This is a genomic window from Streptomyces sp. NPDC001828, from assembly GCF_042892175.1.
Classification (GTDB): Bacteria; Actinomycetota; Actinomycetes; order Streptomycetales; family Streptomycetaceae; genus Streptomyces.
In genome coordinates, this window is sequence record NZ_JBIATV010000012.1 from 168439 (window position 1) to 226109 (window position 57671).

47 protein-coding genes (2 of these 47 only partly in view) are annotated in these 57671 nt (G+C 72.5%); 22 read left to right on the top strand and 25 right to left on the bottom strand.

The genetic code is table 11. From position 1 onward, the window contains the following. From ACFYZA_RS29580 to ACFYZA_RS29590, 3 genes are all read right to left on the bottom strand, one after another. On the bottom strand, nt 1-812 hold the beginning of the coding sequence (locus ACFYZA_RS29580; protein ID WP_388493679.1) for a UvrD-helicase domain-containing protein. Its footprint begins 2839 nt before the window's first position; only the first 812 of its 3651 coding nucleotides appear in the window; the start codon lies at nt 810-812; the stop codon falls past the left edge of the window. Nucleotides 813-1064: 252 nt separating this feature from the next. Continuing rightward, on the bottom strand, nt 1065-4508 hold the full coding sequence (locus tag ACFYZA_RS29585) for an ATP-dependent helicase (protein WP_388493681.1): 3444 nt from the start codon (nt 4506-4508) through the stop codon (nt 1065-1067). A 161-nt stretch (nt 4509-4669) separates the two neighbouring features. Continuing rightward, nucleotides 4670-5068: an MGMT family protein gene (locus ACFYZA_RS29590; protein WP_382598333.1), complete on the bottom strand. Its 399-nt coding sequence runs from the start codon at nt 5066-5068 to the stop codon at nt 4670-4672. A gap of 221 nt (nt 5069-5289) precedes the next feature. Here ACFYZA_RS29590 and ACFYZA_RS29595 point away from each other — a divergent pair, with 221 nt between their 5' ends. Next, on the top strand, nt 5290-8187 hold the full coding sequence (locus ACFYZA_RS29595) for a lysylphosphatidylglycerol synthase domain-containing protein (RefSeq protein ID WP_388493682.1): 2898 nt from the start codon (nt 5290-5292) through the stop codon (nt 8185-8187). A gap of 93 nt (nt 8188-8280) precedes the next feature. On the opposite strand, the gene ACFYZA_RS29600 is transcribed toward ACFYZA_RS29595, so the two are convergent. Continuing rightward, nucleotides 8281-9015, bottom strand: a complete 735-nt coding sequence (locus tag ACFYZA_RS29600; RefSeq protein WP_388493683.1) for a YwiC-like family protein — start codon at nt 9013-9015, stop codon at nt 8281-8283. Between the two features lie 291 nt (nt 9016-9306). On the opposite strand from ACFYZA_RS29600, the gene ACFYZA_RS29605 reads away from it, so the two are divergent. From ACFYZA_RS29605 to ACFYZA_RS29635, 7 genes are all read left to right on the top strand, one after another. Beyond that, nucleotides 9307-12993, top strand: a complete 3687-nt coding sequence (locus tag ACFYZA_RS29605) for a nitrate reductase subunit alpha (protein WP_388493685.1) — start codon at nt 9307-9309, stop codon at nt 12991-12993. 3 nt (nt 12994-12996) lie between these two features. Continuing rightward, nucleotides 12997-14517, top strand: a complete 1521-nt coding sequence (gene narH, locus ACFYZA_RS29610; protein ID WP_382598341.1) for a nitrate reductase subunit beta — start codon at nt 12997-12999, stop codon at nt 14515-14517. Further along, a complete protein-coding gene (gene narJ, locus ACFYZA_RS29615; RefSeq protein ID WP_382598343.1) occupies nt 14514-15155 on the top strand; it encodes a nitrate reductase molybdenum cofactor assembly chaperone in 642 nt (213 codons plus the stop codon). Before narH ends, narJ begins: the two co-directional genes overlap by 4 nt. Further along, nucleotides 15155-15880: a respiratory nitrate reductase subunit gamma gene (gene narI / locus ACFYZA_RS29620; RefSeq protein ID WP_388493687.1), complete on the top strand. Its 726-nt coding sequence runs from the start codon at nt 15155-15157 to the stop codon at nt 15878-15880. Before narJ ends, narI begins: the two co-directional genes overlap by 1 nt. Continuing rightward, nucleotides 15877-17055, top strand: a complete 1179-nt coding sequence (locus ACFYZA_RS29625) for a TIGR04053 family radical SAM/SPASM domain-containing protein (RefSeq protein ID WP_388493690.1) — start codon at nt 15877-15879, stop codon at nt 17053-17055. The genes narI and ACFYZA_RS29625 overlap by 4 nt, the downstream gene beginning before the upstream one ends. Next, the gene (gene hemG / locus ACFYZA_RS29630; protein ID WP_388493691.1) at nt 17052-18449 is read left to right on the top strand and encodes a protoporphyrinogen oxidase; all 1398 of its coding nucleotides are present in this window, start codon (nt 17052-17054) and stop codon (nt 18447-18449) included. The genes ACFYZA_RS29625 and hemG overlap by 4 nt, the downstream gene beginning before the upstream one ends. Before the next feature lie 91 nt (nt 18450-18540). Beyond that, entirely contained in the window at nt 18541-20127 is a 1587-nt protein-coding gene (locus tag ACFYZA_RS29635; protein ID WP_382598351.1) for an alpha/beta hydrolase, read from the top strand. Between the two features lie 191 nt (nt 20128-20318). Here the strand turns inward: ACFYZA_RS29635 and moeZ are convergent, their stop codons facing one another. The 12 genes from moeZ to ACFYZA_RS29695 all read right to left on the bottom strand — a co-directional run bounded on the left by moeZ (nt 20319) and on the right by ACFYZA_RS29695 (nt 34637). Then, nucleotides 20319-21497, bottom strand: coding sequence for an adenylyltransferase/sulfurtransferase MoeZ (gene moeZ / locus ACFYZA_RS29640; RefSeq protein WP_382598581.1), 1179 nt, complete (start codon nt 21495-21497; stop codon nt 20319-20321). Between the two features lie 63 nt (nt 21498-21560). Next, on the bottom strand, nt 21561-22337 hold the full coding sequence (locus tag ACFYZA_RS29645) for a spherulation-specific family 4 protein (protein WP_382598579.1): 777 nt from the start codon (nt 22335-22337) through the stop codon (nt 21561-21563). Further along, on the bottom strand, nt 22325-23290 hold the full coding sequence (locus tag ACFYZA_RS29650) for an NAD-dependent epimerase/dehydratase family protein (protein WP_388493693.1): 966 nt from the start codon (nt 23288-23290) through the stop codon (nt 22325-22327). The genes ACFYZA_RS29645 and ACFYZA_RS29650 overlap by 13 nt, the downstream gene beginning before the upstream one ends. Before the next feature lie 146 nt (nt 23291-23436). After that, on the bottom strand, nt 23437-24501 hold the full coding sequence (locus ACFYZA_RS29655; RefSeq protein ID WP_388493694.1) for a hypothetical protein: 1065 nt from the start codon (nt 24499-24501) through the stop codon (nt 23437-23439). Next, entirely contained in the window at nt 24498-26225 is a 1728-nt protein-coding gene (locus tag ACFYZA_RS29660; RefSeq protein WP_388493696.1) for a DUF3492 domain-containing protein, read from the bottom strand. Before ACFYZA_RS29660 ends, ACFYZA_RS29655 begins: the two co-directional genes overlap by 4 nt. 191 nt (nt 26226-26416) lie before the next feature. Then, entirely contained in the window at nt 26417-28240 is a 1824-nt protein-coding gene (locus ACFYZA_RS29665; protein WP_388493697.1) for a dipeptide ABC transporter ATP-binding protein, read from the bottom strand. Continuing rightward, nucleotides 28237-29235: an ABC transporter permease gene (locus tag ACFYZA_RS29670; RefSeq protein WP_382598569.1), complete on the bottom strand. Its 999-nt coding sequence runs from the start codon at nt 29233-29235 to the stop codon at nt 28237-28239. Before ACFYZA_RS29670 ends, ACFYZA_RS29665 begins: the two co-directional genes overlap by 4 nt. Next, nucleotides 29232-30242 (bottom strand): ABC transporter permease, encoded by a 1011-nt coding sequence (locus ACFYZA_RS29675; RefSeq protein ID WP_388493699.1) that lies wholly within the window; start codon nt 30240-30242, stop codon nt 29232-29234. Before ACFYZA_RS29675 ends, ACFYZA_RS29670 begins: the two co-directional genes overlap by 4 nt. 2 nt (nt 30243-30244) lie before the next feature. Next, nucleotides 30245-31975 (bottom strand): ABC transporter substrate-binding protein, encoded by a 1731-nt coding sequence (locus ACFYZA_RS29680; RefSeq protein WP_388493700.1) that lies wholly within the window; start codon nt 31973-31975, stop codon nt 30245-30247. Between the two features lie 168 nt (nt 31976-32143). Next, nucleotides 32144-32239 (bottom strand): Ms4533A family Cys-rich leader peptide, encoded by a 96-nt coding sequence (locus tag ACFYZA_RS29685; protein ID WP_317617795.1) that lies wholly within the window; start codon nt 32237-32239, stop codon nt 32144-32146. Between the two features lie 89 nt (nt 32240-32328). Continuing rightward, entirely contained in the window at nt 32329-33630 is a 1302-nt protein-coding gene (locus ACFYZA_RS29690) for a DUF3152 domain-containing protein (RefSeq protein ID WP_388493702.1), read from the bottom strand. 8 nt (nt 33631-33638) lie between these two features. Next, entirely contained in the window at nt 33639-34637 is a 999-nt protein-coding gene (locus ACFYZA_RS29695; RefSeq protein ID WP_388493703.1) for an alpha/beta fold hydrolase, read from the bottom strand. Between the two features lie 135 nt (nt 34638-34772). Here ACFYZA_RS29695 and ACFYZA_RS29700 point away from each other — a divergent pair, with 135 nt between their 5' ends. The 4 genes from ACFYZA_RS29700 to ACFYZA_RS29715 all read left to right on the top strand — a co-directional run bounded on the left by ACFYZA_RS29700 (nt 34773) and on the right by ACFYZA_RS29715 (nt 36596). Then, nucleotides 34773-34994, top strand: coding sequence for a hypothetical protein (locus ACFYZA_RS29700; protein ID WP_388493704.1), 222 nt, complete (start codon nt 34773-34775; stop codon nt 34992-34994). A 145-nt stretch (nt 34995-35139) separates the two neighbouring features. Further along, a complete protein-coding gene (locus ACFYZA_RS29705) occupies nt 35140-35781 on the top strand; it encodes a TetR/AcrR family transcriptional regulator (protein ID WP_100574954.1) in 642 nt (213 codons plus the stop codon). Nucleotides 35782-35922: 141 nt separating this feature from the next. Next, on the top strand, nt 35923-36150 hold the full coding sequence (locus tag ACFYZA_RS29710; RefSeq protein WP_382598558.1) for a DUF3107 domain-containing protein: 228 nt from the start codon (nt 35923-35925) through the stop codon (nt 36148-36150). Between the two features lie 182 nt (nt 36151-36332). After that, the gene (locus ACFYZA_RS29715; RefSeq protein WP_382598556.1) at nt 36333-36596 is read left to right on the top strand and encodes a hypothetical protein; all 264 of its coding nucleotides are present in this window, start codon (nt 36333-36335) and stop codon (nt 36594-36596) included. Nucleotides 36597-36678: 82 nt separating this feature from the next. On the opposite strand, the gene ACFYZA_RS29720 is transcribed toward ACFYZA_RS29715, so the two are convergent. Beyond that, complete coding sequence (locus ACFYZA_RS29720) at nt 36679-37440, bottom strand: ferritin-like fold-containing protein (protein WP_382598554.1); 762 nt, start codon at nt 37438-37440, stop codon at nt 36679-36681. Nucleotides 37441-37887: 447 nt separating this feature from the next. Between ACFYZA_RS29720 and ACFYZA_RS29725 the strand changes: the two genes are divergently transcribed. Both ACFYZA_RS29725 and ACFYZA_RS29730 read left to right on the top strand, forming a co-directional pair. After that, a complete protein-coding gene (locus ACFYZA_RS29725; protein ID WP_388493706.1) occupies nt 37888-40260 on the top strand; it encodes a DEAD/DEAH box helicase in 2373 nt (790 codons plus the stop codon). A gap of 98 nt (nt 40261-40358) precedes the next feature. Further along, nucleotides 40359-41210, top strand: coding sequence for an alpha/beta fold hydrolase (locus ACFYZA_RS29730; protein ID WP_382598552.1), 852 nt, complete (start codon nt 40359-40361; stop codon nt 41208-41210). A 271-nt stretch (nt 41211-41481) separates the two neighbouring features. Here the strand turns inward: ACFYZA_RS29730 and ACFYZA_RS29735 are convergent, their stop codons facing one another. Beyond that, nucleotides 41482-42411 carry an NYN domain-containing protein gene (locus ACFYZA_RS29735; protein WP_382598550.1) on the bottom strand — a complete coding sequence of 310 codons (930 nt, stop codon included), beginning with the start codon at nt 42409-42411 and terminating at the stop codon, nt 41482-41484. 277 nt (nt 42412-42688) lie between these two features. Here ACFYZA_RS29735 and ACFYZA_RS29740 point away from each other — a divergent pair, with 277 nt between their 5' ends. After that, nucleotides 42689-42841: a hypothetical protein gene (locus ACFYZA_RS29740; RefSeq protein ID WP_167157160.1), complete on the top strand. Its 153-nt coding sequence runs from the start codon at nt 42689-42691 to the stop codon at nt 42839-42841. A gap of 124 nt (nt 42842-42965) precedes the next feature. Here the strand turns inward: ACFYZA_RS29740 and ACFYZA_RS29745 are convergent, their stop codons facing one another. The 3 genes from ACFYZA_RS29745 to ACFYZA_RS29755 all read right to left on the bottom strand — a co-directional run bounded on the left by ACFYZA_RS29745 (nt 42966) and on the right by ACFYZA_RS29755 (nt 45405). Further along, nucleotides 42966-43571 (bottom strand): MarC family protein, encoded by a 606-nt coding sequence (locus ACFYZA_RS29745; RefSeq protein ID WP_382598547.1) that lies wholly within the window; start codon nt 43569-43571, stop codon nt 42966-42968. 163 nt (nt 43572-43734) lie between these two features. Then, on the bottom strand, nt 43735-44601 hold the full coding sequence (locus tag ACFYZA_RS29750) for a PHP domain-containing protein (RefSeq protein WP_388493708.1): 867 nt from the start codon (nt 44599-44601) through the stop codon (nt 43735-43737). Between the two features lie 165 nt (nt 44602-44766). Continuing rightward, on the bottom strand, nt 44767-45405 hold the full coding sequence (locus ACFYZA_RS29755; protein ID WP_382598543.1) for a DUF6758 family protein: 639 nt from the start codon (nt 45403-45405) through the stop codon (nt 44767-44769). A 265-nt stretch (nt 45406-45670) separates the two neighbouring features. On the opposite strand from ACFYZA_RS29755, the gene ACFYZA_RS29760 reads away from it, so the two are divergent. Then, on the top strand, nt 45671-46912 hold the full coding sequence (locus ACFYZA_RS29760; RefSeq protein ID WP_388493709.1) for an MFS transporter: 1242 nt from the start codon (nt 45671-45673) through the stop codon (nt 46910-46912). 306 nt (nt 46913-47218) lie between these two features. Here the strand turns inward: ACFYZA_RS29760 and ACFYZA_RS29765 are convergent, their stop codons facing one another. Then, complete coding sequence (locus tag ACFYZA_RS29765; protein ID WP_388493711.1) at nt 47219-47803, bottom strand: suppressor of fused domain protein; 585 nt, start codon at nt 47801-47803, stop codon at nt 47219-47221. Nucleotides 47804-48286: 483 nt separating this feature from the next. Between ACFYZA_RS29765 and ACFYZA_RS29770 the strand changes: the two genes are divergently transcribed. Further along, nucleotides 48287-49411 carry a magnesium and cobalt transport protein CorA gene (locus tag ACFYZA_RS29770; RefSeq protein ID WP_382598537.1) on the top strand — a complete coding sequence of 375 codons (1125 nt, stop codon included), beginning with the start codon at nt 48287-48289 and terminating at the stop codon, nt 49409-49411. 4 nt (nt 49412-49415) lie between these two features. Here ACFYZA_RS29770 and ACFYZA_RS29775 read toward each other — a convergent pair whose 3' ends face one another. Continuing rightward, the gene (locus tag ACFYZA_RS29775; protein WP_382598535.1) at nt 49416-50318 is read right to left on the bottom strand and encodes a DMT family transporter; all 903 of its coding nucleotides are present in this window, start codon (nt 50316-50318) and stop codon (nt 49416-49418) included. Between the two features lie 68 nt (nt 50319-50386). Here ACFYZA_RS29775 and ACFYZA_RS29780 point away from each other — a divergent pair, with 68 nt between their 5' ends. Next, nucleotides 50387-50899: a hypothetical protein gene (locus ACFYZA_RS29780; RefSeq protein ID WP_388493713.1), complete on the top strand. Its 513-nt coding sequence runs from the start codon at nt 50387-50389 to the stop codon at nt 50897-50899. A 61-nt stretch (nt 50900-50960) separates the two neighbouring features. On the opposite strand, the gene ACFYZA_RS29785 is transcribed toward ACFYZA_RS29780, so the two are convergent. Next, nucleotides 50961-51713 (bottom strand): hypothetical protein, encoded by a 753-nt coding sequence (locus tag ACFYZA_RS29785; RefSeq protein ID WP_388493714.1) that lies wholly within the window; start codon nt 51711-51713, stop codon nt 50961-50963. Between the two features lie 193 nt (nt 51714-51906). Between ACFYZA_RS29785 and ACFYZA_RS29790 the strand changes: the two genes are divergently transcribed. Genes ACFYZA_RS29790 through ACFYZA_RS29800 form a run of 3 tightly spaced genes read left to right on the top strand, consistent with a single transcriptional unit; the run spans nt 51907 to nt 54924 of the window. Beyond that, nucleotides 51907-53184: a magnesium transporter MgtE N-terminal domain-containing protein gene (locus ACFYZA_RS29790; RefSeq protein ID WP_382598529.1), complete on the top strand. Its 1278-nt coding sequence runs from the start codon at nt 51907-51909 to the stop codon at nt 53182-53184. Further along, nucleotides 53171-53746: a DUF1003 domain-containing protein gene (locus ACFYZA_RS29795; protein ID WP_382598527.1), complete on the top strand. Its 576-nt coding sequence runs from the start codon at nt 53171-53173 to the stop codon at nt 53744-53746. The genes ACFYZA_RS29790 and ACFYZA_RS29795 overlap by 14 nt, the downstream gene beginning before the upstream one ends. Before the next feature lie 44 nt (nt 53747-53790). After that, a complete protein-coding gene (locus ACFYZA_RS29800; RefSeq protein WP_382598525.1) occupies nt 53791-54924 on the top strand; it encodes an Mrp/NBP35 family ATP-binding protein in 1134 nt (377 codons plus the stop codon). Nucleotides 54925-54979: 55 nt separating this feature from the next. On the opposite strand, the gene ACFYZA_RS29805 is transcribed toward ACFYZA_RS29800, so the two are convergent. After that, nucleotides 54980-56728 (bottom strand): FAD-dependent monooxygenase, encoded by a 1749-nt coding sequence (locus ACFYZA_RS29805; protein ID WP_388493717.1) that lies wholly within the window; start codon nt 56726-56728, stop codon nt 54980-54982. Nucleotides 56729-56971: 243 nt separating this feature from the next. On the opposite strand from ACFYZA_RS29805, the gene ACFYZA_RS29810 reads away from it, so the two are divergent. After that, a protein-coding gene (locus tag ACFYZA_RS29810) for a serine hydrolase domain-containing protein (protein WP_388493719.1) crosses the window boundary here: on the top strand, nt 56972-57671 show its 5' portion. It continues 593 nt past the right edge of the window; only the first 700 of its 1293 coding nucleotides appear in the window; the start codon lies at nt 56972-56974; its stop codon lies off the right edge, out of view.

A 57671-nucleotide genomic window follows, 5' to 3' on the forward strand; every position in this document is an offset into this window, starting at 1 on the left:
TACTCGTCGAGGAGCACCACCTTGAACTCCTCGCGCAGGATCCGGCCGACCTCGGGGTGGGTGAGCGCGAGCTCGGCGGACAGCGCGATCTGGTCGCCGAAGTCCAGCAGGTCGCGGCTCTTCTTGGCGGCCCGGTAGCGGGTGGTCAGGTCGAGCAGTTCCAGCCGGGCGGCGGCGGCCTCGGGCACCTTGCGCAGCTCGGCGTTGCTGAGCTTGGCGCCCTCCAGGGTGCGCAGCAGCTCGTGGTCGTACGCGGCCAGGCGCTCCGGGCGTACGAGGTGTTCGGCCAGCTCGGCGTCGAGCGCGAGCAGGTCGCTGACCAGGGAGGCGAACGACTTGGTCAGCGTCGGGTACGGCCCCGGGGCCTCGCGGAGCACCCGGGCGGCGAGCTGGAAGCGGGTGGCGTCGGCGAGCAGCCGCGAGGTGGGCTCGAGGCCTATGCGCAGGCCGTGGTCGGTCAGGAGCCTGCCCGCGAAGGCGTGGTACGTGGAGATCCCGGGCTCGCCCTGCTCCGGCTCCGGGGCGTCCGGGTCGGTGATGCCGGCCCGGATCAGCGCGGTGCGCACGCGCTCGGCGAGCTCGCCCGCCGCCTTGTTGGTGAAGGTCAGGCCCAGGACCTGCTCGGGCGCGACCTGGCCGGTGCCCACCAGCCACACGACCCGGGCCGCCATGACGGTCGTCTTCCCGGAACCGGCTCCGGCCACGATGACCTGCGGGGCGGGCGGCGCGGTGATGCAGGCCGTCTGCTCCGGGGTGAACGGGATGCCGAGGAGCTCTTTGAGCTGCTCGGGGTCGCTGAGGTGGGTGGGCACGTCAGGAAGGGTAGTGGGGGGTGCTGACAATGGGGGATTTGTGGGGGCGTCGCCTGCGGCGGGCTGTGCCCCTCCCCGCCCCTTCCCGAAACCCTCCGGGGGTGGGGGGAAGGGAAGGGTGTTTCCCGGGGGCTCCACCCCCGGAGCCCCGCGGGGGCTTCGCCCCCTGCACCCCCTTCGGGGCTCCGCCCCGGACCCCGCTCGGGGGTGGTGTTCGCCGGGACCCGCTCGGCAGCGCCCAGGGGCGGGCCCTTACTCCACCACCTGCCGCCCCTCCGGCTGTGCCGTGCACGACGCTCTGAAGGTGCAGTGCGTGCAGTGCGTTCCCGGCGTCGGGGTGAACTGTTCGTCCAGGACCTTGCCCGCCGCCGTGGCCAGGAGGTCGCCCACCCACTCGCCCTCAAGGGGCTGCTGGGACTGGACCTTGGGGTAGGCGTCGCCGCCCTCGCGTTTGGGGGCGGCCTGGCGCAGGTGGACCAGTTCGGCTCCGGCGGGGTCGGGCCGGTGGCCGTCGAAGGCCTCGTCCAGGGCGCCCTCCCTGACCGCCAGCTGGTAGACGGCCAGCTGCGGGTGGGCCGCGACCTCCGCGGCGGTGGGCGGCTGCTTGCCGGTCTTGAAGTCGACCACGTACGCGCGGCCCTCGACGTCCTTCTCGACGCGGTCCATGGAACCTCGGATGCGGACCTCGTACTCCCCCGCCTCCAGGGTCACGTCGAAGCCGTGTTCCGTGGCGACCGGGGTGCGGCCCGCACGGTCCAGGGTGTGCCACTGGAGGAAGCGTTCCAGGGCGGCTCGCGCGTTCTGCTTCTCCTGGACGGACTTCCACGGCGCGTCGAAGGCGAGCGCGTCCCAGACGGAGTCGAGGCGTTCCATCAGGACGGCCAGGTCGGCCGGCGTACGGCCGGAGGCGACCTCGTCGGCGAGTACGTGGACGACGTTGCCGAAGCCCTGGGCGGCCGTCGCGGGCGCGTCCGCCTTCACTTCGCGGCCCAGGAACCACTGCAGCGCGCAGGTGTTGGCCAACTGGTCCAGGGCGCTGCCGGACAGGGCGATGGGCAGCTCCCGGTCGCGGAGCGGGACCTCGGAGCGGGTCGGCTCGTGCAGGCCCCACCAGCGGTGCGGGTGCGCCGCCGGGACCAGCGGCTGGCCCTCGTCGTCGGCGAGCGCGGCAAGGCGGCCCAGGCGTTCGGCGGCGGCCTCGCGCAGCGCGTCGGAGGCCGCGGGGTCGACGGTGGTGGCGCGCAGCTCGGCGACGAGCGCGGCCACCGCGAGCGGACGGCGGGGGCGGCCCGTGGTGTCGCGGGGCTCGACGCCGAGCTCGGTGAGGAAGCGCGACGGCTGGTCGCCGTCGTCCGCCGGCGCCTTGACGGCGGTGACCACCAGGCGGTCGCGGGCGCGGGTGGCCGCGACGTAGAAGAGGCGTCGTTCCTCGGCGAGCAGCGCGCCCGGGGTGAGCGGTTCGGCCAGGCCGTCCCGCCCGATCCGGTCGGCTTCGAGGAGCGAACCCCGGCGGCGCAGGTCGGGCCAGAGCCCTTCCTGCACCCCGGCGACCACGACCAGGCTCCACTCCAGGCCCTTGGAGCGGTGGGCGGTCATGACGCGTACGGCGTCCGGGCGGGCGGCCCGGCGGGTCAGGGTGTCGGCCGCTATGTCCTGCGCGTCGACCTCTTCGAGGAAGTTGAGCGCGCCCCGGCCGCCGGTGCGCTCCTCGGCCCGGGCCGCCGTGTCGAACAAGGCGCACACCGCGTCGAGGTCGCGGTCGGCGGCCCGGCCGCCCGCCCCGCCGCGCAGCGCCGCGCGCTCCAGGCGCTGCGGCCAGGGCGTGCCGTTCCACAGCTCCCACAGCGCCTCGGCCGCGGTGCCGCCCCCCGCCAGGAGTTCGCGCGCCTTGCGCAGCAGGGTGCCGAGGCGCTGGGCGCCACGGGCGTAGGAGGGGTCGTGCGCGACGAGCCGTTCGGGCTCGGCGAGCGCGCGGGCGAGCAGCACGTCGGAGGGGGCCGGGACGCGGGTGCCCGCGGCCCGCTCCTCGTCGCGCAGAGCCCTGCCGAGGCGCCGCAGGTCGGCGGTGTCCATGCCGCCGAGCGGCGAGGTGAGCAACGTGTGCGCGGTCTCGGGGTCGAGCCAGGCGGGGGCCGCCGCAGGGGGGTTCACCGGGCTCGCCGAGCCCCTTCGGGGGTGGACGAGACTGACCGGGGCGGAGGCATTGCGGGCGGCTTCCCCCGAGGGCCAGGGAGCGGCTTCCCCCGAGGGAGCGGCTCCCGTCGCGAGGGCGGCCTCCGTCGGGGCAGCCTCCGTCGCAGGGACGCCCTCCTTCGCGGCGGCCTCCGCCACCACCCGCAGCGCCGCGAGCAGCGGCCCGGCCGCGGGCTCGTGTCGCAGTGGGGTGTCCGCGCCGGAGGTGTCCACGGGGATGCCCGCCGTCGTCAGGGCGCGGCGCAGTGCCGGGATCGTGCGGGTGCCGGCGCGGACGAGGACCGCCATCTCCTGCCAGGGCACGCCCTCTTCGAGGTGGGCGCGGCGCAGCAGGTCGGCGATGTTGTCCAGCTCGGTCGAGACCGTGGGGTACGTGTACGTCTCGACCCGGCCGCCCGTGCGGGTGGGCCGCAGCTCGCGGTGCGCGCGGACCTGCTCGACGGGCAGCCTCGGCAGCGGCATGCGGCGGGTGAGCAGCCGGGTCGCGTCCAGGAGCGCGGTGCCGGAGCGGCGCGAGGTGGTGAGCACCTCGACGGGCGCCGGGCTCCCGTCCCGGCGGGCGAAGGTGTCGGGGAAGTCGAGGATGCCGTTGATGTCGGCGCCCCGGAAGGTGTAGATCGACTGGTCCGGGTCGCCGAAGGCGACCAGGGTGCGCCCACCCCCCGCGAGTGCCCGCAGCAGCCGCACCTGGGCCGGGTCGGTGTCCTGGTACTCGTCGACGAACACGGCGTCGTAGGAGGGCAGCTCGATGCGCTCGGCGAGCAGCACCGCGCGGTGTACGAGTTCCGCGTAGTCCAGGACGCCCTGGAGGTCGAGGACGTCGAGGTACTCGGCGAGGAAGGCGGAGGCCGCCTTCCAGTCCGGGCGGCCCGCGCGCTCGGCGAAGCGGGCGAGCGCGTCCGGGCCGAGGCCGAGTTCGCGGCTGCGGGCGAGCACCGCGCGCACCTCGTCGGCGAAGCCGCGCGTGGTCAGGCAGGCGCGCAGTTCGTCCGGCCAGCGCGCATGGGCGAGCCCGGTGCGCTGGAGGTCGATCTGCCCGGCCAGGAGATCGCGTACGGCCACGTCCTGTTCGGGGCCGGACAGCAGGCGCAGCGGCTCGCGGAACAGCTCGGCGTCCTGGTGCGCGCGCACCAGGGCGTAGCAGTACGAGTGGAACGTGGTGGCCTGCGGGCTCTTGGCGCCGGCGCCAAGACGCAGCGCCATGCGGTCGCGGAGTTCGACCGCGGCCTTGCGGCTGAAGGTGAGCACCAGGACGCGCTCGGGATCCGTGCCGGCCGCCACCCGCGCCGCGACCGCCTCGACCAGGGTGGTGGTCTTGCCGGTGCCGGGCCCCGCGAGCACGAGAAGCGGACCCGAGCGGTGGTCAACCACCCTGCGCTGGGGTGCGTCAAGGAGAGGGGGCTCCACCGGATCCGGCAGGGTACGCACCAGCCGGTACGCGCCGGGGGCCGCCCGGCGTACCTGCTGGTACGCCGTACGCCCGGTGGAGGAGGAGGAGCTCACGTGGATCGCCGGTCCTGGTGGGTGTGCTGGTCGTGATGGTGCTTACGGGGCCCGCGCGGTCGGTGCGGACCCTCGACGGTACGCCGAACCGCGCCCGGAACGCAGCGAGTCATCCGTACGGTCCTCAGGCCGCCCCCGGCGACGCCGGATGGCGGAAGCTGTCAGGTATGAGCCGCCCCGCCGCCGAGTCCGCCCGCCGCGCCGGAGCCGTCCCAGCGGGCCCGCCGCATGTCGAGCCGCGGCAGATGGCCCTCGGCGGACCGGCCCGCCTCGCGCAGCGGTGTGGTCTCGTCCCGGTAGTGCTCCAGGGCGCGCAGCTCGTGGCCGGGCAGCAGCGTGCCGTCCGAGCGCACCACGCGCCACCAGGGCACCGCGCTTCCGTAGAGCGCCATGACGCGGCCGACCTGGCGCGGGCCGCCCTCGCCGAGCCATTCGGCGACGTCCCCGTAGGTCATCACCCGGCCGGGCGGGATCCGCTCGGCGACGTCGAGGACCCGTTCCGCGTACTCGGGAAGCTCGGGCGGTGCCTCGTCCGCCCGGTCCCGCTGCTCCTGGCTCATCCGCTCCATACTGCCGCACACCACCGACAGTCGCCCCGGACCCGTGCCATCGCGGGCGCGGAGCGGTCGCGTCGCGACAAAAGGGCGCAACTCACACAGCGCACGCCCCGGCAATGCACCCTGATGCCCCCCTGGGATCTCTGGACATGCCACCATCATGCGGGCGGTGAGCGGTGATACGAGACAGAGACAAGACGGACGAGCCAGCGAAGGAGCGGGGCGTGCAGCCACCCGAGGCGGCGGCAAGCAGCACCCCTGGAACGGGGCGGCAGCCCGCCTCGTCCGAGGCTCCCGGGCCGGCGGACGAGGACGGGGCACCGGGCGCGCAGGCCGGCCCCGGAACCGGATCCGAAGGCTCCGAGAAGGGCGCCGGAAACCACGGCGCCCCCAAGGCCTCCGCACCCGGTGAACCCGACGGTCCCTCCGAGCGGTCCGGGGGGCCCGACGGGTCCGGGCGCAAGGAGTGCGGCACGGACGGCGACGCCCTGTGCGACGACACCTCCGGCTCCATCGAACGCGTCTCCGTGGACGAACCGCTGCTGCCCGCGCGCGTGCACCGTCCCTCGGACCTGCTCCGGCTGCTCACCGGTGTGCTCGCGATCGCCGTCGTCCTCGCCATCGCCGCGTTCGCCCACGGCACCACGTCCGGCCTGGAAGACGACATCACCAAGGGCACCACCGGCACTCCGGACGTCCTGATCCGGCTCGCCGGCCTCGCCTCCAGCATCGCCGTGCTCGTCCTGCCGGTCGCCTTCGCCATCGAGCGGCTGATCAAACGGGACGGGCTGCGGATCGCCGACGGCGTGCTCGCCGCCGTACTCGCGCACGGCGTCGCCCTCGCCACCGACCTGTGGGTGGCCAAGTCCGCGCCCGGCTCGATCACCGAGGCGCTGACCCGGCAGTCCGCCTCCGGCGGCCTCACCGACCCCGTGCACGGCTATCTCGCCCCGGTCATCGCCTATATGACGGCGGTCGGCATGGCCCGCAGACCCCGGTGGCGGGTCGCGCTGTGGGCGGTGCTGCTGCTCAACTCCTTCGCGGTGCTCGTCGGCGAGCAGACCACCCCGTTCTCGATCGTCGTCACGATCCTGATCGGCTGGACCGTCGCGTACGGCACGCTCTACGCCGTCGGCTCCCCCAATGTGCGGCCCACCGGGCAGACCCTGCTCGCGGGCCTGCGGCACGTCGGCTTCGACCCGGTGACCGCGCTGCGCGCCGAGGACGTGCCGGACTCGCTCGACCAGGGCGAGCGGGGCCGGCGCTATCTGGTGACCCTGCGGGACGCCCCGCCCCTCGACGTCACGGTCGTCGACCGCGAGCAGCAGGCGCAGGGCTTCTTCTACCGGGTGTGGCGCCGCCTCACCCTGCGCTCCATCACCACCCGACGCTCCATCCAGTCCCTCAGACAGGCCCTGGAGCAGGAGGCTCTTCTCGCGTACGCGGCGATCGCGGCCGGGGCGAACGCGCCCAAGCTGATCGCCACTTCCGAGCTCGGCCCGGACGCCGTGATGCTGGTGTACGAGCACACCGGCGGCCGCTCCCTCGACTCCCTGGACGACAAGGAGATCACCGACGACCTGCTGCGCGAGACCTGGCGGCAGGTCGAGGCGCTCCAGTCCCGCCGGATCGCGCACCGCAGGCTGGCCGGGGACGCGATCCTGGTGGACCGTTCCGGCCGGGTGATCGTGACCGATCTGCGCGGCGGCGAGATCGCGGCCGGCGACATCGTGCTGCGGATGGACATCGCCCAGCTGCTCACCACGCTCGGCCTGCGCGTCGGCGCCGAGCGCTCGGTGGCCTCCGCCCTCGACGTACTCGGCCCGGACGCGGTCGCCGACAGCCTCCCGCTGCTCCAGCCCATCGCGCTGCCCCGCTCCACGCGTGCCACGCTGCGCAGGCTCGGCCGCGAGCAGGCGCAGCGCGAGCGCGAGGCGGTCCTGGAGGCCTCGGACGCGGCCAGGGAGGCGAAGGCCGCGGAGGCCGCCGCCGCCAAGGAGGCCGCCGCGCACCCCGAGGCGGTGCCCGCGGTGGAGGACCGCAAGGCGGTCAAGGCGGAGAAGAAGGCCGAGAAGGTGGCCATCGACGAAGCCCTCGACGAGGCGCACGAGGACGATCTGCTCACCCAGATCCGCCACCAGGTCCTGCTGATCCGCCCGCAGGCTCCGGTGGAGCCGGTGCGTCTCGAGCGCATCAAGATGAAGACGCTGATCAGCTTCGTGGCGGGGGCCTTCGCCGCGTACTTCCTCCTGGTGCAGCTCACCAACATCAAGTTCGGCGATCTGGTCGCCAACGCGCAGTGGGGCTGGGTGGCGGCGGCCGTCCTCTTCTCGGCCCTCTCCTACCCGGCCGCCGCGGCCAGTCTGCTCGGCTTCGTGCCGGAGCGGGTGCCGTTCTGGCGCGCGGTGGTGGCCCAGGTGGCGGGCTCCTTCGTGAAGCTGGTGGCGCCGGCCGCGGTCGGCGGCGTCGCCCTCAACACGCGGTTCCTCCAGCGCGCGGGAGTACGGCCGGGGCTCGCGGTGGCGAGCGTGGGCGCGTCGCAGCTCTTCGGGCTCGCGTCGCACATCTCGCTGCTGCTGATCTTCGGTTACGTCACGGGCACCGAGCAGACCTCGGAGCTGTCGCCGTCCCGCACGGTGATCGCGGGTCTGCTCACGGCGGCCGTGCTGATCCTGGTCGTGACCGCGGTCCCGTTCCTGCGGAAGTTCGTGGTCAGCCGGGTCCGCTCGCTGTTCGCCGGTGTGGTGCCGCGCATGCTGGACGTGCTCCAGCGGCCGCAGAAGCTCATCACCGGGATCGGCGGGATGCTGCTCCTGACCGGCGTGTTCGTGATGTGCCTCGACGCGTCGATCCGGGCCTTCGGTACGGGGAGCGAGCACACGCTGAGCTACGCGAGCGTGGCGGTCGTCTTCCTGACGGCCAACGCGCTCGGCTCGGCGGCGCCGACGCCGGGTGGTGTCGGCGCGGTCGAGCTGGCGCTGTCCACGGCGTTGACGATCGCCGGCATGACGGCGGAGACGGCGACGTCGGCGGTGCTCCTGTACCGCCTGCTCACGTTCTGGCTGCCCGTGCTGCCGGGGTGGCTGTGCTTCAACTACCTCACGCGCAAGGGCCAGTTGTAGGGCCGGGCCCCGCCGGACGGCAGCGCCGCGAAGGGGCGCGGGGAACCGCGCGAACCGCCCCCGCCGGGCCGTACCCGAACGACCGCGCCGGCCCTAGAACGCCCCCAGCACCACCCCCAGCAGCACCAGCGAGCAAAGGACCTCCACCGCTCCCACCACCCCCACCTTCAGACCCCGGCCGGGCAGCAGGGCCGCGCGCAGCAGGTAGAGCGCGAAGGGGGCCGCGAGCCAAGGGGAAAGGGCGGCCGCCAGCGGCACCGCCAGTGAGTGGTACGCCACCGAACCCCGGTAGTACGCGGCCGAGTTCCGCTCCCTGATCATCGTCTTCACGTACGGCACCGTCCCCGCGAAATACAGCAGGCAGGCCAGCGCGGGGGCCACGCCGGCGCCCCACGAGCCGCCCCCGAGGCGCAGCGCCACGAGCAGCATGCCGCACGCGGGGACCACCGCCGCCAGGCCGTTCAGCAGGGCCCGCTCCCGATTGGCGTACGCGTAAAGGGAGTTGACCGCGATGAAGGGGGCCGCGCAGGCCGCCGCCAGGAGGAGCCACGGGCGCGGGGCGGCCGACCAGAGGCCGAAGGCGGCCGCGGCCGAGCCGAAGACCCACGCCGGGCGGACATGGCGGCGCGGCGCCTTCGGGTTGCGCGAGATCCGGGTCAGCCGCAGCCACTGCTGCGCGTGGTACACCGCGAGGTAGCCGAGGAGCCAGGCGGCCAGGAGCGGCAGATGCGCCCAGCGCGGGTGGCCGAGGAAGGTACCCGCGAGGAACGGCACGGCGAGCATCGCCCACGCCCCGTGCTGGTTCGGCAGCCAGCGGCTCCGGCTCACGCGCCCACCACGCTCACGAAGCTCACCGCGCTCACGACGGCCCGCCTTTCCGTTTCCCCGAAAATGTCCAAAAGTACTAGGCACCCCACGCACCCGGCGCCGTAATCAGTTTCCCAGGCCACCCCCGGGACATTTGCGGAATTAGGTCACCGCCCGCTGGGACCAAAGTCCCCGGGTTCCAAGAAACGGCGGGCGTAGGGTCGTTGGTGGCCGTCCGGAGGCGTCCGCATTTCCCGACAACCCGTCCGGAAAGGCCCGCCACATTCTTTTTCCGGGCCGGAGGAGTTTCCGTTGCAACAGAAGCCGCAACAGAAGGACCAGAGCGACCGCGGCGTTGCCGACGCACTCGTGCGGGCGGGCAGCTTCTTCACCCGCGCCGAGGTCTCCGACGACCTGCGCACCGTGCACCGCACCGGCGGCCGCCAGGCCGAGGCCTTCTACCGGGACCGGTGGAGCCACGACAAGGTCGTGTACTCGACGCACGGCGTGAACTGCACCGGCTCCTGCCGCTGGAAGGTGTACGTCAAGGACGGCATCATCACCTGGGAGACCCAGGCCACCGACTACCCCTCCGTGGGCCCCGACCGCCCCGAGTACGAGCCGCGCGGCTGCCCGCGCGGCGCCTCCTTCTCCTGGTACAGCTACTCCCCCACCCGCGTCCGGTACCCGCACGTACGGGGCGAGCTCCTCAAGATGTACCGCGAGGCCAAGGCGCGCCTGGGCGACCCGGTCCTCGCCTGGGCCGACGTCCAGAGCGATCCCGAGCGGCGCCGCAGGTACCAGAAGGCGCGCGGCAAGGGCGGTCTGGTGCGGGCGAGCTGGGAGGAGGCCGTCGAGATCGTCGCGGCCGCCCACGTCCACACCATCAAGGAGCACGGCCCCGACCGGGTCGCCGGCTTCTCCCCCATCCCCGCGATGTCGATGGCCTCGCACGCGGCCGGCGCCCGCTTCCACTCCCTCATCGGCGCGCCGATGCTCTCCTTCTACGACTGGTACGCGGACCTGCCCGTCGCCTCCCCGCAGGTCTTCGGCGACCAGACGGACGTGCCGGAGTCGGGTGACTGGTGGGACGCGGCCTATCTGATGATGTGGGGCTCCAACGTCCCCGTCACACGCACCCCCGACGCCCACTGGATGACCGAGGCGCGCTATCGCGGCCAGAAGGTCGTCACCGTCTCCCCGGATTTCGCGGACAACACCAAGTTCGCCGACGAGTGGATGCATCCGCACCCCGGAACGGACGGCGCGCTCGCCCTTGCCATGGGCCATGTCATCCTCAAGGAATTCTTTGTCGACCGGCAGACTCCGTTCTTCGCGGATTACGTTCGGAAGTACACCGATCTTCCTTTCCTGGTCTCCCTGAAGGAGACCGAGGAGGGGTTCGTCCCGCACAAGTTCGTCACGGCCGCCGATCTCGGCGAGGACACCGAGAACGCCCAGTGGAAGACCGTGCTCATCGACGACGTCACGGGTGAACCCACCGTTCCGGGCGGCACGTTGGGCCACCGCTGGGGCACCACGCCCGAGTGGAACCTGGATCTGGGCGACACCGTGCCCCGGCTCACCCTGCTCGGCGAGAGCGGGGGTGCGGGCGACGGCGAGACCGTCGAGGTCGTGCTGCCCCGCTTCGAGGAGACCGCCGAGAACGCCGACGGCGTCGTACGCCGCGGCGTCCCGGTCCGGCGCGTCGGCGGCCGCCCCGTCACCACGGTGTACGACCTGATGCTGGCCCAGTACGGGGTCGGCCGCCCGGGTCTGCCCGGCGCGTGGCCCGCCTCATACGAGGACGCGGACGCCCCGGGCACCCCCGGCTGGCAGGAGACCCTCACCTCCGTACCGGCGGCCCAAGTGGCGCGCGTGGCACGGGAGTTCGCGGACACGGCGGAGAAGTCCGAAGGCCGCTGCATGATCCTGATGGGCGCCGGCACCAACCACTGGTTCCACTCCGAGACCATCTACCGGGCCTTCCTCGCGCTGCTGACCCTGACCGGCTGCCAGGGCCGCAACGGCGGCGGCTGGGGGCACTACGTGGGCCAGGAGAAGTGCCGCCCGGTCACCGGCTGGGCGACCCTGGCGAGCGCCTCCGACTGGGCCCGGCCGCCCCGGCACATGATCGGCGCGGGCTGGTTCTACCTGCACACCGACCAGTGGCGCTACGACACACTGCCCACCGAGGCGCTGGCCTCGCCGCTCGGCGACGGCCGCTTCGAGGGCATGACCGGCGCCGACTGCCTGGCCGCCTCGGCCCGCATGGGCTGGATGCCGTCCTACCCGACCTTCGACCGCAACCCGCTCGAACTCGGCGAGGCCGAGGACCCCGTCCAGCACGTGGTGGACGAACTCAAGGCGGGGCGGCTCGGCTTCGCGGGCGAGGACCCGGACGCACCGCGCAACTGGCCGCGCGTCCTGAACGTATGGCGGGCCAATCTCCTCGGCTCGTCCTCCAAGGGCAACGAGTACTTCCTCAAGCACCTGCTCGGCACCCACTCCAACCTCCCCGAGGACGGGCCGCGTTGTGCCCCGCGCGATGTGACCTGGCACCAGGAGGACGTCGAGGGCAAGCTCGACCTGCTGCTCGCGATGGACTTCCGGATGACGTCGACGACGCTGCTCAGCGATGTCGTACTGCCCGCCGCCACCTGGTACGAGAAGCACGACCTCTCCTCGACCGACATGCACCCCTTCCTGCACGCCTTCACCCCGGCCGTGGACCCGCCGTGGCAGGCCCGCTCCGATTACGACGCCTTCCGGGCGATGGCCGAGCGCTTCGGCGAGCTGGCCAAGGAGCACCTCGGGGTGCGCAGGGACGTGGTCGCGTCCGCCCTCCAGCACGACACTCCCGGCGGCGAGATGGCCCAGCCCGGCGGCGTGGCGCTCGACTGGTCGAAGGGCGAGTGCGAGCCGGTGCCCGGGCGCACCATGTACAACCTGACCGTCGTCGAGCGGGACTACGGCGCGGTCGGCGAGAAGTTCACCGCGCTCGGCCCCCTCGTCGACAAGCTCGGCGTCACCACGAAGGCGATCACCTTCGACGTGGCCGAGGAGATCACGTATCTGGGTGAGAAGAACGGCCTGGTGCGTACGGGCGTCGCCGAGGGGCGGCCGCGCCTGGACACCGCCCAGCGCGCCTGCGAGGCGATCCTCTCGCTGTCCGGCACCTCCAACGGGCGCCTGGCGACCCAGGGTTTCGAGACCCTGGAGAAGAAGACCGGGCAGCACATGGCCCACCTGGCCGCCGAGGCGGAGGGCAAGCGCATCACGTTCGCGGACACCCAGGCCAGGCCCGTCCCGGTGATCACCTCGCCGGAGTGGTCCGGCAGCGAGTCCGGCGGACGGCGCTACACCGCGTTCACCGTCAACACCGAGCACCTCAAGCCCTGGCACACCCTCACGGGCCGCCAGCACTTCTTCCTGGACCACGACTGGATCCACGAGGTCGGCGAGGCCCTGCCCGTCTACAAGCCGCCGCTGAACATGCACCGCCTGTACGGGGAGCCCGAGTTGGGCTCCACCGACGGCAAGCAGGTCGCGGTCCGTTACCTCACCCCGCACAACAAGTGGGCGATCCACAGCCAGTACCAGGACAACCTGTACATGATGACCCTCGGCCGGGGCGGCCAGACGATCTGGATGTCCCCGCAGGACGCCGAGGCGATCGGCGTGCGCGACAACGACTGGATCGAGGCGGTCAACCGCAACGGTGTGGTCACCGCCCGCGCGATCGTCTCGCACAAGATGCCCGCCGGCACCGTCTACATGAACCACGCCCAGGAGCGCACGGTCGGCGTGCCGAAGACGCAGAAGACCGGCAAGCGCGGCGGCATCCACAACTCGCTGACCCGGATCATGCTCAAGCCCACCCATCTGGTGGGCGGCTACGCCCAGTTGACGTGGGCGTTCAACTACCTCGGCCCGACCGGAAACCAGCGCGACGAGGTCACCGTCATCCGCCGCCGCGACCAGAACGTGGAGTACTGACTCATGCGCGTCATGGCCCAGATCGCGATGGTCATGAACCTCGACAAGTGCATCGGATGCCACACCTGCTCGGTCACCTGCAAGCAGGCGTGGACCAACCGGCAGGGCACCGAGTACGTCTGGTTCAACAACGTCGAGACCCTCCCGGGGCAGGGCTACCCGCGCCGCTGGGAGGACCAGGAGAAGTGGAAGGGCGGCTGGGAGCGCACCCGCTCCGGCAAGCTGCGCCTGCGCGCGGGCGGCCGCCTCAAGCGCCTGGGCCAGGTCTTCGCCAACCCCGAGCTGCCCGAGATCGACGACTACTACCAGCCCTGGACGTACGAGTACAAGAACCTGACAGACGCCCCGGCGGGCGACGACCTGCCGGTCGCGCGGCCCGTCTCCAGCCTGACCGGCGAGCCCGTCGACAAGATCGAGTGGGGCCCGAACTGGGACGACAACCTGGGCGGCGCGCCCCAGAACGCCCCGCTCGACCCCATCGTGGAGAAGATCCGCGACGAGGTCGGCGAGAAGATCCGCTTCGAGTTCGAGCAGAGCTTCATGTTCTATCTGCCGCGCGTCTGCGAGCACTGCCTCAACCCCGCGTGCGTCTCCTCGTGCCCGTCGGGCGCGATGTACAAGCGCGAGGAGGACGGCATCGTCCTGGTCGACCAGGACGCGTGCCGCGGCTGGCGGATGTGCGTGACGGGCTGCCCGTACAAGAAGGTCTACTTCAACCACGCCACCGGCAAGTCCGAGAAGTGCACCTTCTGCTTCCCGCGCCTCGAAGTGGGCCTGCCGACCGTCTGCTCGGAGACCTGCGTCGGCCGCATGCGCTACCTCGGCGTGATGCTGTACGACGCCGACAAGGTGGCCGAGGCGGCCGCAGTCGAGGACGAACACGACCTGTATCCGAGCCAGTTGGAGTGCTTCCTCGACCCGAACGACCCGGCGGTCGTCGCCGCGGCCAAGGCCTCGGGCATCACCCACGACTGGATCGAGGCGGCCCGCCGCTCCCCCGTGTACGACCTGATCGCCACCTACCAGGTGGCCCTGCCGCTGCACCCGGAGTACCGCACGATGCCGATGGTCTGGTACGTGCCGCCGCTGTCGCCGGTCGTCGAGGCGGTCGCCGCGAGCGGCCACGACGGCGAGGACGCCGGGAACCTGTTCGGCGCGATCGACGCCATGCGGATCCCGGTGGAGTACCTGGCCGAACTCCTGACCGCGGGCGACACCTACCCCGTGGAGGCGGTGCTGCGCCGGATGGCCGCGATGCGCGCCTACATGCGGCGCGTCAACCTCGGCGAGGAGCGCGACGAGTCCATTGCCGGCGCCGTGGGCCTGACCGGCCCCGAGATGGAGGACCTGTTCCGGCTGCTCGCGATCGCCAAGTACGAGGACCGCTACGTCGTGCCGAGCGCCGCCCGCGCCGACGCCGACGCCCTCGCCGACTCCCACCCGCTCGACGAGACGTGTCCGGTCGGCGAAGTCGCTCCGGGACGCGTCCTGTTGAACCTCTCGCCCACGCGGAGGACCGCATGACCGCCGGCACCTCAGCCGTCCTGCGCCTGGTCGCGGCCCGCTGTCTGCGCTACCCCGACGAGGTGTTCCACGCTCAACTCCCGCTGCTGCGGGAGGCGTTGCGGCGCAGTCCGGGCGCCGCCGCCGAGCGGCTCCAGGCCTTCGTGGACATCGCGGCGGCCACCGACCCGCTCGACCTGGCCGCGCACTACACCTCCACCTTCGACACCCGTAACCGGCGCTGCCTGTATCTGACGTGGTGGACCGACGGCGACACCCGCCGCCGGGGGCTCTCGCTGGTCCGCATGAAGCGGATCTACCGTGACCACGGCCTGGAGTTCAGCCACGAGGAGCTGCCCGACTTCCTGCCCGCCGCCCTTGAGTTCGCCGGGCGCCACGAGGAGTCCGGCACCCGGCTGCTCCAGGAGCACCGCGCGGGCCTGGAACTGCTACGGCTCGCCCTGACCGAGAACGGCACCCCCTACGCCGATGTCCTCGAAGCGGTCTGCGCGACCCTGCCGGGGGCCTCGCCCACGACGAAGGCCGAGGCCAAGGCGCTGGCCAAGGCGGGCCCCCCGCAGGAGACCGTGGGTCTTGAGCCGTTCGGGCCCGGTGTCGAACTCCCCTGGCCCGGCTTCCCCGAGAGGAAGGCATCCTGATGGATCTGCTCCTGTGGGGCGTACTGCCCTATGTGTCGATCGCCCTGCTGATCGCGGGCACCTTCTGGCGGGCCCGCTACGACCGGTTCGGCTGGACCACCCACTCCACCCAGGTCCACGAGTCCCGGCTGCTGCGCATCGGCTCGCCCCTGTTCCACTTCGGGATGCTCTTCGTGGTGCTCGGCCATGTGGTGGGCCTGGTGATCCCGCAGAGCTGGACGGACGCGGTCGGCGTCAGCGATCACACCTACCACCTGCTCGCCGTGTCGACGGGCGCGGTCGCGGGCGTCGCGGCGGCGGCCGGCATCGGCATCCTGGTCTTCCGCCGCTTCAAGGTCCCCGCGGTGCGCGGGGCGACCCTGCGCAGCGACCACCTGATGTACACGTTCCTGCTCGGCGCGATGGTGCTCGGCCTGACGGCGACGATCCTCAACTCGACGGGCGCGACCGGGGATTACAACTACCGCGAGGGCATCTCGATCTGGTTCCGCTCGCTGTTCACCTTCCAGCCGGACTACCACCTGATGGGCGCGGCCCCCCTCGCCTTCCAGCTGCACATCCTGTTCGGCTTCACGCTGTTCGCGCTGATCCCGTACTCGCGCCTGGTGCACATGTTCAGCGCTCCGGTGCAGTACCTGTTCCGCCCGTACGTCGTCTACCGGCGCCGCGATCCGAAGCTCACGGCCAACCGGGAGGACCGGCGCGGCTGGGAGAAGGTGCGATGAGCGGGCGCACCCTCGTCCGCAGGCCCCGGCACGCCGTGGCGGAGCGGCCCTTCATCGTCATCTGGGAGGCCACCCGGGCCTGCCCGCTCGCCTGTCTGCACTGCCGCGCCGAGGCCCAGCCGGACCGGGACCCGGGCGAGCTCGACGGGGTGGACGCCCGGCGCCTGATGGACCAGATCGCCGCGTTCGGGAAGCCGGGCCCCCTGTTCGTCATCACCGGCGGCGACCCGTTCCAGCGCGCCGACCTCAACGAGCTGGTCGCGTACGGCACTTCACTCGGGCTGCGGGTCGCGGTCTCGCCGTCCGGCACCCCGACCCTGACCCGCGCGAACCTGACGGCGGTGCGCGACGCGGGCGCCGTGGCGCTCTCGCTGTCCCTCGACGGGTCGACGGCCGGGCGGCACGACGCCTTCCGGGGCGTCGACGGCGTCTTCGACTGGACCCTGGACGGCTGGCGCACGGCCCGCGAGCTCGGCCTCAAGGTGCAGATCAACACCACCGTCACCCGCACGAGCCTGCCCGACCTCGCCGACATCGCGGCCCTGGTGCGGCGCGAGGGCGCGATGCTGTGGTCCGGGTTCATCCTGGTGCCGACCGGGCGCGGCGCGGACCTCGACGCACTGACCCCGGACGAGATCGAGGACGTGCTGCACTTCCTGCACGACTGCGGCTCGATGATCGCCACGAAGACGACGGAGGGCCACCACTTCCGCCGCGTCGCCCTCCAGCGCGCGATCCTGGCCCGGCACGGCGAGCAACCGGAGCTCGGCCCGTTGCACCGCGAACTGATGGTCCGCGCAAGGGAGTTGGGGTTCTTCGAGGGCGAGGGGCGTCCGGTGCGCCGGCCCCCGATGGACGTGTCGTCGGGCCGGGGCTTCGTCTTCGTCTCGCACACCGGCGAGGTCCACCCCAGCGGCTTCCTGCCCGTCTCGGCCGGCAATGTGAAGCACCATCCGCTGGCCGAGATCTACCGCGGCTCCGCCCTGTTCGCCGTGCTCCGCGACCCCGCGCTGCTGCGCGGCAAGTGCGGGCGCTGCGAGTTCAACACCGTGTGCGGGGGCTCGCGTTCACGCGCGTACGGACTGACCGGCGATGTGCTCGCCGCCGACCCGTGGTGCGCGTACGAGCCCGGCAGCTTCCCCCATCGAGACGACCTGCGAGAGCTGGCCCCATGACATCGAAGCGATCGGTCATCATCATCGGCGGGGGCATCAGCGGCCTCGCCGCCGCCTGGCAGCTGCGCGGCCGCGCCGAGGTCACCGTCCTGGAGAGCGGGGCGAGGGTCGGCGGCAAGCTCCGCACCGGCACGCTGGCCGGGGTGGCCGTCGACGAGGGCGCCGAGTCCGTGATGGCGCTGCGGCCCGAGGCGGTCGACCTCGCCGAGGCGGTCGGCCTCGGCCGGGCCCTTGCCGACCCGGCGGCCGCGCCGGTGACCGTGTGGACGCGCGGCGCCCTGCGCCCGATGCCGGCCGGGCACGTGCTCGGCATCCCGTCCGACCCGGCGGCGCTCGCCGGCACCGGGCTCCTGTCGGACGAGGGCCTCGCCCGGCTGCACCAGGAGCCGTCACGCCCCGCCGCCCCCGTCACCGAGGACGTCGCCATCGCCGCCTACCTCGCCGAGCGGATCGGCCGCGAGGCGGTGGACCGCCTGGTGGAACCGCTGCTCGGCGGTGTGTACGCGGGCAGCACCGACGCCCTGTCCCTGCGCTCGGCGATGCCGGGCATCGCGGGCATCGCCGAGCGCGGCGCGCCGCTGCTGCCCGCACTGCACGGCCGCCCGCGCCCCAGGGGTTCCTTCGTGCGCGGCATCGAGGGCGGCACCGGGCGACTGCCGCTCGCCGTCGCCCGGGCGAGCGGGGCCCGCGTCCTGACGGGGACGACCGTACGGGCCCTGGAGCGCACCGGGTCCGGCACCTGGCGGGTCCAGGCGGTAACCGCCGACGGGCCGCTGCTGCTCGCCGCCGACGCGGTGATCCTCGCGGTGCCCGCCTTCGCCGCGGCGGCCCTCCTGCGCCCGCACGCGCCGGTCGCGCACACCGACCTCGCCGCGATCGAGTACGCGAGCACGGCCGTGGTGACGATGGCGTTCGCGCGCGACCGGGCGGGGCTCGGCGGGCTGCCCGGCGGCAACGGCTTCCTCGTGCCGCCCGTGGACGGTCACACCGTGAAGGCGGCCACCTTCCTGTCCAACAAGTGGCGCTGGCAGGCCGACGCGGCCCCGCACCTCTTCATGCTGCGCGCCTCGATCGGCCGGGCCGGCGAGGAGCACCTCCTCGACCGCCCCGACCGCCACCTCGTCCGGACCGCCCTGAACGACCTGCACCACGCGGCGGGGCCGATCGGCGAGCCGCTCGCGGCCCGGGTCAGCCGCTGGGAGCGGGGCTTGCCCCAGTACACGGTGGGCCACGCCGCCCGCCTGGCCCGCATCCGCGAGGACATCGCCCGGCTGCCCGGCCTCGAAGTGTGCGGCGCGGCGTACGAGGGCGTCGGCATCGCGGCGTGCGTGGCGACGGGGTTCGCGGCGGCGGACCGGGTGGCCCGGGCGGCGCCGGTGGGCGTTCCCGGCTGAGCGGGCGCGCGGCCGGCGCGCGGCCGGGCGCGCCACCCTGATGGGCCGCCCCGCTCGCGCGCCCCCCGGCCCCGCGCCGCAGGATGGGGGAATGGAACACCACCGTGCCCCGCGAGGGCGGAACCGGGCCGCCGCGTTCAGCGCCGCCGCCGTACTGCTCGCCGCCGTCGGCTGTTCCGGCGGGGCGAAGGACGACGGCGGGCTCACCTCCGGCACCGCCGACGTCTCCAGGCTCGCCACCCAGAAGCTGAACTGGAAGGCGTGCGCGGCGCCCACCGCGGCCGAGGGCACGGGCTCGGCGCCCTCGCCACCGCCCGGCGGCGGCGAGTGGAAGTGCGCCACCATGAAGGCGCCGCTCGACTACGCCGACCCCAAGGCCGGCACGATCGACATCGCCCTCATCCGCGCCGAGGCCACCGACAAGGACCACCGCATCGGCTCGCTGATCTTCAACTTCGGCGGCCCCGGCGGCTCGGGCGTCACGACCCTGCCCGCCGCCGCGACCGACTACGGCGCCCTGCGCGCCCGCTACGACCTGGTCAGCTTCGACCCGCGCGGCGTCGGTGCCAGCGCCCCCGTCCAGTGCGAGAACGACTCCCAGCTCGACACCTACTTCTCACAGGACGCCACCCCCGACGACGCCGCCAAGGAGAAGGCGTACGTCGACGGACTCAAGTCGTTCGCCGGCGCCTGCGAGGACAACTCCGGCAAGGTCCTCCCCCACGTCGGCACCACCAGCGCCGCCCGCGACATGGACCTGCTGCGCCAGGTCGTGGGCGACCCGAAGCTGTACTACATGGGGATCTCGTACGGCACCGAGCTCGGCGGCGTCTACGCCCATCTGTTCCCGAAGAACGTCGGGCGGGCCGTCTTCGACGCCGTCGTCGACCCCACCAGCGACGTCGAGCAGGGCGCGATCGGCCAGGCCAAGGGCTTCCAGCTCGCCCTCGACAACTTCGCGCAGGACTGTGTGAACCGCGGCGACAAGTGCCTGCTGCGCGGCGCGAACGTCAAGGAGGTCGAGGACGTCATCGTCAAGCTGCTCGCCCGGCTCAACACCAAGCCGATCCCGGCCGGCAACAGCGGGCGCCAACTCGGCCAGACCCAGGCCACGAACGGCATCGCGCAGGCGCTGTACTCCAAGGAGTACTGGCAGCTCCTGGAGCAGGGCGTCGACGAGGCCGAGGGCGGCAACGGCGCGCTGCTGCTCGCCCTGTCGGACGCGATGAACGGGCGGAGCAAGGACGGCACGTACAGCAACATCCAGGCGGCCAACGCGGCCATCAACTGCGCTGATTTCAAACAGCGTTACACGCTGGAGCAGACGAAGGCCAAGCTGCCCGAGTTCCACAGGGCCTCGCCGGTCTTCGGCGACTTCATGGGCTGGGGCCTGATGGGCTGCTCCGCGTGGCCGGTCGCCGGCCAGTGGACCACCCCCGACGTGAGCGCGCCGGGCGCGGCCCCGATCGTGGTCGTCGGCAACACGGGCGACCCGGCGACGCCGTACCAGGGCGCCAAGAACATGGTGGACAAGCTGGGCCCCGGCGTCGGGGTGGAGCTCACCTACAAGGGCCAGGGGCACGGGGCGTACAACAGCGGCAACAAGTGTGTGCAGAGCGCGGTGAACTCTTATCTCCTGGACGGAAAGGTGCCCTCTGCTGGGGCGGTGTGCCAGTAAACGGGTTTCCTGCTTCTCGGCTGCGGGCCGGTGGGGGCTGGTCGCGCCGTTCCCCGCGCCCCTAGCAGGGCTGACGCCGCAGCATGGCCGAAGGGGCGGCCCCGCACCATGCGTGCGGGGCCGCCCCTTCGGCCATGCTTTTTTGGGGGCGCGGGGAACTGCGCGAACGGCTCGCAGTCGAAAGCCACGCCTCAGTAAATCGGCTTCTCCGGTTCGATCTGGTTGACCCAGCCGATCACGCCGCCGCCCACGTGGACCGCGTCGGCGAACCCCGCGGACTTGAGGACCGCGAGGACCTCCGCCGAGCGGACGCCCGTCTTGCAGTGCAGGACGATGCGCTTGTCCTGCGGGAGCGACTGGAGCGCCGTGCCCATCAGGAACTCGTTCTTCGGGATCAGCTTCGCGCCCGGGATCGAGACGATCTCGTACTCGTTCGGCTCGCGGACGTCGATGATCTCGATCTTCTCGTCCGCGTCGATCCACTCCTTGAGCTGCTTGGGAGTGATCGTCGAGCCCATGGCCGCTTCCTGGGCCTCCTCGGACACGACGCCGCAGAAGGCCTCGTAGTCGATGAGCTCGGTGACGGTCGGGTTCTCGCCGCAGACCGCGCAGTTGGGGTCCTTGCGGACCTTCACCTGGCGGTACTGCATCTCCAGGGCGTCGTAGATCATCAGGCGGCCGACCAGCGGCTCGCCGATGCCCGCGAGGAGCTTGATGGCCTCGTTGACCTGGATGGAGCCGATCGACGCGCACAGCACGCCGAGCACGCCGCCCTCGGCGCAGCTCGGGACCATGCCCGGCGGCGGGGGCTCCGGGTAGAGGCAGCGGTAGCAGGGGCCGTGCTCGGACCAGAACACCGAGGCCTGGCCGTCGAAGCGGTAGATCGAACCCCACACGTAGGGCTTGTTGAGCAGCACGCACGCGTCGTTGACGAGGTAGCGGGTCGCGAAGTTGTCCGTGCCGTCGACGATCAGGTCGTACTGGCTGAAGATCTCCATCACGTTCTCGGCTTCGAGCCGCTCTTCGTGGAGGATCACGTTCACGTACGGGTTGATGCCCTTGACCGTGTCCCGTGCGGACTCGGCCTTGGAGCGGCCGATGTCGGCCTGGCTGTGGATGATCTGCCGCTGCAGGTTCGACTCGTCGACCTCGTCGAACTCCACGATGCCGAGCGTGCCGACACCGGCTGCGGCCAGGTACATCAGGGCCGGGGAGCCGAGCCCGCCGGCGCCCACGGCGAGCACCTTCGCGTTCTTCAGCCGCTTCTGCCCGTCCATCCCGACGTCGGGGATGATCAGGTGGCGCGAATACCTGCGGACCTCGTCTACGGTGAGCTCAGCTGCTGGCTCGACCAGGGGTGGCAGCGACACGGAAACTCCGTCGGTCGGTAAGTCAGTACGGTTGTTCTCTCCGTAACACTGCCACGCTCCCCCTCATTCCGAGATACCGGGTCCGATCCGCGAGACGATTTCGTCCCAGTAGCCGGGCAGTGCCTCGAATGGGTTGATCTGTCCGTTTCGCTGGCGGGGTCGGTCGAGGCGGTCCGTGAAGTAGATCGTGCCCGCCCCCTGCCAGCGGGCGATCCGCAGCGCCTCCTCCAGATGTGTTCTGGGCACCCCGTGCACCAGGTGGCAGAAGCGCTCCGGCGGGTATTCGGCGGTCCATTCGGCCACCTGCGACCAGCGGTAGTCGTGCCAGGTTCCGCTGAAGGTGACCAGCTGGTCGGCGGTCTCCGCATATCCCGGGTACGGGTGGGTCCCGTGCCCGAAGACCAGGTGGGCGCCTTCGCGCAGGGCCCGGAGGGTGTCGGCGACCCTCCGCATTTCGGGAAGCCCGTCTCGCTCTGCGGGACAGCGGTCCAGGAGGAAGCCGTCGACCCGGTACCAGTCGAGATAGCGGTGCGCCTCGGAGACCTGCTCGCCGAAGGGGCGGCTGCCGTACGCCGCGTCGAGGTGGCCGAGCACCCGGATCCCGGCGTTGCGGAGTCTGCCCACCGCTTCGAGGCAGTGCGGGTCGGGCCTGCTGCCCGGGCCGCCCGGGGTCCCGCCGGACACATTGAGCACGGCCCAGTGCAACGGCGTTCCGGGGCGGGTGAGTTCGGCCCATTCGACGGGGGCGACCAGCGGGTGGGCGTAGCCGGGGACGCCGAGGCCGAGCCGGCCGGCGCCGGTCGCCGCGCGCTGCCCCTGGACGCGGGTCAGATTCGACATGCCGCCTCCATCCAGATGTCGGCGAGCGATTCCTCCAGGTTGATCCGGGGCCGCCAGCCGAGCCGGTCGCGGGCGGTGCGCACGTCCGCCTGCTGCCAGCTGCCGCAGCCGTCGGGGTAGGGGGCGGGGGCCGCGAGGTGTTCGAGGGCGGCCTCGCCCGAGCGCGGCGAGCCGATGAGGCCGGGCCGCATGGCGGGCGGGCCGTCGAGCTCGTGCAGGGCGCCCGCGTAGCCGGCGACCCTGGCAAGGACGGCGGCCGCGTCGCGCAGCTTCACCGAGCGGCCGGTGCCGATGTTGACCACGCCCTGGGCTGCGGAGAGCGACGCGGCGTGCACGGCCCGCGCCACATCGCGTACGTCGACGAAGTCCCGCTGGACGCCGAGACCGCCGAGCTTCAGCTCCCCGTCGCCGGACTGCATGGCGCGCCGCATCGCCTCGGCGAGGCGGCCGAGCGGTGAGCCGGCGGGGGTGCCGGGGCCGACGGGCGAGAAGACGCGCAGCACGATCGCGTCGAGCCCGGAGCCGAGGACCAGTTCGGTCGCGGCGAGCTTGGAGACGCCGTACGGGCCGCCGGGGCGCGGCACCGCGTCCTCGGCGGTGGAGGAGCCGGGCTGCGAGGGCCCGTACTCCGACGCGCAGCCGATCTGCACCAGGCGGGCGCCGCAGCCGCTGCGCCGCAGCGCCTCGCAGACGGTGGCGACGGCGACGGTGTTGTGCCGGGTCAGCTCGCGGGCGCCGCCCCGGGTGGCTCCGGCGCAGTTCACCACGACTCCGGGGTGTACGGCGTCGAGGAAGCGGGTCAGGGCTCCCGGGCTGCCGGTGGCGAGGTCGAACCGCACGTCGGCGTCGTCGCCGCGCCCGAGGGCGGTGAGCTGGACGGCGGGGTCGGCGAGCAGGCGGTCGGCGACGAAGCGGCCGAGGTATCCGTTGGCTCCGAGCAGCAGCACCCTCATCGCACGGTCCTTCCGTGCGGGCGGCGGGAGGCCGGGGGCAGGGCGGTCATGTGTCGTTCTCCTTCAATTGCCTTCTCGCCCGGTCCTCAAGGCGGGCAGGCGAGGTCGGCGCTTCGGTGGGGTGGGCGCGTCGTTCATCGGGCGCCTCACTGGTCACAGTGGGCCGAGGCGCGGGCCAGTACGGCGGCGGCTCGGGCGAGCAGGGCGAGGGCGGCGGCGCCGCACACCGCGGCGGGCACCGCCCCGGCGCCCCAGATCTGTACGGCGGCGTCCACGGGACGGCCGAGGAGGGTGAGACCGGGCAACCGTCCGGCGAACACGGTTGCCAGCGCGAGGAGTTCGGCGGCCGCGGCGGCGGCGAGCACCTTGGTGGCGGCGGCGGAGAAGCCGTGCGCGGCGAGCAGCCGGGCGAGCCAGAGCAGCACCCCGAGCGCGACACTGGCCGCGAACGCACCTGATCCGTGGGCGAGTTGGGCGACGGCCAGGCAGGCGCTCAGGCCGCCGACGAACAGGGCCACGGTCGCGAGGAGCAGCGGGCGGGAGCGTCCCGAGAAGTCCGCGAGGCCTCGGCTGGAGGCGAGCTTCTTGCGTGCCTGCACGGAGAAGAGGTGCGCGCACCACATCGCGGGGGCGACAGAGAAGGCGAGGCCGGTGGCGGCCGCCGGGTCGAGCGCCCAGAGCCCGTCGGGGCCGCCGCGCAGGGCGTCGGAGAGCAGCCCGTCACCACCGACCGCGTACGCCATGAGCCACCCGGCGCAGAGGCGCGCGACCGGCCGGGCGCCCGGCCCGGCCCGCAGGGGGCCGCGCCGCAGGGTCAGGGTGAGGGCCACCGCGAAGGCGGCGGCGCCGAGCGCGCCGGCCGCCAGACGGATTCCGCCGGTGGTGAGCTGGACGCCCGTGACGGCGAGGAGGCAGACGACGCCGGGCAGCAGGGACCACAGCGCCCATCCGGCGGCCGGATGGGTCAACTCCCTTGCGGGAAGCGCGATTTCGGCGCTCCGGGGCACCCGGGCGTAGAGCTCTTCGGCGAGCGAGAAGACGTCGCGGTGGCGGAAGCGCGCGGCGGTCCGGTCGGTGACGCCGTGCGCTTCGAGGCCGGCCGCGATCTCCAGCGGGTCGACGGCGCGTTCGCAGAGTTCGCGGTGTCGGTGCATGAGCGCCTTGACGGGGTCGGCGGGGCCGCGCCGGGTGGTGGTGGGGAAGTCGGTCACGCGCCCGCACCTTCCTCCGCGATGTCGAGGCGTTCGCGCATCAGGACGGCGAGCGGTCCGGTGGCCCGACTCGGCTTCGGTTCAGCGGTGTTCGGCACCCGGGTCGCACTGGTGGCGGCCCAGCGGCCGGGCACATGGGCCTCGGCGGGGTGCGCGAAGGGCTGGGGCGCGGCCGCCCGGCCGGCGCTCTCGCGGTGGACGGGGTTGTGCGACATGAGCTCCAGGTAAATGCCGCGAAATGCCGCGATGTTCTGCTCGACGGTGAACAGTTCGAGCGCGCGGGCGCGGGCGGCGGCGCCCAGGCGCGAGCGCCGCTCGGGGTCGCGCAGCAGGGCCACACAGGCGTCGGCCAGGGCGCGCGGATTGCGCGGCGGCACCACCAGGCCCGTACCGCCGATGACCTCGACGACGGCCCCGGTGTCGGTGGAGACGGTGGCCCGGCCGCAGAACATGGCCTCGACGAGGCTGAGCGGGAAGCCCTCGACGACGCTGGACAGGACGACGACGCTTCCGGCGGCGTACGCGGCGGCCAGGTCGGGGGCCTCGGGGCCGCCGAGCTCCTCGAACGAGACGGGGTTGTCGCCGACGGCGTGGGCACCGGCCGCCTCGTCCGGGAAGAGCTGGGCGGCGAGCGCGCGGCAGTGCGCGAGATAGCCGACGGCCTCGGCACCCTCGGCGGGGGCGGAGATCAGGCGCAGACGGGCCTCGGGCTCGGCCCTGCGGACCTCGGCGAAGGCGTGCAGCAGCGCGACGAGGTCCTTGGCGGGCTCGATCCGGCCGACCCACACCAGCGTGTGCGGGTCGCCGCCGTACGCGCCTTCGCCCACCGCATGGAAGCGGTCGGCGGACATGCCGGGGTAGACCGTGCGCAGCTTGGCGCGGTCGGCTCCGCAGCGCTCCTGCCAGCGGCGGCCGTGGGTGTTGCCGGGGGTGACGAGCGCGGCCTTCGCGTACACCTCGGCGGCCAGACGCCGCTGGAACCCGGCCTGCAACGCCCTTACGGGTGCGGCCAGTTGACCGTTCGCGAGGTACTGGGCGCGCAGTTGGACCCCGTACTCGGTGACCAGGAGCGGCACCCCGCAGAAGCGTTTGGCCAGGAGCCCGGGCAGGGCCGCGCTGCCGCCGGACGTGGCGTGGCTGAGGTCGGCCGCGCCGAGGGCGTCGTCGCCGTACCAGTCGAGGGAGAGCGGGCGCAGGGCGCGCTCCAGGAGGCCCGCGAAGGCGAGGTGGTCGGGTACCCGGGCGGCCCGGACGGCCCGGTTCGCGCCGGGCGCCCGGCAGGCGGCCTCCAGGATGCGGACGGCCGTCTCGGAGCGGAGCTCGCCACCGAGCCCGGCGTGTTCCCGGGCGAGGCCCGCGAGCCCGTAGAGCCCTTCGGCGAAGCCGTCCGGCTCGCCGGGATCGTCGGCCCCTTCGGCGCACAGGGCCGTGGCGAGGTGCTCGAAGTGGGCTGCGAACTCCCGGCGTTCGCGCCGTCCGTAGCCGCGCTCGGCGCGCCCGCGCCCGGTGGGGTGGCGGTCGGCGGCCCAGAGCGGAGCGGTGCGCACCCGGCGCACCTGGGGCGGCAGCGCGACCAGGCCCCGCTCCTCCTGCTCGCGGCTTCGGCTCAGCGCGAATATGTCGAACTCGTGCCGCGCGAGCCCGCGCACGAGCCGGTCGCACCACAGCCTCGACTCGCCGGTCGTGTACGGATAACCGCCATCCGTCAGCAGTCCGATCCGCATGTGCGCACCCCCGATCTCCCTTGTGGGCGGCCCCCGTGGGCAACGGGGACTCGCAGCGGGAAGAACGTATGCGGATATGCCGATGGCGCGACGGACGGTTGTCCATCGCGCCACCAGAAGGGGTGAATGCACGTAACTTTCCCGACCTGATGGCGTTCGGTCGCGCTACGGTGCGATTCGGTCACGCAGGGCTACACCACGGCCGCTTCCTCCCGGCGGGCCGCGCGGCGGACGGCCGCGAGGGCGGGATCGAGGGAGGGGACGGCGGCGAGCAGCTGCCGGGTGTAGGGGTCCTTCGGCTCTCCGTACACCACGTCCACCTCGCCCTCCTCCACGATCCGGCCCTGCCGCATGACGGCGACCCGGTCGCTGACCTGCCGCACCACGGCGAGGTCGTGCGCGACGAAGACCAGCGCGAGGCCCAATTCCTGCTGCAACTCGGCCAGCAGGGCGGTGACTTGGGCCTGGGTGGTGACGTCGAGGGCCGATACGGGTTCGTCGCAGACGATGAGCTTCGGCTCGGCGGCCAACGCCCTTGCGATGCCGACCCGTTGGCGCTGGCCGCCGCTGAACTCGTGCGGGTAGCCGTCGTAGCGGTCCGGGTCGAGCCCGACGCGCGCCAGGAGCTCGGCGACGCGGGCCCGGATGCGGGTGTCGTCGCGTTCGCCGGCGGCGCGCAGGGGGTCGGCCACGGATTCGCCTATGGAGCGGCGGGGGTTGAGGGAGGAGACGGGGTCCTGGAACACCATCTGCACGGAGCCGGTGCGGGTGACGTGTCCGGCGCTGGGTTCGAGCAGCCCCACGAGCATGCGGCCCAGGGTGGTCTTGCCGCTGCCGCTCTCGCCCACGATGCCGAGGGTTTCGCCCCGGCGGACCCGGAGGTCGACGCCGCCGACGGCGTCGAACGCGGCGCGGCCCCGCCCGAACCTCTTGCGGACGCCCACGGCCTCGACCACGACCTCCCCGCCTGCGGCGGACTGACTCCCCTCCCCGCCCCTTCCCGAAACCCTCCGGGGGGACGGTACGGCCGCGGACCGCGCGTGGCTGATCGCGCGGTTCCCCGCGCCCCCGGCGGGGTCGGGCTCGGGCTCGGCGGCATGTTCAGCCCGTCCGGCGTTTGAGGACGAGCGCCGTTCAGGCGCGGGCGGGGTCTGGGGCGGAGCCCCAGGAGACCCGCTCGCCGACTCATACCCCCGGAGGGTTTCGGGGAGGGGCGGGGTGGGGGAAAGCCGCGGCACCGCTGACAGCAGCGCCTTCGTGTAGGGCTCCCTCGGGGACGCCAGGACCGAGCCCACCGGGCCCCGCTCCACCTCCCGACCCGCCCGCATCACCAGCACCTCGTCCACGCTCTCCGCCGCGACCCCCACGTCATGGGTGACCAGCAGCAGCCCGAGGCCCGTATCGCGCCGCAGATCGTGCAGGAGGTCGAGGATCTGCGCCTGGACGGTCACGTCGAGCGCCGTCGTCGGCTCGTCCGCGATCAGCAGGCGCGGCTCGCACGCGAGGGCCATCGCGATGAGGGCCCGCTGCCGCATCCCGCCGCTGAACTCGTGCGGACGGGAACGGGACTTGCGCGCGGCGTCCGGGATGCCGACCCGGTCCAGGACCGTGACCGCCCGAGCCCGGGCGGCCCGCCGCGAGCCCCCCTTGTGCACCCGGTACACCTCCGCGATCTGGTCGCCGATCGTGTAGTACGGGTCGAGCGAGGACAGCGGGTCCTGGAAGACCATCGCCGCCAACCCGCCCCGCAGGGACCGGAGTTCGGCGTCGGAGGCGGCTGTCACGTCCACCCCGGCCACCCGGACCGCGCCCGAGACCCGCGCCCCCGTGCCCCGGTGGAGGCCGAGCAGCGCGTACGCCGACGCGCTCTTGCCGGAGCCGGACTCGCCGACCACGCCGAGGGCCGCGCCGGGTTCGAGCGTGAAGGAGAGGCCGTCGACGGCCCGAACCTCGCCGAAGGAGATGTGCAGGTCCGAGACCTCCACCAGCGGCGCGTCAGCAGGAACCGGTGTCATGACAGCACCACCCGTCGATCAGCCATCGCGTACAGGACGTCCGCGACGGCATTGGCAAGCACCACGAAGAATCCGGTGGTCAGGACCACGCCGACCACCACCGGCAGGTCGACCGTGCGCACCGACTCGACGAGCTGGCGGCCGATGCCCGGGATGCCGAAGAGCGTCTCGGTGAGCACCGCGCTGCCGAACATCGTGCCCGCGTCGAGCGCGCTGAGCGCGATGACGGGGGCGACCGCGCCGCGCAGCGCGTGGCGCCCGACGATGGCCCGTTCGGTGAGCCCGTACGCGCGGAACGTGCGCACATGGTCCTCGGCGAGCGTCTCCAGCATCGAACTCCGGGTCAGCCGCGCGTACTTGGCCGATTCGATCAGCGCCAGGGAGAACCACGGCAGCAGCAGGCCCCAGAACCACTGTTCCGGGTTGTCCGTGAACGGCACGTACTGCGGGAACGGCAGCCACTGGAGCGTGGAGCAGAGGATGATGATCAGCAGCAGGCCGATGACGAACACCGGCGTCGACGTGCCGGCCAGGGTCAGCCAGGTGAGCAGCCGCTCGACGACTCCCCCGCGCTTCCACGCGGAGAGCACCCCGGTGCCGACGCCGATGAGCAGCCACAGCGCGAACGCGCCGACCACCAGCGAACCGGTGACGGGGAGCTTGGCGAGGATGAGGTCGGTGACCTGCTCGTCGGTGCGGTAGGACTGGCCGAGGCAGGGCGCGGAGCAGTGCACCACTCCGGTGCCGGAGGAGAAGTCGCGTCCGGCGAAGATGCCCTGGATGAAGTGGCCGTACTGGAGGTACAGCGGGTCGCCGAGCCCCAACTTGTCGTGCACCAGGGCGACTTGTTGCGGTGAGCAGCGCTCGCCGCAGACGATCTGGGCGACGTTGCCGGGGGCCACGTAGAACACGGCGTACACGACGACGGAGAGGGCGAGGAGCACGAAGACGGCTCCGGCGATCCGCCGCAGCAGAAAGCCCGTGAAGCCGTTCAACTTGCCTTCTCCTCAAGGGATTTGCTGATTCGGGTGGTCCTGTCCTGCTTGCTCGTGCCCACCCTCAGCCTCGACTCCGCCCTCGGGTCGAGGGCCGTGCGGACGCCCTCGCCGATCATGGTGAGCGAGAGGACGGTGATGAAGAGCAGCCCGGCCGGCAGGAGCAGATAGGTCGGCGCCGCCTGGTACCACGTGTTGGCGTCGGTGAGCATCTGGCCCCAGGACGGAGTGGGCGGCTTGATGCCGACGCCGAGGAAGGACAGGGCCGCCTCGGCCACCACGTTGCTGGGGACGAGCAGGACCGCGTACGTGATCACGGGAGCGGCGAGCGCGGGGAGCAGCTCGCGGCGGGCGATCGCCCAGGTGCTCCAGCCGCTGAGCCGGGCCGCCGATACGTGGTCCAGGGTCTTGAGCGAGAGGGCGCCGGCCCGCACGATCTTCGAGGTGCCGAACCAGCCGAGCCCGGCGATGATCAGCGTGATCAGGACCGGCCTCGGGATCGAGGCGGGGGCCACGGCGAGCAGGCCGAGGGTGATGACGAGCATGGGCAGGGCGGCCGCCACGTCGGTGACGCGGCTGACGATCTGGTCGGCCCAGCGGCCGCCGAGCGCGGCGAGCAGGCCGAGTCCGACGCCGAGCGCGACCTGGATGAGGGTGGCCACGAAGGCGACCCCGAGCGAGACGCGGGCGCCGTAGACGATGCGCGCGAACAGGTCGCGGCCGGTCTGCGGCTCGACGCCGAGCCAGTGGTCGCCGCTGATGCCGCCGAACGAGCCGATGGGCACGCCGCCGCTCGCGGAGTCGACGAGGGTGGGGTGGTAGGCGTTGGGGTCCTGGCCTTCGAGTGCGGTGAGCAGCGGGGCCGCGAGCGCGACCAGGACGAGCAGGGCGAAGACGGCCACGGCGGCGGTGACCGCGCGCTGGGCGCGCAGCCGCCGCCAGAAGAGACGGCCGCCGGGGGCGGGCGCGACGACGCCCGCCCCGGTGGCCAACAGGGCTTCGGACATGGCTACTTGACCGCTACCTGCGAGATGTCGAGCACGCCGGTCCAGTCGCTGATGACGACGTTCTTGACGTCCTTGCCGACCAGCCGCTTGTAGACGGGGTGGAACAGCGGCACGACCACGGCCTGCTCGCCGATCTTCTTGTCGAGCGCGCCCCAGCGCGGGGCGGCGGCGGTCAGGTCGGTCAGCTTGTTGATCTCGTCGATCTCGCTGTTGACGGAGGCGTCGTCCAGGAAGCCGGTGTTGAAGTTGGCGCCGTCCCGGACGATCTGGCGGCCGTCGAAGATCGGCGCGAGGAACGGGCCGCCGGAGGGCCAGTCCGCTCCCCAGCCGCGCAGGAAGAACCCGGGCTCCTTCTTCGCGCTGGCGACGGTGTCGTTGTAGTCGTTGCCTTCGAGGCCCTGGAGCTTGACGGTGACGCCCGCCTTCTTCAGGGCGTCCTGGAGGGCGGTGGCGACCTCGGGCCCCTTGGGGCCGCCCTTGGCGTTGGAGTGGGTGAGCGTGACGGTCAGGCCGTCGGCGTAGCCCGCCTCCTTCAGGAGCTCCTTGGCCTTGTCGGCGTTGCCGGACGCGCCCGCCGGGAACGGGTCGTACGGGGTGTAGCCGAAGGCCTTCTGGTTCGGCAGGAAGGTGGTGGCGGGCTCGGCGAGCGAGGAGCCGCCCACGGCGTTGACGGCCGAGGTGCGGTCGACCGCGTACGCGATGGCCTGGCGGACCTTGGGGTTGTCGAACGGCTTCACGTTCGGGTTGAACGCGATGTAGTTGGTGTAGCCGAAGTGCCCGGTGCCGACCCGCGCGGCGAGCTGCTTGTCGCTCGTGACCTTGGCGAGCTCGGCCGGGCCCAGGTTGGTGTCGGTGGTGACGGCGGCCGCGTCCGGGCCCTGCGAGGCGGAGAGCCGCTGGTTGATGACGGCCTGGTCGAGCCCGGAGCGCACGTCGATGGTGTCCGGGTAGGCCTTGCGCTCGGGGTCGGTCGCCTCGGACCAGTTCGGGTTGCGCTCCAGGACCAGGTGCTCGCCGTCGTTCTCGTTCTTGACGACCTTGTACGGGCCCGAGGAGACGGGGTGCTCCTCGTACTTGGTGCCGTTGTCCTTGGCCTTGGGGACCGGCGCGAACTGCGTCTGGGTGGCCAGGAAGGGGAACTCGCCCTCGGGCTTGTTCAGGTGGAACACGATGGTCTTCGCGTCCGGCGTCTCGATCGAGCCGAGGCCCTTGCCGCCGTCCTTGTACGGGCCCTCGTACTTCGCCCCGCCGACCAGCCAGTCCCTCAAGTACGGTGCACCGCCCGAGAGTTCGGCCGCGAAGGAACGCTCGATGCCGTACTTGATGTCGGCGGTGGTGATCGGGCTGCCGTCCTCGTACTTGAGGCCGTCCTTGAGCGTGTACGTCCACACGGTGGCGTCCGCGTTGGGCCGGCCCGTGTCGGTGGCGAGGTCGGGCACCACCTTCGTGCCCTCGGCGCCGTTCGCGCGCTTGCGCGTGGTCAGGGTGCGGAAGACGAGCGAGGGGACGTTGCCGCCGCCGGAGGTGTAGAGCCGCGCCGGGTCGAAGTCGGTCTGCGCCTCGTTGTTGAGGACGCTGAGCGCGCCGCCCTTGTGGGGCGTGCCGGACGCCCCGGATCCGGCGTCCTTGGCGCCGCTGTCCTCGGGGCCGCAGGCGACGGCGCCCACGGCGAGAACCACGGCTATCGCGGCCGCTCTTGCGACATTCCCCGACGAAATGGACGTGTGACGCATCGGAAGTAGACCTCTCGGTGACTGCTGGGCAGGGCGGCGGAAACGGGCGCCCACAGCACCAAAAGGGAAAAGGGGGGTGGCTGCGCCCGTGTGCGGAGACCGTGCGGAAGCACGGAAATGCCCGGGCGCAAAAAGGGAAAAGGAAAGTCGAACGCGCTCGGGACGGCGTCAGCTACAGAGAATGTCGGCCACGCTGTGCCCGGTCACGCCGATGAGCGCCAGCTCGATGGCGGCGCGTTCGGGGGTGGCGTGACGGTGCGACATGCCGAGAAATATGAACGACCGGCTGTCCACTGTCAATCGAGAACGAGACGGCCGTCCCACATTCTGGGACGTGTCGCACCTGTGCGTGATCAACTCTTCGGATACACCCAGGGGTTGGGCCGGCACTTGATCCCGTCGATGTCCAGGGACTTGGTCTGCTGCTGCATCACCGGGGCGAGCGCGCCGGGCGTGCGGCAGCTCACATGGTTGTGTCCGAGCCGGTGGCCGACCTCGTGGTTGATGAGCATCTGGCGATAGGTGAACATCGCGTTGCCCCAGCCGTACGTCACCGAGCCCTGGGCCCAGCGGAACGCGTTGATCATCACGCGGTCGGTGGCGGCCGAGTCGCAGGAGACGTTGTCCTCGGTGGTGTCCAGGCCCGACTTGGCGCACCAGACCCCGGTGGTTCCGGGGCTCGCCAGGGTGACCACGAAGTCCGGCTTGCCGGAGGAGATCCGCTCGAAGGTCATGTCCCCGCCGTGCGCCCAGCTGCGGTCGTCGTTCAGGGTCTGCTGCACGGCCTGGGCGAACAGGGCCCCGTCCAGGCCGAGCCCCTGCTCGATGTCCACCTGGTAGCGGTACTTGTGGCCCTTGCCGGGCGCCGCGTCGAACCCGGGCACGGTGTCGAACCTGCCCGACGCCTTGAGCGCCGGGGCCATCGGGTACTGCTGGGCCATCTTCTGGTCGTACGTCAGCACCGCCGGGGCGGCCTGCGGGGTGGAGCGGCCGCTGCCCCGGGAGGCCGAGCCGTCGTCGTCGCGGCCCTTCTCGCCCGCGGACCGGCCGGCCGCGTCGTGCTTGTCCCCGGCGGAGGTGACCTGTCCGGCGACGACGACCGCGAGCACGGTGGTCACCGCGGCGGCCGCGATCCCGGTGAACGTCCGCCCCTTGGACACCTTGGAGCCCTTGGGCGCCTTCGGCTTCGCCTCGGGTGAGGGCGGCTCCTCGCGCAGCTGCGCCGGAACGCCGATGGTGCGCGCCTTCCCGGTGTCGCCGGGATCCGCGCCGGAACCGGCACGGGGGCCGGATTCGGGCCCCGGCTTGTCGAAGGCGTCGGTGTAGGAGCGGCGCGGGCCCGGAATGCGCGGGCCTCCGGTGTTGTAGGGGGTGCCGAGCCTGGCCGGGCGCGGCTTGCCGTGCCAGTCGCCGTAGCGGGGCTTGGCGGCGTTCGCCGGCCCGTCCTCGTGGTGCTGGGGATGCCCGCCGCGCACCTCCGGCGTGCCGAAGGCGGGGGTGCCGGTGGCGTGCCGGTCGTCGCCGGGCTCGCCCGGGGCCTGCCGTCTGCGCCGGCCGCCGCCGGAGGCGACGGACTGCCCGGCCTCGGGGGCCGGCGGCGCCTGGGGTATCGGCGCCGCGTCGCCGGACTCGTTGGGTCGGCTGTGTCGTCCCACGCCCCGGATCAGCTCCTGTTTCCTCGGTCGTCGCCGCGGTGGCCCCCGCCGGCGCTGTCGTCGATCAGCTCCCGCACGGCCTGCGCGACCGTCTCGGGGTACTCCATCATCGCCACGTGCCCGGCATCGGGCAGGGTCAGCAGCCGCGAGTCCCGGAAGGCGGCCGCCGCCCGGCGGGCCATCCGGAACGAGACGAGCTGGTCGCGCGCGCCGTACACGAGCAGCGTCGGCGCGAGCACCCGCTCCGCCTGCCGCCACAGACCGTGCTGGCCCCCCAGGGTGTACGCGTCCACGATGCCACGGGCCGAGCGGGCCATCGCGTCCCAGAAGTACGGCAGTTGGAGGCGCCGCTCCATTTCGTGCACGGCGGCCTCGAATCCCTCGGGGCTGACCCGGCCGGGATCCCCGTAACAGAGGGCCATCACTCCGCGGGTGCGGTCCTCGGCGTTCCAGTCCTTGGTCAGCCGCGCGAACAGCGAGGCCACGCCGGGCAGCGCGACGAGCGCGGTGGGCCAGGCGCTGCGCTGGACGCGGATCTCCGGCAGCGCGGGCGAGACCAGGGTGAGGGTGCGCACCAGGTCGGGGCGTACGGCCGCGACCCTGGTGGAGACCGCGCCGCCCAGCGAGTTGCCGATGAGGTGGACCGGGCCGCGGTCCTGCGAGTCGAGGAGGCGGATCACGGCGCGGGCGTGGCCGGTGATCGAGTAGTTGCCGTCGTCCGGCGGCGGGGAGTCCCCGAAGCCGGGCAGATCGAGCGCCTCGCCCTCCAGGCGGTCGGCGAGCAGCGGCATCAGCGCCGACCAGTTCTGCGAGGAACCGCCGAGCCCGTGGACGTACAGCGCGGGTTCGAGGCCGGGGCGGGCGTCGCCGGGCCGGAACCGGACGTTCAGAGTGAGGCCGGGCAGGCTCACGGAACGCAGCTCCTCGCCCTCCGCGACCCCGACCGCGCCCACCCTCGGCGCCAGTGAGGCAGCGGCGAGGGTTTCCGGCAGCTCGGTCGAAGACATGCGGCAATGTTACGAGACGATCACACCGTGGTTCATGTGTTCGCCGTCACAGGCCGTATAGCGCCGGGCGGGGGGAACTCCTAGGCTCGTAAGGAAGCCCCCGAATCACTCGTAGTGGACGAAAAGGGAGCAGTCATGTCCGTCGATCCCAGCGATCCGGAAACCTTCCAGGAAGTAGCCGACGGCGCGGCCGAACTGTCCGCGGAGGCCCCCGAGGCGGACGCCGCCGAGCAGCACACCGACGTACGGCCGGACCAGGACGACCCGCTGAGCCAGGTCGATCCGGCCGCCGCCAACGAGGCCGATGCGGTCGAACAGGCGCGCGTGGTCGCCCTCGACGAAGACGACTACCGATGATTTGTTCGGTTTACCTCGGGTATCTCCGGCTACCCAGCGCGTCCGGTCCGTGAAATTCTGCGTTCGCACCGCGCACAGCCGGGTTACCCAAAAGTACGATGGCGGCGCGCGTACATCGCGCACCAGATCAACTTTGGGAGGCGGCGTGACAGCCATCGAGCAGACCGAGGCGGCGCGCCCGCGAGGCACGCGCCTGCCGCGCCGGGCCCGCCGCAATCAGCTCCTGGGCGCCGCCCAGGAGGTTTTCGTCGCGCAGGGTTACCACGCGGCCGCCATGGACGACATCGCGGAGCGCGCGGGCGTCTCGAAGCCGGTGCTCTACCAGCACTTTCCCGGCAAGCTCGAGCTCTACCTGGCCCTCCTGGACCAGCACTGCGAGTCGCTCCTGCACGCGGTGCGCACCGCCCTCGCGTCGACCACGGACAACAAGCTCCGGGTCGCGGCGACGATGGACGCCTACTTCGCGTACGTCGAGGACGAGGGCGGCGCCTTCCGGCTCGTCTTCGAATCGGACCTCACCAACGAGCCGGCCGTGCGCGAGCGCGTGGACCGGGTCAGCCTCCAGTGCGCCGAGGCGATCTCGGACGTCATCGCCGAGGACACCGGACTGTCCAAGGACGAGTCGATGCTGCTCGCCGTGGGCCTGGGCGGTGTCTCCCAGGTGGTGGCCCGCTACTGGCTCTCCAGCGAGTCGACGATCCCCCGCGACAAGGCGGTGGCGCTGCTCACCTCGCTGGCCTGGCGCGGCATCGCGGGCTTCCCGCTGCACGGCACCGAGGGCCACTGAGCGGCCTCCGGGCGGTCATTCCCGGATTCTGTTCGCTCCTGGCGTTCAGGGACCGGCCATTTCCGGTCGCCTCCCCGGGCTAGTGTGTGCAGCGTACGGCGCGGCTGACCGCGCACCGCACGAGGTCGGAGGGACTTTGCCGTGGAGGTCAAGATCGGCGTGCAGCACGCGCCCCGGGAGATCGTTCTGGAGAGCGGGCAGTCCGCCGAAGAGGTCGAGAGCGCGGTAGCCGCCGCCCTCGCCGGCAAGGCGCAGCTGCTCAGCCTCGCGGACGACAAGGGCCGCAAGGTCCTGGTGCCGGCCGACAAGATCGCATACGTGGAAATCGGCGAACCCTCGGTCCGCCGCGTGGGCTTCGGCGCCCTGTAGTACACGGAGACACCACGGAAGGGGTGCCACCGGTTCACACCGGTGGCACCCCTTCCGCACGTCTTGCGGGGCCCGCCCGCCTTGCTTCCTCCCAGTGAGTGGAGGGTTGCTTTCCGCGAGCCTCGGGTAGGACGGCTTGTGACCGGTTCCGCCCTGGCCGCACCCCCTGGGAGGCGACGTACATGCTGCTGGAAGCCCTTGGCTCCGTACTGCTGGGATTCGCCCTCGCGTGGGCCGCCCTGGCCCGGCTCTCGCACCGGCTGCCCGACCGGCGCACGGTGCTCGGAGTCGGCCCGCTCGCCGGACTCTTCGGCGCTTTCCTGACCCACTCGGCGATCGGCCCGGGCCACGGCGTGATCACGCTGCTCGGCGCCACCTTCGTCGCGTCCGTCACGCTCTCGCTGCTGCTGCGGCCGTCGCGCCGCCTGCGCCGGTGGGCGGCGTAGGCGGCGCTCCCGCCGCCGGGGCCCGCCTGACGGGGCGTCAGGCGTGCCGACGGCCAGAAGTTCCCGGGCGGCCTTGAGTTCCCTAGGCGGCCAGGCCCAGAGCGGCCATCCGCTTGGTGTGGGCCTTGGTGATCCGCGTGAACATCTCGCCGACCGCCGCGAGGTCGAAGCCCGCGGCCACCCCGTCCACCCCGCCGACCAGCATCGTCGAGAGCGCGTCGCGTTCGGCGACCACGCGCTGGGCCTGCGAGAGGGCCTCGCCCATCAGCCGCCGGGCCCACAGCGCGAGCCGGCCGCCGACGCGCGGGTCCGCCTCGATGGCGGCCCGCACCTTTTCGACGGCGAAGTTGCCGTGCCCGGTGTCGTCGAGGACCGACAGGACCAGGGAGCGGGTGTCGGAGTCGAGGTGGTTGGCGACCTCGCGGTAGAAGTCGCTGGCGATCGAGTCGCCGACGTACGCCTTGACCAGGCCCTCCAGCCAGTCCGAAGGGGCGGTCTGCTGGTGGAAGTCGTCGAGGGCCTTGGCGAAGGGCTCCATCGCGGCCGTCGGCTCGCAGTCGATCCGCGCGAGGCGGTCCCGCAGCCGCTCGAAGTGGAGGAACTCCGCGGAGGCCATCTTCGCCAGCTCCGCCTTGTCCGCCAGGGTCGGCGCGAGCTTCGCGTCGTCGGCGAGCCGCTCGAAGGCCGCGAGCTCGCCGTACGCGAGGGCGCCGAGGAGGTCCACGACCGCGGCGCGGTACTGGGGCACCGCGGAGGCCGTCTCCCAGTCCTGGGCGGCGATCCCGGTGCGCTCGGGCTCCGGGGTGATTTCTTCGGCTGCAGTGGCGTTGTCAGACGTCTCCATAAGCCGCACAATAGCCCGCCCGGAGCAGGGTGTAAGGGCCTGCTTGCTCACACCCGTACCACCGGTCCCGCGAATTCGCCCAACACACATGCGCGAATCCGGGGTACAGTGGTAATGCGCCCGGCGAGTATTTCGACGGGCTGCACGAATGAGGATGCCCGGTCGGTTGCTCCGGTCGGCTCCGACCCGACAGCCCTCCGCAGGGCACGTTTCAGTACGTGCCACCGAAGAGGGATCCCTCAGCGGCACGAGCGCTTGAGCGACGGCAGTGGTCCCGCGCCACCCGGCAACACGATCGAATCTGATCCCGCCGGACGAAATGGGCACGGTAAGACCCGCCGCGTTCGCCTCCGTACCGCGTCTCACAGAAGAGGCAGCACCCTGACTACGTTCCGAGAGCTCGGGATCCTTCCCGAGACCGCCGAAGCCCTTGAAGCCGTCGGCATCGTGTCCCCGTTCCCCATCCAGGAGCTGACGCTCCCCGTCGCGCTCTCCGGCACCGACATCATCGGCCAGGCCAAGACCGGCACCGGCAAGACGCTCGGCTTCGGTCTGCCGATCCTCGAGCGCGTGACCGTCCCCGCCGACGTCGAGGCCGGCCGGGCCACGTCCGAGCAGCTCACCAACACCCCGCAGGCCCTCGTCGTCGTCCCGACGCGCGAGCTGTGCCAGCAGGTGACCAACGACCTCCTCACCGCGGGCAAGGTCCGCAACGTGCGCGTGCTCGCCATCTACGGCGGCCGGGCGTACGAGCCCCAGGTCGAGGCGCTCAAGAAGGGCGTCGACGTGATCGTCGGCACCCCGGGCCGCCTCCTCGACCTGGCCGGTCAGAAGAAGGTCGACCTCTCCCACGTCAAGACGCTGGTGCTCGACGAGGCCGACGAGATGCTCGACCTCGGCTTCCTGCCCGACGTCGAGAAGATCATCCAGCTGCTTCCGCCGAAGCGGCAGACGATGCTGTTCTCCGCGACCATGCCGGGCGCCGTCATCGGCCTCGCCCGCCGCTACATGTCGCAGCCCACGCACATCCGCGCCACCTCGCCGGACGACGAGGGCACGACCGTCGCCAACACGGCGCAGTTCGTCTACCGCGCCCACTCCATGGACAAGCCGGAGATGGTCGCGCGCATCCTGCAGGCCGAGGGCCGCGGGCTCGCGATGATCTTCTGCCGTACGAAGCGCACCGCCGCGGACATCGCCGAGCAGCTCGCCAAGCGCGGCTTCGCCTCCGGCGCGGTCCACGGCGACCTCGGCCAGGGCGCCCGCGAGCAGGCGCTGCGCGCCTTCCGCAACGGCAAGGTCGACGTGCTCGTCTGCACCGACGTCGCCGCCCGAGGCATCGACGTCGAGGGCGTCACGCACGTCATCAACTACCAGTCGCCCGAGGAGGAGAAGACCTACCTCCACCGCATCGGCCGCACCGGCCGCGCGGGCAAGAAGGGCATCGCGATCACGCTGGTCGACTGGGACGACATCCCGCGCTGGCAGCTGATCAACAAGGCCCTGGACCTGAAGTTCCCGGACCCGGTCGAGACGTACTCCACGTCCCCGCACCTGTTCGAGGAGCTGAAGATCCCGGCCGGCACCAAGGGCGTGCTGCCCCGGGGCGAGCGCACCCGCGCCGGCCTCGCGGCCGAGGCGGTCGAGGACCTGGGCGAGACCGGTGGACGCGGGCGCAAGTCCGCCGCCGCCGCGCCCGTCGTCACCGAGGAGCGTCCGGCCCGTACGCGTACGCCGCGTCAGCGTCGCCGCACCCGTGGCGGCACGCAGCTGGACGGCACCGAGGTCACGGCCCCGCCCATCGCGACCCCGGTGGCCGAGGCCACCGAGACCGTGACCGAGCCGCGCACGCCGCGCCGCCGCCGTCGTACCCGCCCGGGTGCGCCGTCGACCGCGCCGCAGGCCGCCGCGCCGGTGATCGAGGCCGCGCCGATGGCGGTCGCGGTCGCCGAGGCGCCCGCCGTCAAGACCGAGCCCGTCGTCAAGGCCGAGCCGGCCGTCGGGGCGCAGGCCGTCCGCAAGGCCGAGCCGCGCCGTCGTTCCGCGCCGACCGCCGCCGCGCCCGTCGTCGAGCCCGTCGAGGCGAAGGCGGCTCGTCGTCGCCGGGTGCGCAAGGCGACCGAGCCCGAGGTCGGCTTCGTGACGCCGGAGTCGGCCGCGCTGGAGCTGGCCAGGGCCGCGAAGGCCCGGACCACCGCGGCGATGTCCGACGTCGCCGAGGCCCCGGCCGCGGCGATCGCGGAGGCCCCGGCCAAGCCGAGGCGTACGCGGACGAAGAAGGCGGCCGAGGCCGTCGTCGAGGCCGCCCCGGTCGTCGAGGTCACCCCGGTCGTGGAGGCCGAGGCCCCCGTCAAGCAGCGTCGCACCCGTACGAAGAAGGTCGTCGAGGCCGCCCCCGAGGCGATCGCCGAGACGGCCGTCGAGGCCGAGGCCCCGGTCAAGCCGCGCCGTACGCGCAAGAAGGCCGCCGAAGCCGTCGTCGAGACGGTCGAGGCCCCCGCGATCGAGGCCCCAGCGGCCGAGGCCGAGGCCCCGGCCAAGCCCCGCCGCAGCCGTGCCAAGAAGGTCGCCGAGGCAGCCCCCGAGGCGGCCGAGGCTCCGGCCGCGCCGCGCCGGACCCGGGCGAAGAAGGTCGTCGAGGCCGCCCCCGGGGCGACCGACGGGACGGCCGTCGAGGCCGAGGCCCCGGCCAAGCCCCGCCGTACGCGCAAGAAGGCCGCCGAAGCCGTCGTCGAGACGGCCGAGGCACCTGCGGCCGAGGCTCCGGCCAAGCCGCGTCGCACCCGTGCGAAGAAGGCCGCGGTCGCGCCCGAGGCGTAAGCCGCACCGCCTGAAACGGCCCGGTTCCCCTGCGGGGGTGCCGGGCCGTTCGCGTTCCCGCGCCGAGGCGCCGCGGGGCCGCCGGATACGCTCTACTCATGAGTAAGCCCCGCTCCCTCGACCTTCCGGCGCGCACGCGCGCGTACCGGCTCGGCACCCCGCGCCAGGAATTCGCGGTGCTCGATTCGCGGCCGGAGGGGCGGGTGCGGGGCACCGTGCTGCTGCTCCCCGGGTACACCGGCAGCAAGGAGGACTTCCTCGCCCTCCTCGACCCGCTGGCGGACGCCGGGTACCGCGCGGTGGCGGTCGACGGGCGCGGGCAGTTCGAGAGCCCCGGGCCCCGGCACGTCTCCGGGTACACCCCGCGCACGCTCGGCACCGATGTGCTCGCGCAGGCCGCCGCGCTCGGCGACGGGCCCGTGCACCTCGTGGGGCACTCCTTCGGCGGCTTCGTGGCCCGGTCGGCGGCGCGGCTCGATCCGTCGGCCTTCCGTTCGCTGACGCTGCTCTCGTCCGGGCCCGGCCGGGTCGGGCCCGACCAGCGCACCAAGATCCGGATGCTCCGGGCGGCGCTGCCGGTGCTGCCGCCGTCGTGGGTGTGGTCGGTGACGCAGTGGCTGGACGGCCGCGATCCGGCGTACGTCGCCGATCCGCCGGAGATCGTGGCGTTCCTCGAACGCCGCTGGTTCAGCACGCAGACGGCCCAACTCATCGCCACGGGGCGGCAGTTGAGGGTCGAGCCGGACCGCACGGAGGGGCTTGCGGGGTTGCCGCTGCCGTTGCACGTGGCGTACGGGGACGGGGAAATGGTGTGGACGGTCGGGGAGTTGGCGCATCTGGCGCGCAGCGTGGGGGCGCGGCATACCGTGATCGCGGGGGCGGATCACTCCCCCAACGTCTCCCATCCGGGGGAGCTGGCCTCGGCCCTGGCCGACTTCTGGACCACCTGAGCCGCGTCGGCCCTGCGGGGCTGTTCGCGCGGTTCCCCGCGCCCCTGGGCGGGCCGCCCGGCCCAGCACCGACCTCGCCGCTCCCGCGCCTTCCACTTCACCTGCGGACCGTGCGGGACCGTTCGCGCAGTTCCCCGCGCCCCTAGGCAGCCCGCACAACCCAGCACCGATCATCACCAGCCCCGCCAGGGGCGCGGGGAACTGCGCGACCAGCCACCGGCGACCCGCGGACAGCCAGCGAATCGGCAGGCACGGGCCACTCCGTACTGGGTCAGTACTGGGACTGGAGGTGCTGCCAGAAGCCGTCGCGCAGGGAGCGGCGCAGGTCCGCGTGGCCCCGCAGGGAGTACTGGAGGAGGCGTTCCGCCTCGATGAGGAGGTCCTGGTCCACCGGGCCGGGCAGGTAGGGGTGGCCGGGCAGCAGGTCGGCGAGGGCGGCCCGCCCCCGCTCCGAGAGCCACGTCGCGGCGATCCGCGCCCCCACGAACCGCACGTCCTCGCGGCTCGGCGCCGGCCCGTCCTGCTCGTACAGCGTGACCGGCCGCCGCGTCACGTACGGCTTGCAGAAGTCGAGGTCGAACGTGCGCTGGCTGTCGACCTCCCACAGCAGCGGCTCCGCCTGGTTGCGGCCCTCCGCCGCCTCGATGCCCCACAGGTGGACCCGCGCCCCGTACCCCTGCGCGGCCTCGACCGCCGAGACGAGGTCCTCGTCGCCGCCGATCAGCGCCGCGTCGCTGATCGCGCGGTGGCGGGCCAGTGACTCCAGGTCGGAGCGGATCAGCGAGTCGACGCCCTTCTGCTGATTGTTCGCGTTGAGGTTGCCGAGCCTGACCTTGACGTCGGGCAGCTCGGCGATCGACTGCTGCTCGGGGGTGTGGATGCGCCGGCGCGCGCCGTCGTACCAGTACACGCGGAGCAGCCGGCTGTCCGCGAAGATCGTGCGGGCCTTGTCGATGAAGGCCTCGATCAGGCCCTCGGCGTCGAGGTCGAAGGAGCGGCGGTCCTCGGTGCCGGTGACGAGGAGGCCGGCGGCCGCGTAGACGTAGCCCGCGTCGACGAAGATCGCGTGTGTGGAGGGCGTCTTCGCGACCTCGGCGAGCATGCGCTGGAGCAGCTCGTTGGTGGCGTCCAGCTTGCCGTGCAGCTGGGCGGCGAGGTCGTGGGGCACCTGGGCCGGCTGAGGTTCCTGGGATTCGTCCATACGCTTTCCATTGTCGGCTTCGTGACGCAGGGGGCACAACCGGGCACGTGTGGTTGTTTTTTCCCCTCAATCCTTAGCAATCCGAAAAATTTCCTTAGCGTAGGGAATGTTTGCTGGAGGCAACCCGTTGATCCCTACGGAACGCGTTGCACATGCGCCACGCAATCCACTCTTAACGGGCGGGCAACCGCCCCGACGCCTCGTGGGAGCAGGCTGTTCCAGCAGCCCCCCGCACCAGTAGTTCTCCTAGCAGGAGGATCAGACGAAGGGAGAAGCCATGCGCTTCGAAATCATGCGCCTGGACGACGTCGACGGTACCGCCGTTGACAGCACCGTCGTGGACGCCGCCTCCGTCAACCGGATTGTGCAGCAGGCCGCCGCCATGGGTCAGCGCATCTACATCCGCCCGACCGAATCCGCAGCCTCGTAACGCGTAAGAGGCAGTGCCCCCGCGAGCCGTGAACGGCCGCGGGTGCCGTACGTAAAAGCGCCCCCGTACAGCGAGTACGGGGGCGCTTTGGCATGTCCGGGCCCCAACGGGCTTGCCGGGGGCGTCAGTTGGCGTGGATGACCTGGGTGACGCCGTTGATGATCTGCTGCACCGCGAGCGCGGAGAGCATCATGCCCGCGAGCCGCGTGACCAGGACGACGCCGCCGTCCTTGATGACGCGGATGATCAGCAGCGAGTACCGCATGGTCACGTAGAGCACGACGTGGATGGCGATGATCGCCGCCCAGACCGAGACCTGCCCGGTCACCGTGTCGTGGTTCTGGACGGCCAGGATCACCTGGACGATCGCGCCGGGCCCCGCGAGCAGCGGCATGCCGAGCGGCACCAGGGCTACGTTGACGTCCTTGGTCTGCTTGGGCTCGTCGGTCTTGCCGGTGAGCAGGTCGAGCGCGATCAGGAGCAGCAGCAGACCGCCCGCGATCATCAGCGCGGGGACGTCGATGTGCAGATACGTCAGGATCTGGTGCCCGACGAGGCCGAAGAGCGTGATCACGCCGAGCGCGACGGCTGCGGCCTGCCACGCCATCCGGCGCTGGACCTTGGCGGCCCGGCCCGCGGTCAGCGCGAGGAAGATCGGCGTGATCCCGGGGGGATCCATGATGACGAACAGGGTGAGGAAGAGGGAGCCGAAGACGGCAGCGTCGAACACGGTGAGCCTTGCAAGTGAGGGGCGTACAGAGGAGGGCTGGGGCGCTGGTGCGCGGGCCGGCCGGGCCCGGCCCCCGGGGCCGCGCGGAAGTCGGCCGGGGCGGGGGTTCGAGGAGTGGGAGTACGGGGGCGGCGCCCCCGGGGTTGGGAGAGGCGCGCTCTCCCTACGGGCGGGCGCTTCCGCCCGCGCCCGGCACGGGGAAGGCCCCCGTGGCGCGGCGGGTGATCTCGCCGTAGATCTCGGGGTCGGTGGTGCACTCCCCGAGCCGTACGGTCTTGCGGCTGCCGTGGTAGTCGCTTGAGCCGGTGGGGAGCAGCCCGAGGTCACGGGCGAGGCCGCGCAGCCGGTCGCGGGTGGGGGCGTCGTGGTCGGTGTGGTCGACCTCGATGCCGTCGAGCCCGGCGGCGGCCAGCTCCGCTATCGCCGACTCGGGCACGACCTGGCCGCGCTTGAGCGCGAGCGGGTGGGCGAAGACGGTGACGCCGCCGGCGGCCTTGACGAGCCGGATCGCGTCGAACGGGTCCAGCTCGTGCTTGCCGACGTAGGCGCGGCCGCCGTCGGCGAGCCAGTCCGGCACGAAGGCGTCGGAGACCGAGTCGACGACGCCGAGTTCGACGAGCGCCTCGGCGACGTGGGGGCGGCCCACCGAGCCGTCGCCCGCGATGCGCGCGACCTGCTCCCAGGTGATGGGCACGCCGAGTTCGCGGAGTTTGGCGACCATGCCCTGGGCGCGCGGGACCCGGTCGTCGCGCACGAGCTCGCGCTCGCGGGAGAGCTCGGGCTCGTCGGGGTCGAAGAGGTAGGCCAGCATGTGCAGGCCGATGCCGTCGACGCGGCAGGAGAGTTCGGCGCCGGTGACGAGGGTGAGCCCGGCCGGGAGGGCGGCGATGGCCTCCGCGTATCCACGGGTGGTGTCGTGGTCGGTCAGCGCGACGACGTCGAGCCCGGCGGCGGCCGCGTTGCGTACGAGCTCGGCGGGGGTGTCCGTACCGTCCGAGGCCGTGGAGTGGGTGTGCAGATCGATGCGCACGACGCGTACTCCAGGGCATAAGGGGCGGATCAGGGGACAGTCAAGGATAACCGCCCGGCCACACCCCGCAGTCCGCCCGGCCACGCGCCCCGCACTCCGCCCGGCCACGCCCCGCACTCCCCCGGCCCGCTCGCAGTTCACTCCGTCCGCTCGCGGATCGCGGGGTCAGGACAGGATGCGCGGGGTGAGCGCCCCGCACGGCACCAGTTCCACCTCGGAGCCCGCGTCCCGCAGATCGGTCAGGACGAGTTCGTCGTACATCAGGAGCCCGGACTGCTCGGGCCACACGATGGCCCACAGCCACAGGCCGCGCGCCTCGCCCGCGAAGACCGCGCGGTCGTCCGGGGTGTGGGTGACGTGCCACAGCGGGGTGGGGCGGCCGGCCGCGAGGACCTTGGTGTGCGGGGGCTTGTCGACGTTCATGAACGGGCCGGGGTCGGGCCCGTCGATGCCCGCGTACCGCGCGCCGAGCCCCACGCCCAGCTCCTCGGCGACCAGGATCAGCTCGCCGATGCCGCCGAGCGGGCCGGGGCCGGAGCAGGCGACGGCGGTCGCGCGGCCGCCGCTGCGGTCGTCACCCGCGTACGCGACGCCGGTGAACAGCCAGCCGACCGGCAGCGGCCAGGGCATCCAGGCGGGCACCTGCGCCCGGCGCACGACGACCTCAAGGGCCTCGACGCTGGGCGGCACCACCGGCTGGAGCGGATACACCGGCCCGTGCGCGTCGCACTGCCAGGTGTCGGCAAAGAGACCGGGCGCCCTGACCCGGCCTCCGCACTTCGGGCAACTGGGTTCGCCCCTCATAGGGCCCCACGGTCCTCCCCGGCCGTCGCCCCGTCAAGGACGATCACCCGTCCGGAGTGCGGTCCGCCTGTCGGCCGGGGGCGTGGAGTCCGGGGCATGCGTCCGGAGGCCGTGCGACGCCGGGGAAAAAGTAGTTTCATCTTGCATCCATTAGCCTCGCTAAGTTATTGTGTGTATCGCACAACGATCTTGGGTCCCCGTTCAACGGGACCCACCCGACGGGCCCCGTGCGACGGGACTCGTCCGACGGGAAGCGGGAGCAGCCATGCGGCAAGGAAAGGACCCTCTCGACGAAGGTGCGGGAGCCGGCAGTCTGTTGCGTCAGCCCAAGGCGGTCTGGGCGACCGCGGGCGCGTCCGTCGTCGCCTTCATGGGCATCGGCCTGGTCGACCCGATCCTGCCCTCCATAGCCAAGGGCCTGGACGCCACGCCCAGCCAGGTCTCCCTGCTCTTCACCTCGTACTTCCTGATCACCGCCGTCGCGATGCTGGTCACCGGCTTCGTGTCCAGCCGGATCGGCGGCAAGAAGACGCTCCTGGCGGGCCTCGCCCTGGTGGTCGTCTTCGCCGCGCTCGCCGGCACCTCGAACTCGGTCGGCGCGCTCGTCGGCTTCCGGGCCGGCTGGGGGCTCGGCAACGCGCTGTTCGTCTCGACCGCGCTCGCCGTCATCGTGGGCGCGGCGGCCGGCGGAAGCGCCGCCGCGATCCTGCTCTACGAGTCCGCGCTCGGACTCGGCATGGCGTGCGGCCCGCTGCTCGGCGCGATCCTCGGCGACATGAAGTGGCGCTACCCCTTCTTCGGCACCGCGGCCCTCATGGCGATCGGCTTCATCGCGATCACGGCGCTCCTCAAGGAGCAGCCCAAGCCCGCGCGCAAGACCTCGCTGCTCGATCCGATCAAGGCCCTCGGCCACGGCGGGCTCGCCTCCGCGGCGGCCTCCGCGTTCTTCTACAACTACGCGTTCTTCACGGTCCTCGCCTTCACCCCGTTCGTCCTGAACATGTCGCCGTACAAGTCGGGTGGCGTCTTCTTCGCGTGGGGTCTGCTGCTCGCGGTGTTCTCGGTGCTCGTCGCGCCCCGGCTCCAGAAGCGGTTCGGCTCGCTGAAGGTGCTCGGCGGATCGCTGGTGCTGCTGGCCGCGGACCTGATCGTGCTCGGCTACGGCAACCACACCACGGCGGTCGCCGCGACCGTCGCGTCCGGCGCGTTCATCGGCCTCAACAACACCGTCTTCACGGAACTGGCCCTGGGCGTCTCGGACGCGCCCCGGCCGGTGGCGAGCGCGGGCTACAACTTCGTGCGCTGGTTCGCGGCGGCCGCGGCTCCCTACTTCGCGCCGAAGATCGAGGAGTGGAGCAACATCCACATCCCGTTCGTGGTCGCGGCCGTCGCGGCGGTCATCGGCGCACTGATCGTCTGGGCCCGGCGCGCGTCGCTCACGCACGAGGCGGCGGAACTCCAGCCGGCCCACGCCACGGAGGATGGGGTGTCGGTCTTCGCGAACTAGGCGGTTGGCCTCCGGCGGGGGGTGGGTCAGGGCGGTGCGGGGTTGCCCGCGCCGCCTGGCCGTACCGGTGCTGGGCCCCCAGCCCGTCCGGCGATTGAGGACGAGCGCCGTTCAGGCGCGAACGGGGTCTGGGGCGAAGCCCCACGAACCCTCGCCTTCCGGTGCGGACCGTGCGGGGCCGCTCGCGCAGTTCCCCGCGCCCCCAGCAGCGCTGAGTACGGGCACCCCCAGCCCGTCCGGCGGTTGAGGACGAGCGCGCTCAAGGCGCGAACGGAGGGCTGGGGGCGGAGCCGCCAGGGCGGCTGGTCAGTCCAGGGGGACGGAGTTGCGCCGGGGGTCCCTCAGATCCGTGCCCCGGGCCAGCCACCGCTCCTCCAGCTCCGCCGCGCCGCGAACCCGCTTCCACGCGGCCTCGTTCGAGGTCATGGGGAGCAGCGGCAGGAAGCGCACGGGGTCCAGCGGGGCGTCGAGCTCCAGGTCCTCGACCAGGCCGCCCGGCTCGGCGACGAGCACGGAGGCGAACGGGGCGCCGGGCCACAGGGGTTCGCCCAGGTCGAGCGAGGCGCCCGGGGCCACCACGAGGCCCTCCACCTGCGGGGAGGCGGCGAGCACGGCGAGCGGGCGGAGCACCTTGTCGGTGTCGGCGAGCCCGGCCCGTACGGACAGGACCAGTTCGGCCCGCGGACCCTTCACCGGGTCGGCCAGCGCGGAGGTGGGGTCGGCCATCGGCTGGGCGGACATGCCGAGGGTCGCGTACCGGACGATGTCGCCGTCGGTGAACCGCAGCACCTCGATGCGGTCCGTGCCGAGGAAGGTGACCGCCGCGCGCGCGTCCGGCTCGCCCAGCGCGGTGCGCAGCCGGGCCTCGACCAGAGCAAGAACATCAACCATGGGCCGAGCATAGAAGGCGTATGCAAGCGGCAAAGAGGGGGCTTGACGCAACAGTGGGCTGATAGTCTTGGCCGCTGTTCGGGACAGCAGGAAGTCCCCCACGGGGGACCGGCTGGAGGAGGTGGGGCTGCGATGGATCGAAGTCGGCCTGGCAGTACCAACCGCTCTTCCGCACGGCTGCGTTGTCCCCGGTGATCTGATCTCTCGTCGATCCGAGAGCGTGCATACCCGGCCTCCGCGCCCGGAAACACCTGAGTCTCATGGCGTTTCGCCAACGGAAGAGCATCTCGCCTCGCGTTGTCCGTTTCAGTAGCGAACGCCGTCCCCGCGTGCCCCTGTGGTGCCGCCCGCTTTGCGAACGTGTGCGATTGATGCCTTTCGGGGTCGATTCGACCTCTTGGCCCCCTTCGTCGCAGAACGTCCCCATTCCGGGCAGTTCCAGAGCGTCACGCCCCGACGGCCCCTCCGTGAAGGAGTCCTGCCATGTCGATGATCCGTGACCTGCGCGCCGTGGTCCGCCCCGCACTGCGCAAGACCAGCACCCCGTACAACGGCTACGACACCACCCGCGACCCGTCGGCGAGCAGTGCCGTCGTGGACTGCGCGGTCTACCGCGACGGGCAGCGCGAGCGGTCCGTCGAGGACAGCGCCTGCCTGACGCCGCGCGAGGCGATGCGCCGGGTGCGCGAGGGCGGGGGCTTCGCGTGGATCGGTCTGCACGAGCCGACCGAGGCCGAATTCGCCGGTATCGCGGCCGAGTTCGGGCTGCACCCGCTCGCCGTGGAGGACGCGGTCCACGCCCACCAGAGGCCGAAGCTGGAGCGCTACGACGACACCCTGTTCACCGTCTTCAAGACCATCCACTACGTGGAGCACGCCGAACTCACCGCCACCAGCGAGGTCGTGGAGACCGGCGAGGTGATGTGCTTCACCGGGCGGGACTTCGTCATCACCGTCCGGCACGGCGGCCAGGGTTCGCTCCGCGCGCTGCGCAAGCGCCTCCAGGGCGACCCGGAGCTCCTCGCCAAGGGCCCGTCCGCCGTGCTGCACGCCATCGCCGACCAGGTGGTCGACGGCTACCTGGCCGTCGTGGACGCGGTGCAGGACGACATCGACGAGGTCGAGATCGAGGTCTTCTCGGCCCCGGCCAAGGGCAGCCCGCGCGGGGTGGACGCCGGCCGGATCTACCAACTCAAGCGCGAGGTACTGGAGTTCAAGCGCGCGGTCTCGCCGCTGCTGCGCCCGATGCAGCTCCTGAGCGAGCGCCCGATGCGCCTGGTCGACCCGGACATCCAGAAGTACTTCCGGGACGTCGCCGACCACCTCGCCCGCGTACAGGAGCAGGTCATCGGCTTCGACGAGCTGCTCAACTCGATCCTCCAGGCCAACCTCGCCCAGGCCTCCGTCGCCCAGAACGAGGACATGCGCAAGATCACGTCCTGGGCGGCGATCATCGCCGTACCGACGATGGTGTGCGGGGTGTACGGCATGAACTTCGAGCACATGCCGGAGCTGCACTGGAAGTACGGCTATCCGGTCGCGATGGGTCTGGTGGCCGTGGCCTGCTTCGCCATCCACCGCACCCTCAAGCGCAACGGCTGGCTCTGAGCGGTCAGTTGGCCCGGTTCGCCCGGACGACCAGGGCGAGGCCGGCCATGATCACCAGGAGCGCCGGGTAGGCGAGGACCGGGGGCCGCTGGCCGAGCCAGAGGGCCGCGATGAGGGCGGCGCCGGGGGTTTCGAGCAGGATCGCCGTGGAGGTGACGGACGGGCCGAGGCTCGCCACCACCCGGTTCAGCAGGGAGTGGCCGAGCAGTTGGGCCGCGAGCGTGAGCAGGGCGAGCTTCAACCAGGTCCCGGCGTCGTACGAGGTGAGCTCGGCCCCGCTGACGAGCGAGGCCGCCAGGAGCCCGACGGCGGCCGCGCCGTAGCAGAGGTACGTGTACGGGACGGTGTCCACGCTCTTGCGGACCTCCGCGCCGAGCAGCACGTACCCGGCGGCCGCGATGCCCCCGCCGAGCGCGAGCGCGTCACCGGCGAGCGCGCGCGGCGACAGGCTGAGGTCGACGCCGGTGAGCAGCAGGACACCGACGCAGGCGGCCAGGGTGCCGCTCCACACCATGGCCGGCGGGCGGTGGCCGCGCAGCCGCAGCGCGATGGTGGTCCAGATCGGGGTGGTCGTGCACAGCGCGGTCGACGAGGCGACGGACGTCATGCTCAGGCTCGGCAGCCACAGCCCGAAGTGCAGCGCGAGCAGACCGCCCGCGCCCAGGGCGAGGCCCACCTCGCGCCGGGTCAGCGCGCGCAGCCGGGCGCGGTACTTGAACCAGGCCACGGGGGTCAGCGCGCCGACCGCGAGGGCGTTGCGCCAGAACGCGATGGCGAGCGCGGGCGCGGCGGTGGCGGCGATGAGCGGCGCGGACAGCGAGACGCCGGCGAGGGCGACGCCGAGCAGCACGAGGTCGGTGCGCGGGCCGGCCGAGACGGCCGGCGCGGGGGTGGTGGCAGTGGTCACGGCGGCAGCGTAAGGGGCATGGCCCGATTACGGAACTGACCATTCCCGGGGGCCTCTACTGTGGTCCCATGACGCAGACGTTGCTCGACCAGGCCCTGGTCGAGGAGGCCACGAAGAAGTCCGGGCTCATCTGGGTGCGCGGCACCGGGGGGAGCGCCGAGCGCGCCCTGTGGCACGCCTGGCTCGACGGGGCCGCGTACGTCGTCGGGGGCGGTCCGGGCGAGCAGCCCCTCGACGGTCTGCCGGACGGCGGCACGGCGACGGTGACGGTCCGGTCCAAGGACAAGGGAGGCCGGCTCGTCGCCTGGGCGGCGAGCGTGTCCGAGATCGCGGCCGGCTCCGAGGCGTGGGACGCGGCGGTGGCCGAGCTGAAGGGCAAGCGTCTGAACGCGCCGGACGGCGAGGCGATGCCGGCGCGGTGGGCCGCGGAGTGCCGCCTCCTGCGGCTGGCGCCGCTCGGCCCGCTGGAAGCGGCCCCGGAGGGTTCCCTGGCCGCCGCGCCGGTGGCCTCCCCGGCCACGACCCGGCACGCGGTGCCGGCCGCGCTGCCCCGGCTGCTCCTGAAGCGCAAGCGGCGCTGAAGCCGGGGTTCGCGCGCGGGTCCGGGCGCCCTCCGCGGCGGGCCTCGCCGCGAAGAGGCCGTCAGGTCGTCGGGAGCTGGTGGCCGTAGTCCACCGTCGCGTCCTTCGACGGCGGCGCGAGTGCGAAGTCCTTGTTCCAGTCCGCGAGTTCGAGGACTCCGGCGCCGCCCGCGCGCTCGAAGCGCAGCGGATAGGGCGTGCCCTGGAGGGAGACGTCAAGGGTGCCGCCCTCGCCGTCCTTGCCCGCCTCGATCCGGACCGTACGGACGTTGCCGACCTCCGAGCGGTCCCCCTTGGACAGCGCGCCCTGGAGCCCCAGCATCCCCTTGAGCAGGACGGACTTGTCGGTGAAGCCGCGCAGTTGCTGGTAGGCGGGGTCACCGGACGGCACCTTGACGTACTTGTCGTCGAGCTTGCCCGCGGCCTGGGCCGCGCCGCCCGACTCGCTGTGCGACCAGAACCCGGCGCCCGCCTTGAGGAACAGGTCGTCGCCCACCCGCAGCAGCCCGAACGTGCTCTTCTGCGAGGTGACCGTGCCCGACCCGCCGCTGCCCTTCAGCTTCATGTCGAGCTTGTACGAGCCGCCCTTGCTGACCAGCGTCCCCGACAGGCGCACCGCGTCGGCCCCGTCGGCCGCCGTGCGCGCCTTGCTCTCGATCTCGGGGGCGGACAGCTTGCCGACGCCGTTGGTCCCCTCGTCGGGATCCGAGCCGCACGCGGTGAGCGTCGCGGCGAGGCCCGCGCACAGCGCGACGGGCAGCGCGGCCCGGCGGGCCCGGACCCGTACCCGTACGGACAAGGGGGATGAGGTCACCTGCGCACTGCCTCTCACATGGATGTAGGGGGTCGGCAGACCGCACCCTACCCGCAGTGCATACGCTGCTCGGCAGAGCTCCGGACGGGCGACCCGCAAGGGCGTACCGGGCCGCCACCGGCTAGCCTGGAGCCCTTGTCCCGCAGCGATCGCGGTGGTGCGGAGCAACCCTGAACAGTAAGGAGGCGCTCGTATGGCGGCAGGCGCCCCCCGGGTCTTCGTATCGCATCTCTCCGGCGTCGCCGTCTTCGACCCCAACGGCGACCAGGTCGGCCGGGTGCGCGACCTCGTGGCGATGCTCCGGGTCGGCCGCAGGCCTCCCCGGCTGCTCGGCATCGTCGTCGAAGTCGCGAGCCGGCGCCTCATCTTCCTGCCCATGACCCGGGTCACCGGAGTGGAATCGGGCCAGGTCATCACCACCGGCGTGGTCAATCTGCGGCGCTTCGAGCAGCGGCCCACCGAGCGTCTGGTGCTCGGCGAACTCCTGGACCGCCGGGTCACCCTGGTCGAGGACGGCGAGCAGGTGACCGTCCTGGACGTGGCGATCCAGCAGCTCCCGGCCCGCCGTGACTGGGAGATCGACAAGGTCTTCGTGCGGCGCGGCAAGTCGGGCGCGCTGCGCCGCAAGGGCGAGACGCTGACCGTCGAGTGGTCGGCCGTCAGCGGCTTCTCCCTGGAGGAGCACGGGCAGGGCGCCGAGAACCTGGTCGCCACCTTCGAGCAGCTGCGCCCCGCCGACCTCGCCAACGTCATGCACCACCTGTCCCCCAAGCGCCGGGCCGAGGTGGCCGCCGCCCTCGACGACGACCGGCTCGCGGACGTCCTGGAGGAGCTGCCGGACGACGACCAGGTGGAGATCCTCGGCAAGCTGAAGGACGAGCGGGCCGCCGACGTCCTGGAGGCGATGGACCCGGACGACGCCGCCGACCTGCTCTCGGAGCTGCCCGAGGAGGACAAGGAGCGCCTCCTCACCCTGATGCAGCCCGATGACGCGGCGGACGTGCGAAGGCTGCTCTCGTACGAGGAGCGCACGGCGGGCGGTCTGATGACCACCGAGCCGATCGTGCTGCGGCCCGACGCCACGGTCGCCGACGCGCTGGCCCGGGTGCGCCAGCAGGACCTCTCGCCCGCGCTGGCCGCGCAGGTGTACGTCTGCCGGCCGCCCGACGAGACGCCGACCGGCAAGTACCTCGGCATGGTCCACTTCCAGCGGCTGCTGCGCGAGCCGCCGTTCACGCTGGTCAGCTCGGTCGTGGACAGCGATCTGAAGCCGCTGCCGCCGAACGCCTCGCTGCCCTCGGTGACCAGCTTCCTCGCCGCGTACAACATGGTGGCCGCGCCCGTGGTGGACGAGAGCGGCTCGCTGCTCGGCGCCGTGACCGTCGACGACGTGCTCGACCACCTGCTGCCGGACGACTGGCGCGAGACGGAGTTCCACGGGCCTGAGGGGGTTCCCGATGGGCGGCACTGACCGGTCGGAGGAGCGCACCCGGGCGGGCGGCGCGAGCGCCGTGGCCCGTGGCCGCGCCCGGCTCGACCAGCCGCGCTCGGGACGCGTGCGGCTGCTGCCGGAGTGGGACCCGGAGGCGTTCGGACGGTTCAGCGAGCGGATCGCGCGGTTCCTGGGCACCGGACGGTTCATCGTCTGGATGACCCTGATCATCATCCTGTGGGTCGCCTGGAACATCTTCGCGCCGAGCAGTCTGCGCTTCGACAACTACCCGTTCATCTTCCTCACGCTGGCCCTCTCGCTCCAGGCCTCGTACGCAGCCCCGCTGATCCTGCTCGCGCAGAACCGGCAGGACGACCGCGACCGGGTCACCCACGAGCAGGACCGCAAGCAGAACGAGCGGTCCATCGCCGACACCGAGTACCTCACCCGGGAGATCGCCGCGCTGCGGATGGGCCTCGGCGAGGTGGCCACGCGCGACTGGATCCGCTCCGAACTCCAGGACCTGGTCAAGGAGATGGAGGAGCGGCGGCACCTATTCCCGCCGGAGCGGGCGTACGGACGTGACGAAGGCGACCGCTGACAGGGCTTTCCGTACTGTGCGGTAAGCGCCGTACCATCGACCGTATGGCTACGGAAGACGCGGTGCTTGAGGCACTGGCGACGGTGAACGACCCCGAGATCCACCGACCCATCACTGAACTCGGCATGGTCAAATCGGTGCAGATCGGCGAGGACGGGGCAGTGGCCGTCACGGTGTATCTGACCGTCTCCGGCTGCCCGATGCGCGAAACCATCACGAAGAACGTGACGGAGGCGGTCGAGCGGGTCGAGGGCGTCAGCCGCGTCGACGTGACCCTCGACGTGATGAGCGACGAACAGCGCAAGGACCTCGCGACCTCGCTGCGCGGCGGCACGGCCGAGCGCGAGGTGCCCTTCGCCCAGCCCGGCTCGCTGACCCGCGTGTACGCGGTCGCCTCCGGCAAGGGCGGCGTCGGCAAGTCCTCGGTCACGGTCAACCTGGCGGCCGCGATGGCGGCGGACGGCCTGAAGGTCGGCGTCGTGGACGCCGACATCTACGGCCACTCGGTGCCGCGCATGCTGGGCGCCGACGGCAAGCCCACCCAGGTCGAGAACATGATCATGCCGCCGTCCGCGAACGGCGTGAAGGTCATCTCCATCGGCATGTTCACGCCGGGCAACGCCCCGGTCGTGTGGCGCGGCCCGATGCTGCACCGCGCGCTCCAGCAGTTCCTCGCGGACGTGTACTGGGGCGACCTGGACGTCCTCCTGCTCGACCTGCCGCCGGGCACCGGCGACATCGCGATCTCGGTGGCCCAGCTGGTCCCGAACGCCGAGATCCTCGTGGTGACCACCCCGCAGCAGGCCGCCGCCGAGGTCGCCGAGCGGGCCGGTTCCATCGCCGTGCAGACCCACCAGAAGATCGTCGGCGTCGTCGAGAACATGGCGGGCCTGCCCTGCCCGCACTGCGACGAGATGGTCGACGTGTTCGGCACCGGTGGCGGCCAGAAGGTCGCCGACGGCCTGACCAGGACGACCGGCACCAACGTGCCGGTGCTCGGCTCCATCCCGATCGACGTCCGGCTGCGCGAAGGCGGCGACGACGGCCGTCCCGTCGTCCTGTCCAACCCGGACTCCCCGGCCGGCGCCGCGCTGCGCGCCATCGCGGGCAAGCTGGGCGGCCGCGCCCGCGGCCTGTCGGGCATGTCCCTGGGGATCACCCCGCGCAACAAGTTCTAGCCGTGCGGCCGGCGGCGTCGCACGACGCCCCGGCCCCACGCGCGGCGCTCCCCCGCTACGCCGGGACGGACAGCGCCGCGAGGTACTCGGCCAGCGCCTCCTTCGTACGCGCCAGGGGGAAGCGGGCGCCCAGTTGTCCGTCCGGCCGGACGATGAAGCCGGTCGGGCCCTGGGGACGGTAGATCCGCGCGAACTCCCCCGCCGCGTCCAGGTATCCGGGCACCGGCAGGTGCACGAGCGACGCCAGATCGGCCGGGCTCGGCAGCGGGGAGCGGGCCGTGGGGGCGTCGGGCTCCAGGGACTCGATCCCCTGGGCGACGACCGCCACGGCCCGCAGCCCCTGCCGGGGAGCCGTCCCGATGGCGCGGGCGCCTTCGAGTTCGGCGGCGGCCTGGGCGACGGCCGGGTCGGCCGGGTCGGTCAGGTAGAGGAGCACGGCGTGCCCCGGGCAGCCGCGCAGGACGTCCAGCAGCCGCATCCGGTAGGTGATCAGCGGCGCGGCGAGCCCGTTGCAGTCCGGGGCCCGGTCGCCCGGCTGGGGCGCGTCGGCCGGGCCGTACGGGGCCGTGGCGAGCGGGCCTTCGCGGTAGTCGATCAGCAGCTGGGCCTCGCGGAGCATCAGCGTCCTCGGGTCGTCGGGGTCGGCCTGGACGCCCTGGGCCGCGTGCCGCACGGTCCGGCCCACCACCTCCTCACCCACCGGACGGCGCTCGGCGTCGTAGCTGGTGAGCAGGGCGGATCCGGCCGAGCCCCGCAGCACGAGGGCGAGCTTCCAGGCCAGGTTGCAGGCGTCCTGGATGCCGGTGTTCATGCCCTGGGCGCCGGTGGGCGGATGGATGTGCGCGGCGTCCCCCGCGACGAAGACGCGCCCCTCGCCGTAGCGGTCGACGATCCGGTGGCTGATGCGGAACACCGAGGACCAGCGCATACGGGACAGAGCGGTCGGGGCGGGGGCGAGGCGGTCCACCACGGCCTGGATCTGGGACAGCTCCGGGAGGCGCTCGCCGCCCAGGCCGTGGGCCACGCCGTCCGATGCCGCTCCGTCGCCGGTGGCCCGCGCGGTGCCGTCCTCCGCCGGACGTTCGGTGAGTTCGGGCGGGGCCAGCATGGACACGCGGTACCGGTTCGCGCCGGGCAGCGGCACACAGACCAGCAGGTCGTCGACCGTGCCGTCGTCCGCGCGGTGGGTGGACCGCACGCTGTAGCCGGTCGGCAGGTCCCAGTCGGCCTCGACGTCGGCCAGCATGTAACTCGTCGGGAAGGCCCCTCCCTCGAAGGAGAGCCCGAGCCCCTTGCGGACCGCGCTGTGCGCGCCGTCGCAGCCGACGAGACAGCCGGTCCTGACCTCCTCCTGGCCACCCGACGCGGTGCGCAGGAGCGCGGTCACCCCGTCCGCGTCCTGACGGAAGGACAGCAGTTCCGTCCCGCGCTCGATGGCCGTGCCCAGACCCGCGAGGTACTCCTCCAGGAGGCGTTCGGTCTCGTACTGCGGCAGCGCGGCGAACCCGTACGGCACCTCGGGCGGCAGTTCGAGATCCATCCTCGGCTGCTCGACGCCGTTGACGTAGGTCAGCTGTCCGTGGATCGGCACGGCCGCCTCCAGGACGTTGCGGGCCAGGCCCATCCGGTCCCAGAGCTCCAGGGTGCGGGGCTGGATGCCGACCGCCTTCGCGTACGGAAGCCGGGCCGGCAGCCGGTCGACGAGCCGGATGCGCACTCCGTGCCGGGCGAGCTCGGCGGCCGCGCTCAGGCCCACCGGGCCGGCGCCCACGATCAAGACCTCGGTGCTGGGACTGTGCGCCACGGATGCCTCCCGGTCTCCGCCCCCGGCCCCCGTTCCCCTTCCAGTGTGGCCCTGCGCGGCCCGGGCGGCGAGGCAACGGGAACCGTCTCGGTGCGGCCCGCACGAGGCCGACCTATCCTGCTGATGGGGGAGGGCTGGGGACCGGAACCTGGCAGGCACCCGCCGCCGACGCGAGCGGATCCAGGGGCTCCGGTCCGGTGCACGACCAGTGCGCCACTCCCCCGAGGCCACCTGGATGTCCCTATGGATACCGACCCGCTGGCACCCGCCGCCCCCGCCCGCCGCCCGGCCGACGACCCCCGTCGACCGTCCCGGATCCGGACCACCCGGAGCACCCGGCCCCGCCCCTGGGCCGCCCTGCTGGTCGCCTCCGTGCTGCCGCTGGCACTCGCCGCGCCCGCGATCGGCGCTCCGGCCGGCGCGCAGCGCACGGGCGCGGTGCGCGCCGCGCCCGACCCGCAAAGCCTGACGCCGGATCTGATCGCGATGATGCAGCGGACGCGCATCCCCGGTGCGATCGTCTCCGTCAGCACCCCCGGCGCGGGCACCTGGACCGCGGCCCTGGGCACCGGCGACCTCACGACCGGGGCGCCCGTCAGGACCGACCAGCACATGCGGGTCGGCAGCATCACCAAGACGTTCACGGCGACGGTGGTCCTGCAACTGGTCCAGGAGGGCAAGCTGTCGCTCGACTCCCCGCTGGCGGACTTCCGCCCGGACGTTCCGAACGCCGGGCACATCACCGTCCGCCAGCTGCTCCAGATGACCAGCGGCCTCTACAACTACTCCGAGGACCCCGGCTTCAACCGGCGGCTCGACGAGCGGCCCGAGAGCCGGTGGAGCCCGCAGGACCTCCTGGACGTGGCCTTCCAGCACCCCGCGTACTTCCCGCCGGGCAAGGGCTGGCACTACTCCAACACGAACTACGTGCTGCTCGGACTCA

Excerpts from the sequence above, each read along its gene's own strand:
- ACFYZA_RS29590 (WP_382598333.1), bottom strand. The coding sequence starts at position 5,068 with ATGAGCCAGGAGCAGCGGGACCGGGCGGACGAGGCACCGCCCGAGCTT.
- narH (WP_382598341.1), top strand. The coding sequence starts at position 12,997 with ATGCGCGTCATGGCCCAGATCGCGATGGTCATGAACCTCGACAAGTGC.
- narJ (WP_382598343.1), top strand. The coding sequence starts at position 14,514 with ATGACCGCCGGCACCTCAGCCGTCCTGCGCCTGGTCGCGGCCCGCTGT.
- narI (WP_388493687.1), top strand. The coding sequence starts at position 15,155 with ATGGATCTGCTCCTGTGGGGCGTACTGCCCTATGTGTCGATCGCCCTG.
- ACFYZA_RS29625 (WP_388493690.1), top strand. The coding sequence starts at position 15,877 with ATGAGCGGGCGCACCCTCGTCCGCAGGCCCCGGCACGCCGTGGCGGAG.
- hemG (WP_388493691.1), top strand. The coding sequence starts at position 17,052 with ATGACATCGAAGCGATCGGTCATCATCATCGGCGGGGGCATCAGCGGC.
- ACFYZA_RS29635 (WP_382598351.1), top strand. The coding sequence starts at position 18,541 with ATGGAACACCACCGTGCCCCGCGAGGGCGGAACCGGGCCGCCGCGTTC.
- ACFYZA_RS29645 (WP_382598579.1), bottom strand. The coding sequence starts at position 22,337 with ATGTCGAATCTGACCCGCGTCCAGGGGCAGCGCGCGGCGACCGGCGCC.
- ACFYZA_RS29650 (WP_388493693.1), bottom strand. The coding sequence starts at position 23,290 with ATGAGGGTGCTGCTGCTCGGAGCCAACGGATACCTCGGCCGCTTCGTC.
- ACFYZA_RS29660 (WP_388493696.1), bottom strand. The coding sequence starts at position 26,225 with ATGCGGATCGGACTGCTGACGGATGGCGGTTATCCGTACACGACCGGC.
- ACFYZA_RS29665 (WP_388493697.1), bottom strand. The coding sequence starts at position 28,240 with ATGACACCGGTTCCTGCTGACGCGCCGCTGGTGGAGGTCTCGGACCTG.
- ACFYZA_RS29675 (WP_388493699.1), bottom strand. The coding sequence starts at position 30,242 with ATGTCCGAAGCCCTGTTGGCCACCGGGGCGGGCGTCGTCGCGCCCGCC.
- ACFYZA_RS29680 (WP_388493700.1), bottom strand. The coding sequence starts at position 31,975 with ATGCGTCACACGTCCATTTCGTCGGGGAATGTCGCAAGAGCGGCCGCG.
- ACFYZA_RS29685 (WP_317617795.1), bottom strand. The coding sequence starts at position 32,239 with ATGTCGCACCGTCACGCCACCCCCGAACGCGCCGCCATCGAGCTGGCG.
- ACFYZA_RS29695 (WP_388493703.1), bottom strand. The coding sequence starts at position 34,637 with ATGTCTTCGACCGAGCTGCCGGAAACCCTCGCCGCTGCCTCACTGGCG.
- ACFYZA_RS29700 (WP_388493704.1), top strand. The coding sequence starts at position 34,773 with ATGTCCGTCGATCCCAGCGATCCGGAAACCTTCCAGGAAGTAGCCGAC.
- ACFYZA_RS29715 (WP_382598556.1), top strand. The coding sequence starts at position 36,333 with ATGCTGCTGGAAGCCCTTGGCTCCGTACTGCTGGGATTCGCCCTCGCG.
- ACFYZA_RS29720 (WP_382598554.1), bottom strand. The coding sequence starts at position 37,440 with ATGGAGACGTCTGACAACGCCACTGCAGCCGAAGAAATCACCCCGGAG.
- ACFYZA_RS29730 (WP_382598552.1), top strand. The coding sequence starts at position 40,359 with ATGAGTAAGCCCCGCTCCCTCGACCTTCCGGCGCGCACGCGCGCGTAC.
- ACFYZA_RS29735 (WP_382598550.1), bottom strand. The coding sequence starts at position 42,411 with ATGGACGAATCCCAGGAACCTCAGCCGGCCCAGGTGCCCCACGACCTC.
- ACFYZA_RS29740 (WP_167157160.1), top strand. The coding sequence starts at position 42,689 with ATGCGCTTCGAAATCATGCGCCTGGACGACGTCGACGGTACCGCCGTT.
- ACFYZA_RS29755 (WP_382598543.1), bottom strand. The coding sequence starts at position 45,405 with ATGAGGGGCGAACCCAGTTGCCCGAAGTGCGGAGGCCGGGTCAGGGCG.
- ACFYZA_RS29760 (WP_388493709.1), top strand. The coding sequence starts at position 45,671 with ATGCGGCAAGGAAAGGACCCTCTCGACGAAGGTGCGGGAGCCGGCAGT.
- ACFYZA_RS29765 (WP_388493711.1), bottom strand. The coding sequence starts at position 47,803 with ATGGTTGATGTTCTTGCTCTGGTCGAGGCCCGGCTGCGCACCGCGCTG.
- ACFYZA_RS29770 (WP_382598537.1), top strand. The coding sequence starts at position 48,287 with ATGTCGATGATCCGTGACCTGCGCGCCGTGGTCCGCCCCGCACTGCGC.
- ACFYZA_RS29780 (WP_388493713.1), top strand. The coding sequence starts at position 50,387 with ATGACGCAGACGTTGCTCGACCAGGCCCTGGTCGAGGAGGCCACGAAG.
- ACFYZA_RS29790 (WP_382598529.1), top strand. The coding sequence starts at position 51,907 with ATGGCGGCAGGCGCCCCCCGGGTCTTCGTATCGCATCTCTCCGGCGTC.
- ACFYZA_RS29795 (WP_382598527.1), top strand. The coding sequence starts at position 53,171 with ATGGGCGGCACTGACCGGTCGGAGGAGCGCACCCGGGCGGGCGGCGCG.
- ACFYZA_RS29800 (WP_382598525.1), top strand. The coding sequence starts at position 53,791 with ATGGCTACGGAAGACGCGGTGCTTGAGGCACTGGCGACGGTGAACGAC.